Genomic DNA, 57,671 nt, shown 5'->3' with positions numbered 1-57,671 from the left:
CAGGCTCTGATTATAGTGGCTGTACTCGCTGGTGTACTGATTCTCCTCATTATTCCCGTGCATGGCCCAGCGGCTGCTGTTATTCTTGCGCTGCTCAGCGGCGCCCACACTCCGTTTCCACTGGTACCGGTTCTCCAGGGAATATCCTTCTACAATACACCCTCCCGGAAACCGCAGAAAACCGGGTTTCATCTCCTCCAGTAATTCGACCAGATCCCGGCGGAATAAACCCAGCACAGCATCTGAGGGAAGCATGGATATGAAATCAAAGTACACCGTTCCTGGAGCATCCAGCCTGATGACGAATTCTCCATAAGAGACAGGCTCACTGCAGCTGAGCTGCGCCGTATAGCGTGTCCATTCTCCGCTTACCGCCGGGGCAATGGCAGCCTGTGCCATAACCTTGTTGTTCTTTTCCACAGAGATTTCAATTCCGCCTGCATATCCCTCTGTTCTTGCATAGAAAGACACCTGATACTGGACTCCCGGCTTCAGTGAGACTCCATCGTAGGCCTTATTTGTAAAAGCGTTCCCGGCTTCTGCGGCAGTAAACTCCAGGTAATGGGGGTTGATCTCATTCTGGGGATGCACCGTTTGAATCTGCAGCCTTGCACCGCCTGCCCGTGCGGGATAAGCGCTCCAGCCATAAAGGCCGTCATAGGTTTCGCTGAAGTTACCCTTATCGCCTCTCGCTTCCATGAACTCGAAGGACCGGTTCTCTATCATTTCGGCATGCAGCCCGCCGTCCAGACCGTAATTTATATCCTCAAAGAAGAGCCCGATCATCCCCTTTGAAATCGGTGCACCGGGCTTGTCTGTAATTTGTATTTTCATATATAGGAACCTCGCTTATGGATTAGTACGTTGACGGTTACAAATAAGAAATGATCTCAGGGGTAATGCTGCTGTCGTAGCGGTCAGAGATGCCGAAGTCCATCTGTTTATAGGTCCATGCTGCCCTGCCGATCTTGTATTGTTCAAAAATATCATGGACATCCCTGTACCAGTTCACCACGCTTTGAGCCGGGGCTTGTTCGATAACGCCGTATTCTCCGCAGTACAAATACACATTACGCTCTGCAGCGACATCAATGGCATTCCGGATCAGGCTGGTCATATAGGCTGGACCCATCCCACTGATGCCTTCCGCATGAAGCCCCGAGCCGAAAGCCCCAATGGCCGCGGAAGTGCTGCGGTATGTCTCCAGGTCGCCCGGATACTCCATACGGCTCTTTGGCATCTGTTCCACCCAGGCTGCACGCTGGTGCGTGAACAGGAACGGCTCATAGAAATGGAAAGTGTACACGATATTCTCGTCATACGGCTGATCGAGCAGCCCGAGGGTATGTACGCTGTTCCACTGGATGCCGCCGACAACGATTTTGGTCTCCGGCGCATACTTGCGGATCTCGGCAACCGTCCTGCGGGCCAGCGCATTCCAGCGACTGCTGTCCTTCTCCACAATTTCATTTAACAATTCAAAGGCTACGGTGTCCTTATAGCTTGCGTAACGGCTAGAGATTGCCTTCCATAAATGAAGGAACCGGAGCTGGAGCGCCGGATCATCAAACAGGGAATTAGCGGCCACGCTGTCGAAGGAGAACCCGGGGGTCTTATGCAGATCAATAATAAGGTTCAGTCCGTTATCGGCGCACCAGCGGATGCAATTATCGATATGCTTGAATCCCGCGTAAGCCTCTGTGTCCCCCGGCTCTTCAATAACTTCATAATCTACCGGCAGCCGGACATGGTCCAGGCCCCAGGAAGCAATCATCTCGATATCCTTCTCCGTAATGAAGGAGTCATAATGTGCCTGCTGATACGGACACTGGGACAGCCAGCCTCCCAGGTTAATCCCTCTTGAATAACCGATCCATTCTTTCATCACTATCATCCTCTCCGGCTTCCGCCTGCATCATATGTTGCTCCTGCTACCTGCATTAAGCATAGATAACCCCGGCCGGCAGTACAATTACACATCGTGCGCAAGTACTAACCTATTGTGCAATCATTATTTACAAGACCGCCTGCTTGCTTTTACAATAGACCTATCTGCTGACCGGAGGTTCCCATGAACATATACAATATCGGCTACAATCACAGCCATGACGCGGACTTTATCATCAACAGGCCCCAAGGCTCCGGCGACTATATGCTGCTGCTGCTGAAGACACCGGCTATCTTCACTTTTGACGGAGAAAACCGGATTACCGGGCCTGACTCCTTCATCCTGTACAGCGAGCATACCCCCCAGTTCTACCGGGCTTACGGGTCACAGTTCACCAATGACTGGTTTCATTTCCAGCTGGACAAGCCAGGCGATGAAGCGCTGCTGGACAGGCTGGCTATTCCCAAAAACACAGTAATGCCGATTGGTGATTTAAATGAGCTGTCCATTATCATTAACAATTTGTGCTATGAAGCTTACTCCTCCAACCCGCATAAAGACGAGACCATAGAATTATATTTACAATTATTCTTCATTAAGCTGAGCAACCGGATCCATTCCGCCGGACGGGAAGTCGGCACTACGCATTACAACAAGATGTCGATTATACGCACCAAAATTTATAACCAGCCCTTCCTGAACTGGACGATCGACGGACTGTCCCACGAGCTGACCATGAGCAGGTCGTGTTTCCAGCACTTGTATAAGGGCTTCTTCGGTGTAAGCCCGATGGCCGATGTCATTGCCAGCCGGATAGAACATGCGAAGTACCTGCTCGCCACTACAGATATTTCCGTCAAGAAGATTGCCGAGATGTGCGGCTATGCAAGCGAAATCCACTTCATGCGGCAGTTCAAGCAGCAGCTCAGGTTAACCCCCTCCCAGTACAGGGCAGACAGAACAAAGCCAGACCGCTTGTAAGCGGTCTGGCTTTTAAAATTAAATCTGATAAATAAATATTAATTATTCCGCACCCGCTCAACCCGTTCAATAAGCTCCTGAATCACTTCATCCGGTGAGCGCTCGTTCATCCAGGTCTGGCCGAACATCTGAAAAACCTTTATCATCGGGAAGTCCTCCCAGAAGCCGACAAACTCCTCGTTAAGATATACCTTGTCTGTGACATGCTCATTCATTTCATTCAGGCACTCTTCCAATACGGCTTTTGCGGCGGGGTCACTGACCCATTCGCTGAGAAGGCTGAATTTGTGGAACGTGATTTCTTCTTTACCAAAGTCACAGTGCAATCTACCCGTGATCCGGATGTCCTTGGACGAGCTGCCCAGCAGAATCTGAAAATATCCTGTATCTGCGGCCCAGCGGTTGTACTTGGTATTGAAGTATGAAAAATCTCTCTCCTCCAGCTCAAAGACAATCGTCTGCTCCTCGCCCGGATCAAGCTCAACCTTGGCAAAGGCCTTCAGCTCCTTCTCCGGCCGGGTCCACTTGCACTCTTCATCGTGTACGTACAGCTGGACGACTTCTTTCCCTCTGCGCTTGCCTGTATTGGTGAGCTGAAAAGATACTTTGACGCAAGTTTCGTGCTGCACCACTTCCAGGTCCGTATAGGCAAATGACGTGTAGGACAGGCCGTGTCCGAACGGGAATTGCGGCGCCAGCTCCTTACGGTCGTAGTAGCGATACCCCACGAACAGGCCTTCGCGGTAATACAGCTTGCCGTTCTCTCCGCGGATTCGCATATGCGAAGGATTATCCGCCAGCTTCACCGGGAAGGTCTCCGACAGCTTGCCTGAAGGATTGGTGTAACCGAACAATACCTCTGCTATGGATCTGCCCATGCCTTGACCCGACAGCCAGGAATGAATGACGGCAGGAACATGCTGCACCCATGGACGCATGACCAGCGCCGAGCCGCTGCTGGTTATCACAATACATTTTGGCTGAACAGCGGCAACCGCCTGAATCAGCTTGACCTGGTGCTCGGGAAGCTCGATGCCCTTCAAATCATGCATTTCCGATTCGGCATATTCCGGCTGGCCTACAAACAGTACAGCCACATCGGCGTTCTTCGCCAGCATTACACTTTCCTTAATAAGCTCTTCATTCACAGAATCATCTTCCGGGTATCCGGCTGTATAGCTCACCGTAGCCAGACAACCTGCCAGCTCTTTGATTTCATCCAACGGGATATCGACTCTGGTAGGGGTTACCTTGGCACTGCCGGCTCCCTGAATTCTCGGCTTCTTCGCAAAACGTCCAATTACCGCAATCGACGAAGCCGTTTCCGGCCGCAGCGGGAGAATCGCATTATCGTTCTTCAGCAGCACAATGCTTTCGGCCGCTGCTTTACGGGCCAGCATGTGATAATCCGCATTCCCCTCTTTTTCCGCAGCTTTGTTTCCGGTAACCCGCTCAACCAGCTTCAGGATACGGCTCACACTCTTGTCCAGCTGCTCTTCGGATAGCTTCCCGTCCTGAACCGCCTCTACTATGGCTTTGGCATTGTAGTGGGCAGGGCCCGGCATTTCAAGGTCCAGTCCGGCCTTTAGACCGCGTACCCGGTCATTAACGGCTGTCCAGTCGGACAGGACCACGCCGTCGTAGCCCCACTCTTCTCTGAGAATATCGTTTAACAAATGCTCATTCTCGCTGGTATAACTTCCATTCAGCAGGTTATAGGAGCACATGACCGTCCATGGATCGGATTTCTTAATGATCCGTTCAAAGGCGCTCAGGTAAATTTCACGCAGCGTCCGCTCATCGATTTCCGAGCTGGTCACCATTTTTTCGAACTCCTGGTTGTTGCCTGCAAAGTGCTTGACCGAGGCTCCCACGCCTTCACTTTGGATACCGTTAATGAAGGCTGCGCCAAGCTCGCCCGTCAGACAGGGATCTTCTGAATAGTATTCAAAATTTCTTCCGCCAAGCGGTGTTCTTTTCATATTGACACCCGGACCGAGCAGCAGCTCTACCTCCATCGCCTTGGACTCCTGTCCAAGCGCCACGCCTACCTCATGCAGCAGCGCTGTATTCCAGGAAGAGCCGATCGCAGACCCTGTCGGGTAACAGGTCGCCGGTACATTCTCCGTGGTGATTCCCATCTCTTCATTACTGTTCGTCTTGCGGATCCCGTTGGTCCCGTCATACATATGAACTGGCGGAATATTCAGCCGCTCGATCCCTTTGGTCATCCACATATTCAGTCCCGCAACAAGCGAGGCTTTTTCGGTAAGGGTCAATGCCTTCAACAATTCATCAGGTGATTTATTCATGCTGCTCCATCCTTTATTATTAGATTAATGTTCCTGTTCCTTTTTCAGCTCCTGGGCATCATACAGCTTGAAGAACGGAAACCAGACCGCAAACACAATCAGCAGAACCACAGCCAGCAGAATGAGTCCGTTAAATCCGCTCATCAGATAGGTAGACAGCCCGATCGGGGTGTACCACAGCTGGAAGATTTGGCTCGGAATCCGGACCAGCCCCATATCGAGGACGATATACACGAGAATCGGTGTGACCAGTCCGTTAATCCACATCGGCACCATAAGCAGCGGATTGAACGCAATCGGTGCCCCGTACACAACCGGCTCGTTAATATTGAACAAGGACGGGAGGATGGTCGCTTTGCCGACAGACTTCAATTTTTTGGACCGGGCCAGCAGGAACCAGACCACTAAAGGCAGCGTAGCGCCCATCCCGCCGATACCCAGCCAGCCGGAGAAAAAGGTTTCGAATGTATTGATGTTGACCGGATCCTGACCGGCTGCGACGAGGGCTGCATTCTGTTCAATGGCAGGAATCCAGATGGCGTACCAGATCGGAGTCATCACCCATGGGCTTACACCGAAGGAATACAGCACCACGCCGATAAAGTTGAACAATACAAAGCCGGTCAGACTTTGACCCATGGCATTGATAGGCTCGAACACATTGACAATCAGTGCAAAAATATCGAAATGAAGCGGATAGACCAGAACCCAGCCTGTAGTTAAAATAAGAGCAATCGGGACGAGAAAATCAAACCAGTCCATAATGAACTCCGGAAGGGAGGAGCCCTTTTTGAAGAATGAAAATTTGTTGCACAGATTCATGACAAGAGCAACAAACACACCAACCAGGAGTGCCGTAATCATCCCCGAAGGCCCAAACCGTTCCAGAATGAACTGGATGGTTCCGTCATCATTTAGGGTCGGGTTAAGCAGCATCACGAAAAGGGAGACCCCACTCATTCCCGCCAGCAGCGCTCTCTTTTTTCCATGACGGTATACGGCGTTAAAAAAGCAATAAACAACCCCAATAGCCCGAAGCTAAAGGTCGTAATGGGTGTAAGATCCGGCATCCCCGGAATGAAATCCTTCAAGATTGAAATGAGTGTGATAATCGAGCCGATAAAAATCATCGGAATCGCCACCATAATGGCTTCCTGAATGGATGCCACCCAGAGATTATTTGTAAACGCCTCCAGTCTAGGTGCAAACGATTCTGTCATCCACTTCATGAAACGCTTCATCTAAATTCCCCCTGTCTTTCTCTTAACTGCTACAACCCTAGTATAGAGATTATTGATACCGTTTTCTTGTTGTAACTTGCCGCATCCGGGTTCGTATTTTGCCTACTTCCTGCCTCCTGTACTAGCTTGTCTGCTTCGATCCAAAATAAACAACAAAAAACACCCCTTCATCAGAAAAGGGATGTTTGCTCAGTGTATTTTCAATTAAAACTGCCTTTCGAGCTGGAGCAGCAGCACCCCATGAGGCGGGAGTACAATTTCTTTGCGCCAGCTTTCCTTCTGTACAAGCTCTGTCCGGATGACCGGACCACTTCTGCTGTTTAAATACTGAATTTCCTCCTGTGTTAAAAAATCAGGCGCGCCTATAGTCATCCACTCATCGAATACCGACCCATGCTCCCGGTCCAGCTGATAGCTGGTGCATTTATAGCTTCCTGCCAGCTGGTTTAGCGTCAATTCAAAGACTTTGCTGCCTTTTTCCTCAAATACGTCATATCGGGTGGAGCCGGACAGCTCTGACCAGTCTCCGCTCGCAAACAGCTGATCCACATGGACGTAGTGATAGAACAGAAACTGCAGGCTTCCGTCGCTTTTCCGGGTAAAGACATAACCATCTCCCTGCATCAGCAGCTCGTCACCCAGCTTCTGCATCAGCTCAAACGCATAATACCCGGGCTTCTTCAGCCCGTCGCGGTTGATCAGGCCAAAGCCTCCATAGAACGGGGAAGCCGGAACGACGCTTTCTTCAAAAACATCGGTAAAGGACCAGTAGGCCATCGCCGCCACATCTCCGAGCGTATTCATGGTCTGGTAGATGACAAACGAGGCCATAAACATCGTATCATGCAGCAGATTCCGGTCATACAGCGAAAAATTCCACTCGGTAATATGAAGCTCAACGTCACTGTACGAGGCCGACTTCATCTTTTGCCGCACACGGTCAATGCTTTCCTTAAAAAATGCCGGGGGCATGATCCGGGTCAAACGGCCCTCTTCCGTTTTTAGCTTGGGGTACTCCGAATAAATATGGAACGAAAAGAAATCGAGCGGCACTTCCCGCGAGCTGCAGTAAGCTAAAAAGTCCTCAGCCCAGGTATCGTTCCAGATCGAGCCGTATCCCATAGCGGGCCCACCTGTCCTCAGCTCCGGCAGCACCGATTTAATCGCATGAACGGTGGATTCGTAAAAAGCGAAGTATTCTTCTTTGCTGCCTGCCCAGCAGACCCCTGCCAGATCCGGCTCGTTCCACACTTCAAAATACCACTGCTTCACCTCATCCGCCCCGTAACGGTTCAGACAATGCCGGATGAAGGCCCGGACCAGCGCTTCCCACTTGGCGGGATCTGCCGGCGGACTGATATTGCCTCTCCACCAGAACAGCGTTTCCTTGGACCTCGCCAGCTGTCCCGGCATAAAGCTCAGTTCAACGAATGGCCGGACTCCCTGCTCCAGAAGGAAATCATACAGCTTGTCCACATAAGACCAGTTATAGACCGGTGTGCCGTCCTCATTTTCACTGTATACCATCATCTCATCATTAAAAATGCCGTGAAACCGGATATACCGGAACGGGATGCTCCCCTTCAAGGCAGATAGCTGCTTCCGCCAATCCTCGCGCAGTCCTTCTACGGCTCTTCCGGCCGTCGTGGTGATATTCCAGTGCTTTTTGTAGCTAGCCGTTGTCTGGTCTGCACGAACCTCAATCCGTTCAGGGGCAGCTGCAAGCACAGCCGACAGCGAAACGCCGGACTGGTCGGCATCCGTGCTAACATCCAGATAGCGGTACAGTGACCCTATGGCATTCATCGTGTCCATCTCATAATAGTCCCCGCTTGAGGATTCCTCATATGTTTTAGGCTTGCGGTTCAGGTTCAGCCGGTGCGGTTCCGGTGTGAGCGAGGCCTCCCGGTAGGAGCCCGGCGTGCAGCCGTATTTTTCCTTAAAATACTTGTTGAACAGCTTCACGTTGGCAAATCCGCAATCCAGGGCTATTTCAGAGATGGTCTTATCGCTTTCTGCCAGCTGAAGCTGGGCCTTTTCCAGGCGGATAAGCGTCAAATACTTTTGAAAGGGAATCCCGATTTTGTCCGTGAAGAAGTGGGAAAAATAATGCAGGCTTAAATGCTCGGAGTCCGCCATATCCTGCAGCGTAATCTTTTCATTATAATGGCGGTCGATGTATGTGAGGACACTGTTCAGTCTTTTATAATCGTTGTCCCTGCTTCCTTCTGCCACCGCCGGATTCGTACCGTCTGCAAAATATCGCAGCAGGCATCCGCATAACAGCTGTAATCGGCCTATCGTGTAGCTGTGATAACCCGGAGATTTCTTGTTAATCTCCCAGACCATTTGCGCAAGATTATGCTTGATGCTGTGCAGACTCGACGGGTCCTGCCCGGAATGACCGGCAGAGTTGCAGGAGATGAACGCATTATTATGCAGCAGCTCCGGGCCGAACTGCAGGGTTAACAACACATTATCCTGATGGGTCCGCTCAATCTTATGAACCGACATGCTGTTGATCACGAGAATATCATCTTCCTGGAGCGTATATTGCTTCTGGTCCAGATACATGTTGATCGAGCCGTGGAGAACATACAGGATCTCAACTTCCTTATGCCAGTGGAAATCAATATGCTGTACGGAATTCACGAAGAGCTTCATCGGCAGATCGTCCTGATGCTGAATAAATTCGTATAAATAGCGAATCGTCTGCTCCTCCCTTCATACCGCTTATTATAGACATATCGATTTTAAGTTATCAATATGAAGACCACCACTCTAACACTTGCAAGGCGCGAAGCGTATTCCAGCGGCTCTCCCCGCCTGACGGGTCCTCCATATGAAAAGGAATATCGTCCGGCCGGGGACTGTCCAATGGCCAGCGGCCATTTGCAGCCTGCTTCGCAAGGATTAATTCGATGGCCTCCGACATCCGTTCATCGGGCTGTGCACCGGCTACACGAAAATACTCCAGTCCGCGCAGGATATCATAGTGATAGGACGGCGGATAAAACATACATGTAAAGCGGGGATCGATCACACCGCCAGAGGAAAGCGACCGGAATAGCCCCCGCTCCAGCAGATATTCTTCTCCCCGCTTGCGGGCGGTGGTCACTTCGGGATCAGCGCCCGCCGCCTTCTCATATTCCAGCAGTCCCTCCAGTACACAGATCGTGCTGTGAAAAGAGGACCTTGTGCTGGGAGGCGCTTCACAATTCCATCCTCCATCCGGCAGCTGCCCGTCCAGAAGATATTGAACCAGCCGCTCACTTGTCTCCCCATAATAAGAGCCCGCCGCCAGAATCCTCCCGTTGATGCACGCCTCGACTTCCCCTTCAAAAAACGCCCGGTTCTCATGATACTCCCAAATTAAATTGTCCCGTACCAGCGCAATGGCCCTGCCGGCCTCCGCACTTTTGGGCTCCAAGCCCATATCCTTTAATAAAACCAATGCAAACAATGTATTCTGCAGCGGCCAAGCATCCTCATCCGCCCACCAATGCCCCTCTCCCGATTGCCTCAAAAGGACCTGCTGCCCCCAGCCCTCCACTGCAACCTGCGAGCGTACCGCAGCAACCTTATCTTCCGGTTCATGCAGCAAATCGCGCATCACCTGCCAGCGGACCGCAGGGTCTGAATCCAGCAGCCATTCTATTACCGGGCCTGTAAGCAGATTCTGCTTCCAATCGCGTTTCTTGAAGTCGGTCATGAGAATTCCTCCAATCGGATGTGGGATTCTATTGGAAAAAGTAATATATATTTCAGTATAAATTATTTGGAACAATATGTAATGCTGCCTGTCCTCCAGTGGCCGTAGACAAACGGAAAAGCCGGGATTATGAACAAGACTGACATCGCCCTGCCTTCCCGGCTTTCCTCTAAACGGTTATTTATTTAATACATCCAGCAGCAGCGACTGCATCCGCAGCTGTCAATCGTGCTACTGTATTCGGGTCCTTGTAGACAACGCCGGTAACGGATGACCCTAGATCAGCCTTTGGAATAGAAGCCTCTCCTCCCTCTATTGCAGCCGCGGCTATGCCTTGAATACCCGGAGCCGCAAGCTGAAGAACCAAAACCCCCGCTACCACTCTGGAAATCCAAGTTGTATTCCGGTTAGCTTTCCTCATTAACAAGCCTCCTTCATATCTTCGATTAAATGAAGCGCTTACAAATAACTCTCTGCTTGTGTGCGTTAATTGCTGTACCCATGAGGGAAGGAGCGCCGTGGCGCTCCGCGTTACCATATAGACTTCATTTCCCAAATTTCTAAAGACTTGACCAAGGAATCAGCATCTCCCCATAGTCTAAGCCCCAAAGCATCCTTGCGGCCCGGGTATGCCCGGGTTGTCAGGCTCTTAAGTCCGTTGACATAGGCTTCGACCATGGAGCGGTCCAGATAGAGATGCAGCTTCAGATTCTCGCCGCATAGCTCCAGCTTGCCGCCCTGAATCCCGCGGCATCTTTCTTCCGGATGCTGTGATGTTTTCGTCCGGTCGGCCAAAAGCATGGATTCCTTCCAGTCATAATACAGCAGCGTCTCTTCCTCTCCATCCGGTGTACAGCGGACCTTGATTCCAAGCTGTGCAGCACTGCCCCGCTCCATTTCCAGCTGAATCTCCAGCATATCGCCTTGAATAGCCCTCAGCTGGTCATTTGCTTCTGTTAATGACTTGTCACGAAGCGATAATCGCTTCTCGCCCCGCAATGACTGCAGTTCCTGAATCGGCTCGATTCCAAGCCGGCCATCCTCCCTCAAATACACGCTTACCGGCAAACCGCCGTTATGGGCCCAGCCTGACTGGTATTCCAGCACAGATGTCCGGTCACCCTGCGCAATCGTAAAGACGATATTTCTGCCTGTCACCGGATCGGTCATTCCGCTCGGACCGGTAAAATGGAAATCACCGACATCCAGTAATTGAGGTTCCTCCTGGTCCGGTATGAAACTCAGATTGTGCTTGTCCATCTGACCGATCCAGTAAAACACTTCAACATCGGCGCCGGCTCCCACAGGGCTGACCAACAGGAGATGCTTACTTACACCGTGCTTGTCACTGCCCAGAGGAAGAAATACAGGGAGCTCCCAGATCGGTCCAAGATAAGGAAACTTCTGAATGTCCGCTTCAAAAAATGATCCTTTGTACGTCCAGTTCAGCATGTCGTCTGACGCAAAAGCCAGCGCGGCTCCCCCGCTGCCTTCCACTCCCGACCCGACCAGTGCATACCAGCCGTCCTCATCCTTCCACACGAACGGGTCACGGAAATCTCCAAATGCCCCCATCCCCTGCTGCTGTACAATGAGCGGCTCGGGATGTTTGATCCACCTGACCAGATCAGGGTCCTTATCTTCGGAATAAGTGCTTCTGGCCAGCGCCACGCTCTGATTCGGTGACGCACTGTCATTGCCGGCCGTAAAGAACAGGACAGGCAGGCCGTCGGCATCATAAGTCGCGCTTCCTGACCAGATTCCGTCGGGTGCGAGTTGATCCTTCTCAGGTGCCAGGGCTATAGGAAGATCACGCCAATACACCAGATCCTTGCTTACCCAATGCCCCCAATGAATATGGTGGAAATACGGCCCTTGCGGATTATGCTGATAGAACAAATGATATTGCCCGTCAAAATAGATTGGCGCATGAGGCTCGTTCATCCAATGGGCCGGCGGGCTGACATGATATTGAGGTCTGTGCCGGTCCGCAAGCAGTGGCGTCCTGTCCAGCTTGATGTCGTCATACTCCACTTGCGGCCGGACGCCTCCATGTGCGGCGAGCACCTCCTGATAAGAAGAGGCGACTTCCTCGTTACTCAGAGCGTGGCTATACATCTTCAGCTCATCCATGAGTCCGCTGAACATGTGCAGGCTGAACACGTCTGCAAGCTTGCTGCTGTGATTGTTCCTGCCGATGAGCAGGTCAGTATCTGCCGCTACTGCCAGCCTTGAACCGGCAGGTACGACCGCCGAAGCAATCTCGCTGCCGTTCAAGTACAGTTTAAGCTCACCTTCATTCCCATTGAACACGGCATTTACGTAAGACCACTCATTCTTGGGCAGCTCACAGCCGTCCGGCGACCAGATTTCCTTCCATTCTCCTCCCTCAAGCCCGATTTGGAAGGACCAGGAGCCGTGACGGAACATGCCAAGCAGATACCCCTGCTTAGCATCCTTATTGTGCCGGTTCACAATGGCAGCCAGCTTGCCCTCGTGCCCCCACTCATAGGTTCGCGGGGCCACCCATACCCCGATGCTGAGAGCCGGCAGAAATTCCGGCTCCCCATTGCGCTCTTCCTCATGGGCAGAATGGGCAATATAGGTTGAGTAACCATCGAAGAGGAGACTTGTTCCTGCCACTCCCTGCCTCCATGGCGGAGTACAAGGGTCGGTAAATTCCGCATTATTAAACACATAATGGACATTATCCACCGTCTTAGTGACGCTCTCCAGCGCACCTGCTCCGGTTCCTTCATCAAAAGCCCAATACATCGTTATTCCGCGGTCTCCCGCTGAGCTGCTCATGCCTCATTCCTCCCGCCCGGTATTCCGATAGACTCCAGTGTATGGATCTGAAGCGAATTCAGAACAACCTGTCCTGACTTCGCACTTACCCCGATACTCTCGATCGGAGCTTCAGGGAAAATCTGATCGGTCAGCACAACCAGTCCATTATCCGCATACACTTCAACCGCATTGCGGTCCAGCCAGATCTGCAGCCTGAGCTGTCCATTCACCGCAGCCAGGCTCGCACCATGCCGGCCGGCAAACGCCGGATGAAAATCAGTCACACCGGAATGGGAGCGGTCGGTGAACAGCCGCTTGTCAGCAGGGTCGTAACCGATAAGGATCTCGTCCTGTCCGGCGGATTTCAGATGAATATAAACTGCGTCCCCGGACCGGACATCCAGCTCTGCTTCAATCTCCAGCAGATTATAATTTGTCTGCTGTATAAAAGGAGTCTTAGGCGTAACCGTGACATCCTTCCAGCTCAAGGAATCTTTGCGCAGCTGCCCGATTTCCCGGACAGGCATTTGGGTCAGCACGACACTCCCGTCCTTGCTGGTCAGCGACAAGGCGCGGGGCAATGTCATTGCACCTCTCCAGGAACCGGTAGGGGTCTCGTTGGCATATTTCCAGTTGCTCATCCACCCGATGAGGACGCGGCGGCCGTCTTGCTCCGGAATATCCGACCAGGTAACACCTGCATAGTTGTCTCTGCCATAATCAAGCCACAGGATATGATCGGCCGGGTTGTCATTAATAAACGTCTTTCCGTCAAACTCGCCAATGAAGTATTGCGTGCGCGAACCTTCGGGACAATCAGGATTGTCCCCGATGCTTATAATAAGCACCCATTTCGAACGCCCCGCATCATCCACCGGCAGCTGAAACAGATCAGGGCATTCCCATACGCCATCATGGGAGCCTTCTCCCTTGCCGAATTCTCCGGTCAGCGACCATTCGCGCAAATTTTCAGAGGCATAGAACCGGGCATGGTCTCCTGCAACAATCGCCATAATCCACCGCCCGCTTTGCTGATGCCAGAACACCTTAGGGTCCCGGAAGTCTATCAGGTCATCCTCGGAGAGCACTGGATTACCATCGTACTTCTGCCAGGTATGACCTTTATCGCTGCTGTAAGCCAGACTCTGCCGCTGACGCGGCTGTCCCGACTCCGGATGGGTATCGGCATGCGTAAAAATTGCCACAAGCCCATGGGAATCTTCGAATAAACCGCTGCTGTTATTCCAGTCCACTACACAGCAGCCCGAGAAAATCGCACCATGCTCATCCGGGAATAGCGCAACAGGCGCGTGCTCCCAGTGAACCAGGTCTTCACTTACTGCATGGCCCCAGTGCATCGGTCCCCATTTATTACTGTAAGGATGATATTGATAGAATAGATGATAGCTTCCCTCATAGTAGACTAATCCGTTGGGATCATTCGCCCAGTTGTCAGGAGGTGAAAAGTGAAACCCCGGTCTGAACCGGTCGTCATTGTCCGGTTTGGCGGACTCCATCAGGCGGTTAATCTCATCTGTCGTAGGCATGGACCCAAGAGCCCCCTTTCGTGTTGTAACCAGCGCTCCGCCGGCATTAGCGAAGCTCAGCATGCTGGTGATTTGCCGGGTGGTCAGCTCCTGCAGAGAACTCCCGTTATCGAGGATCTTATATAACAGGCAGCCCAGAAAAGCGTCTCCTGCTCCTGTCGTATCAACGGCCTTGACCTTAACCCCCGGCACATATCCATCCTGATCAGCCAGACGGTAATAGCAGCCTTTTTCCGCTAAAGTGACGACAATGAGTGCAATATCATATTGCTGCTGGAGCGCAAGTGAACCTTTTACAATATCGTTTGTGCCCGTAATAAAAGCCAGCTCTTCTTCCGAAATCTTCAGGATATCGGCATAGTTCAAACCCCAAAGAATATGCTGTCTGGCTTCTTCCGTGCTCTCCCATAATGCAAACCGGATATTCGGATCAAACGACAGCAGTACACCTGCTTCTTTAGCCTTAAGTACTGCCGTCCGGGTTGCCGTACGTGCAGGTTCATGCGTCATAGACAGTGAGCCGTAATGCAGCGTCTTGCAGCTGTCAATCCGCTCAAGAGGGAGGTCCTTTGCATGTAAGAAGGTATCCGCTCCCGGCTTCCGGAAGAAGCTGAAGGACCGGTCTCCCTGTTCATCCAGATGAACAAAGGCCAAGGTTGTACTTGCTTCGTCCGTAACCGAAACTCCTGTTACATCCACACCATTATTTAGTAGTGTATTGTGCAGTAAAGAACCAAATTGATCCTCTCCAACCTTGCTGACTAGTGCCGATCTTGCGCCCAGGCGGGACAATGCAGCGGCCACGTTAGCCGGAGCGCCTCCCGGATTGCATTCATACTGCTCGTTCCCCGCGGCTGAACGGCCTGCCGGAGTAAAATCTATCAATACTTCACCGATAGCGATCACATCAAGCACAGTTTCTCCCCACCTAACCCTCTATTTATTTATTGTTCAAAGTTGCGTTATAACGGTCCAGTCCGGTCTGATAGATTTCCATCAATTCATTCAGACCCATCTTTTCCAGCGTCTTGATATAGCTGTCCCATTCCTCATCTGCGCCGCCGTCCACAATGAATTTTCCTCTTTGTGTATTTACATATTTGATCAGCTCCGGCTCAATCCTGTTGATCGTGTCCAGCTCCTCCGGCTCAAAGAAGATACTTGGATAGTTTTCTTTTTCCATATACGGATTGTAGTATTTCTCCAGGTCCGCAGCGCGCTGCTGGGCACGTGGTTCCATATCTACCACTTTCCCAAAGTCATCGAAAGTAATGATGCCAGGTGCGCCAGATCCCGGAGCAACCTTTTGACGGAATTCACCTGCAGAGGCTCCCTCAGGAAGCGGCAGATTCACGAGCTTACCGTTTTCGTCCTTCTTGTATACGACATCCAGCGGACCCCAGTGGATTTGAGCGGCCATGTAAGGCTCATACTGCTGGTCGATCCAGCGCATGGTGATTTCCGGATTGCTGTTCGCTTTGGTAATGACAAACGACCCGCGTCCCGGCCCGCCGCCATTGGCGCGTCCGATCGTCTGCTCCCCGTCCGCGCCTTTGAGCGGAGACAGCAGCACATAATCCTTGGCACGCTCGGTACCGACAACCTCTTCTACTTCCCACCAGACATAAGAGCCCAGCGTCTCATCTGTCGTTTTGCCTTTGGCCAGATACTGTGCTGCATCCTGGGTGAAGGATTCCGGATCGATCAGCCCCTGCTTATACCATTTTTCATGAAAATAATTCAGGGCTTCCTTATATTCAGGCTGAGTCGCCGTAAAAATAACCTTGCCGTCCCGGACGACACGGTGCTCCAGATTATCCGGAAGTCCAAAGGCGCCGAAGAGTCCGGCAATATCCATACACCACTGCATGTGCATGAAGCTGAGCGGGATTTCATCCTGCTTGCCGTTGCCGTTCGGGTCCTGTGTCTTGAAGGCCAGCAGCGCTTCCGTATATTCATCCAGTGTTTCCGGTACCTTCAGGCCCAGCTTATCCAGCCAGCTTTTATTGATGACGTGAAAGAAAGGGTTCGTTCCCAGGTTATTCTCTTCCCAGGACGGCAGCCCGTAGATGTGCCCGTCTGGTGCAGTAATAGATGATTTGATATCAGGACGGCGCTCCAGAAGCGCTTTCAAATTAGGAGCATATTGCTCAATTAAATCCTCCAGCGGAATCAGGGTTCCGTCTTCACCGTAATTGATCAGCTCATAATCGGTAAATCCGGCCGCATAAAAGGCATCCGGCAAATCACCGCTCGCCAGCAGCAGGTTTTTCTTCTCTGTATAGTCGGTATCCGGAATGTTCTCCCAGTTAATCTTTACATTAGTATCCTTCTCCAGCCGTTTGAAGATTTCCATCTCCGCGAATTCCGGCGCCAGGGCCGCCTTCGGGGCTACCATTCTTAAGGACACCGCTTCGTTTACAATCGGAAGACCGGTTGCATTAAAGTTCGCTTCCTGATCCGGATTCTCCGCCTGATTCTTGGACCCGTTCCCGTTACCCGAACACCCGCTCAGCGCAAACGCTCCGGCCAGCACCACAATTCCCGCATTTTTGAATAAAGACTTCATTATCCATAACCTCCCTTTTGTTCATCGACCCGTCACACGCTTGTGTTGCTCTGCTATTTCGGCCTGAATACGGCGGTGCATCCCCCCTCTCAAGTGCCGGATATGAGTGTCAGCCCTTAATCGAGCCGATCATTACGCCTTTGACAAAATACTTCTGCAGGAACGGATACAAAATCAGCAGCGGCAGGCTGGATACCATGATGACCCCGTATTTAATCAGCTCGGTTACGCGCATCTTGGCAGCATAGGATTCCACATCGATCATCATCCCTGAATTGACCTGATTCTGGACCAGGATATTGCGCAGCACCAATTGCAGCGGATACTTGCTCTCATCATTCAGGTAGATCAAGGCATCGAAGAACCCGTTCCAGAAGCCCACCACATGATACAGCACCATTACCGCCAGAATGGACTTGGACAAGGGGAGCACCATGCTCCAGAAAAATCTGGTATTCGAGCATCCGTCAATCGAAGCCGCCTCCCACATCTCATCCGGTATGGAGGACTGAAAAAAGGTTCTGACAATGATGACGTTGAATACACCGCCTGCCCCGGGAATGACCAGTGCCCACATCGTGTTCAGCATGTTCAAATCTTTTATCAGCAGATAGGTGGGGATCAGTCCGCCGCTGAAGAACATAGTAACCAGCAAAAACCACATAATCACCGACTTCCCGGCCAGATCCTTACGGGCCAGCGGATAAGCTGCAAATACCGTAACGGCAACTCCTATGAGAGTTCCCAGTGTCGCATATAGAATAGAATTCCCATATCCGATCCAGATGGAGGAGTCACTGAATATCCGCTCATAGCCGTCCAGCGTGAAGCCTTTGGGAAACAGCCAAACCTCACCGGAGTAAATATAATTGGGATCGCTAAATGAGGCAGCCAGCACAAAGTACAAAGGGTATAACACGAGCAGCATAATGAGGGTCAGCAAAATATAGTTGATGATGTCAAACCATACATCCCCTCTGCTCTTTCGCTTCAATAATTGGTTCATGATTATTTCCTCCTTACCACAGGCTGGTTTCTGTCATCTTTTTGGCGATCCGGTTTACGGTGACAATCAGGATGATATTAATCAGGGAGTTGAACAGGCCGACTGCCGTAGAAAAGCTGTACTGGGCCTTTTGAATCCCCATTTCATACACATAGGTCGGGATAATATTAGAGGTGGCATAGTTTAGATCACTCTGCATCAGAAACGCTTTTTCAAAACCGATGCTCATAATATTGCCCAGTGCGAGAATCAGCAGAATAACGATCGTCGGCAGAATGCTAGGAATATCCACGTACCATACACGTTTCCATTTGCTCGCCCCGTCCATAATAGCCGCTTCATGCAGCTCGGGATTAACTCCCGCAAGCGCAGCAAGGTAGATAATTGTGGCGAAGCCTGTCTCCTGCCAGATCCCTGAGAGAATATAGAGCGGACGGAACCAGCCCTCATCAGCCATAAAGAGGATGGGCTGCCCGCCAAACGCGGTAATCAGGTGGTTAACAAGGCCGCTGTTGGGCGATAAAAACACATTAAGCATCCCGACAAGCACAACGGTCGAAATAAAGTGCGGCGCATAAATCACGGTCTGGACAAATTTCTTATAGGACTTGCCCAGCATCTGATTGAGCATGATCGCGATGATGATGGGTGCCGGGAAGCCGAACAACAGCGAAAGGAAACTGAGGGAGAGCGTATTACCGATAATGGTCCAGAAATTATAAGCATTGAAGAAATCTTTAAAGTGCTGGAAGCCTACCCATTCACTCCCCCAGATCCCCTGGCTCGGCGAGAAGTCCTTAAACGCAATTTGCACCCCGTACATCGGATAGTATTTGAATACGAGATACAGAATAATGATCGGCAGCAAAAACAGGTACAGCTCATAGTCTCGCTTGAACTGGCTCCATCTTTTGCGGCCCGGTTTGATCATGGAAGGATCGGCCGTACTGATTCTTGAATTCACGCTTATACTCCCTTTCAATGTAAAATAAACAGTCGTTTTGAAACGTTTCCAATTTAGGTTAAAAAATATATTCCCGTACTTGAAACGTTTCCAATTCAGAAAAGAAAAACGCCAGTAGGTGCATCCATACGGATTAGCTGATGTTTCTCTGATCTGGAGGAGATCATGTAGTCTCGCCTTGCCTGAACACAACTGGTATACGGTACACCTGCTTATCCAGCGGGATGCCTTCGATCTTGTCATACAGCAGTCTGATCGTCATGCGCGCCATCTCTTCCACCGGCTGCCTGACGGTAGACAGAATAGGATGAAAATACGGGTTGTCCTGGATACCGTCATAACCGATGACCTTCACATCCTCAGGAACCCGGATCCCCTGCTTGCTGGCCTGATCGATATAACAGGCGGCAAGCATATCGGTAATGGCAAAAATACCATCTGCATCCCCGTGGTTATGCAGGAATTCGTTAATAAAGCCCTGGTTGTCCACGATGGGGTCCGGCTTCTCGTAGATTACATAATCAACGCCCAAAGCCTGTGCCTCATGGATGAAGCCCTCTCTGCGGTTCATCGTCTCACTGAACACCGAGGTGACACTCCCCATAAAAGCCGGCTTCCTGGCCCCTGCCTTTACAAGCTCTCTTAAAGCAAGGCGCCCTCCCTCATAATTATCCGAAGTGACGCAGGTAATCTTCTTGTTAAAGTGCCGGTCAATGCTTACAATCGGGATGTCATTGCTCACATTATTCTCGATATCGTTGTAAGTTATGCCAACAATTCCAGCCACCTTGTTCTGGCGCAGCATATCGAGATAATACAGTTCCTTTTCGGGCTTGCCGCCGCTGTTGCACAGCATCAGCTTATAGCCTTCCCGGTCCAGCTCATCCTCAATGTAATAGGCCAGCTCAGAAAAGAAGGGATTCCAGATACTCGGCAGCAATAAGGCGACCATCTTGGACTTCTGCATTTTAAAATTCCGGGCCACTTCATTCGGGAAATAATTCAGCTCCTGTATGGCTGCTTCTACCTTTTGGCGTGTCTTGGGTTTAACGGCGCCAGAGTTGTTAATGACTCTGGACACGGTACCTACAGCAACGCCGGCTAAGTTGGCTACATCTTTAATGCTAGTCATTGAACACCTCCGACTCTCTTCTGAAAATTATAATAGCACCAAAGTGGAAACGTTTCAATAGTTAATTTGGAAACGTTTCAAATTTGATGAGAAGTGAGGTAAGCTTATTCAGGCGAAGTTTTCAGATGAAGGGGTTCCTGGAGGTATTCGATCTCTTTTTTACTCGATCAACAATATAGGCATTCGCACTTACCGTTCACAAATGCACACATACATTAGTGTAGAACGTTTCAAAGGAGGGATTGGAATGAGCGAATGTGCAGGTTATCCTCCAGTAGGCTTCACGTCCACTACAGTCATTCTTGTTCTTTACATTCTCCTGGTCATTGTTTTGAAAACATTTTAAGTTCATAAAAAAGTCACGCTCCCCAGTGAGTGTGACTTTTTCTTATAGTATGCAGAAAATTACGTTGGGACAAGCTTAGAATTATCACGGTGAAAGTGGTTGATAGAACAACAAAAAAACCTTGATTTCTCAAGGTTTTCACTGTAGTGCCGAGGACGGGGGTCGAACCCGTACGGTACTCACGTACCGCAGGATTTTAAGTCCTGTGCGTCTGCCTATTCCGCCACCCCGGCATATGATGTGCGCTCTAACGCGACAAGAAATATCATATCATGTATCCGGTGATCACGCAATCCATATTGCCAAAATTTTTATTTAGATTAGACTGGGGCTACTTTAGCTTAACTGCACGGGTCTTGTCCTATACAGTACCCTTAATTATCACACAGTGAAGTTGTTACTTTAGCACACCGAAAGAGTAAAGTTACCTATAATTCCCCGCCAACAGCATCAACCGTGCAAATTCAAAGGCATTTATGTCTTTGATTCCCGCCATCAGCGCATTATTGTCCAATTCAAAGGCATTTGTGCCTTTGATTTACGCCTTCAGCGCTCAATTGACCAATTCAAAGGCATTTGTGCCTTTGATTCTCACCTTCAGCGCCCAATTGCCCAATTCAAAGGCATTTGTGCCTTTGATTCTAGCCCATCGCGGCCAAAGCCGTCTCCAATACCCAAACAAGCCAAAATCAGGGGCATCCCTGCCCCTGATCCCTGCTCATTGCCGCCCAATAAAGGGCGGAACCTCCTGCGCCATTCATCGGCAATCTGCCGCTTCTACAGCAGCAGGTTACCTGCTAGTGACGTTCCCGCTCGCCGCTCCGGTTACGCATGCCGGCCAGACCCAGCAGACCGATCAGACCGAGCCAGCCCCAGTTGGAGCCTCTGTCGTTGTCTGTATTGGCGGTTGTGCTGGTGGCGCGGTATCTGCCGGTCTGGGTATTGTTGGACAGCGGGGAGACGGTGCTGTTGTCATTGCCCCGTACCGCGTTGTTCACCATGTTCCCGCCTCTTCGCATTGTACCGGTGGCGTTGTTCATCATTTTGTCGCCGCTCTGCTCGACTCTGTTCATCAGCGTATCGCCGTTGCGGTTCATCGTGTTGCCGGTCTGATTCATCATTCGGCTGTCCGTTCCGTTCAGCATATGAGTACCAGTACCATTCGTTTCACGGATGCGCTCGGTTCTCATACCGTTTGCTCCGGTATCCGGAATGGATGACCCCATGCCCCCGCCGGTGCCAGCAGCATTAGCCGCATAACCCGATCCCAGCAGACTCATGGATAGCAGTGTAGTGCAGGCAAGGCTTGTGACCAGCTTGTTCAAGAGAAATGCCCCCTTTGAGGAAATTGTATTTCGCTGATAATTTCCCCATGTGGCTCATCATCTATACAGGTGGTCCTTATTCCCTGACGAGGTTCACAGTCCGGCTGGCAGCATCGTAGGTGACCTGTGCGCCCAGTGCTTCAGCAACCGCCCGCACCGGTGCATAGGTTATGCCGTTTTCCAGAAGACCTCTGGTAATTTCAACTCCGTTCAGTGTGACTGAAATGGCCTGATCCGTTCCGCCGGTTGTCCCGTTAATCAGGGCCAGTGCATCCTTGACCTGCTGCACCGTCGGCTGCCTTCCCGCCCGCAGCTGCTCTGTGGTCAGCCCGAAGGACATCTCAAGATGGGAATAATCCTTAAAGGAGGTCCAGTCCCCGCCCCAGGCAAAACCCAGTTTTTTGGCTTCCTGTGCCACCTGCTGCCAGTCAGCCAGCTTGTCATTGTTGCCGTCACGGGATGTATCCCAGGAGACCGTTTTACCGTCCGGCAGGAGCAGGGCAAAATCAATGGCCAGACCATAGTTGTGATAACTGGAGCCGCCTCTGGCATTCGTTACAATGTTTCCCGGCTTGGTGCGGCCTTGCGCATACAGTGTATTTTGTTCAGCTATAGTCCGCATGCCCTGGGTGATGACGATCGGGATGCCCTTGGCGTAGCTGCGCTGGATCAGAGCACTGGCACCTGCCAGCAGAACCGGATGAAGCTTGCCCAGCCATCCTGCCGATTTACTTTTCACCTGATCTAAAGTCAGCATTTTCCTCACCCCCCTGGTATAGTAGATGCCCTCTCTGCCTGCTTTGCTTGTACGGTTTGCCTAAAGGGTGTGCACCCATTCCGTAAGAAACCGCTCACTAAATGACAAAAAGACCCCGGCCGGCAGGGTCGTTCTCGGACCAAAAGCTTTTGGATGTTTTCCCGCCTAAACGGCCACACTATCCGAAATGAACTCCATTTCCGAAAGGCGGATTAGCCCATGGACATTCACAGTGACAGCTATAAGATTGCCGCGCTTAGCGACCGCAAGGACGCCGTTGAGGTAATCCGGCAGGCCGAGGAGGCTATTGCCCGTATGACGGGCAACACAGCCGTTACCCTGATCGCCTATGAGAAAACTGACGGCCCAGCCATAAATTAGAAATCAGGCGATGTAAGCCTCAGCGATGTCATCTACACGAACCCATTTCCATTCCTCTGCCCACTGCAGCTTAATCTCACGCGAGTGGGTATGAATGGAGGTGACAAAACCGCTCAGCTGCCTGCCCTCACCCTCACCATGTAATACCAGTGTTATACGGATATGACTCCGGAGCGATTGTGCCAGCGTACTCTCAATCCCTTCCAGTCTCCGCAGATTAGCAGCGGGTTCATCTCGGTGCAGTGCATCCTCTTCGTTACTGTGAACAAAACCTCCCTGCAGGCCCTCCTCCAGCTGTTTGCCCATCGCCGTTCCTCCTTATGTTGTAGTAATTACTCGCGCTTCATAAATACGAACATACGTTTGTATTATTATAGCTGCAGATCCGGTTTTTAATCAAGCACAAAAAATAACAACAGCCGAATCTCCATTCATAGGTACATGCTGCAAGCCGCAAGCAAAAGGCGCGCACAGCTATGCTGTACAGCGCCTTTAATGAAATTCATCATCCGCATAAAAAATTTCTTTATTCTGTGCTTGTATTCGTTTGTGCTCCGGTATCCACGGCACCTGCTTCTGTACCAACTACGGTTCCGGGAACGGTCCCCAGTTCCGTCTCGGCTGCGCTGTCCTCATCCAGCAAGCCTACGGCGACTCTGGCCTGATTCACTTTAGAGATCCCGTACAGCATGGCTACATCCGCCTGCTGGTTCATGGCGTTGAACTCGTCTGCTGTAACCTCCGGGGAAGCCGCACTCTGCGAAGCCTGCTCCTTGATGGAATAGGCACTCTTGAACGCAATGGCTGCATCTCTCAGCAGAGTCTCAATATTGTCCGGCAGACTTTTGGAAATCTTCACATCATTGACCTGGTCAGCAATATCAGAGGCTGTATCCTGAAAGGAATCAAGCGCCTCTTCAAGCTCCTTGTCCGTGGCAGCTCCTGTCGAATAAGAGGTCAGTGCCACATTGAAATTTTCCAGCGAGGTTTTGCCCATCTCGTCAAACTTCGTCATTTCATTGTAGAAGTTCTGTACAGTCTCCTGAACCTCCTCCTCTGAAGCTGGCGCAGAGCTGTTATTGCTGCAGGCACTAAGGATCATTCCCATTAAAAGTACGGTTATCAGTAATGCTTTTTTCATCGTCTCAAATCCCTCCACTTAACAGAATAATGGCGGGTTTTGTAAAGCGCAAATGAAATAAATGTAAAAATAGCTCAAAAGCTCTAAATTTCAAATTTAAAGCGTCTTCATCGCAAAAAAGATCTCCAAAAATTTGGAGATCTTCTGCAAACATGCCCGGCTAAGCAAGCACATAAGCTGTGGCGGGAATAACGGCCCGGGGCTGGCTGTGGCTCTCCCACATCAGAATAGCCTTGGCATCTCCCTGGTTCTCATAATACTCTACCTTCAGCTCATGCAGCTTGCCTTGAATCAGCTGTACAGTTCCTGTACGCTCTGTGCCGCTCTGCTTGATCCAGCTGTCGATGACGAGAACCCCGTCAACCCACACCCGTATGCCGTCATCCGAGTAGGTGTAGAGATTATAGGTTTCGCTGAAATCGGGCTTCAGTTTACCGGTCCAGCGTACCGCGAAGAAGTCGGCATTGATTAACGGATCAGGGCTCGTTTGTCTCCATGAAAAGTTAATGGCCGAATCTGTCCGGACCAGTGCGGGAGCTCCGCTCAGCGTGATGTTATTGAAATACTCGCCTCTGATTCCAGGAGGATAGGTTTGCTCCCCTTCAGCAGCCAAGGCTTTATACTCGTCCCTGGTGATCACAAAGCTGTCATTCATAAAGGATTTGATCACTGACTCTGTATTCTGCTCATACAGCAGCTTGGCCCACGTCAGCTGGTAGGACCATTTGTTCTGCGATTTCGCCAGCTCTGCCGGTGAAGGCAGCTTCCCGTTCTCACCGATGGCAATAAGCTTGCCGCGTCCTAGGTCCCACAAGCCGTCATGATGACTGGCTTTATAATCCCCATCATAAATGTCCAGGGCCAGCACATCCACCCTGCCGGCGCCGGGATAGTATTTGGCAGGCTCCTCACTCCACTGGTTTTTGGCATTGGGGCTCCACACCCACAGCAGATTGTGCAGGCCGTGGTAGACCGTATAACGCTCGAACATCAGGCTCCACAGCTCCACGAAGCGGGCCTTCTGTCCCCACCAGAACCAGCCGCCGTTCATCTCATGGTAAGGTCTCCAGAGAACGGGAACCCCTGCATCGTTCAGTTTTTTCAGATAGACGGCTGTCTTGTCGAGGTCCGCCAGCAGCGCTGTATACTGAGGGGTACCAGGCGTGATATATTTTGCAAAATCCGCCTCGCTAAGGTTCATCGAGACATTTGACCAGGCCGGGGCTGTCCCAGGCAGACTGGCGTGGTAGCTCATGGTGACAATGCCGCCGGCCTTATGCCAGCGGATGGCACTGTCTGTCACCCACTGACGCTGATTCGCTATCAGCGCTTCAGTCTGGTTGCCGATTGCTCCCATCTCGTAGCCGTGTAGCCCGGCATATTGGCCGCTCGTATCTTTAAGCTTGTTGCTGAACTCATCCGCACTTTCCAGATAATCGTGTATTCCGCTGATCAAGCCTTTGCCTTGAAGGGTATACAGCCTGTTCAGCAGCTTCAGCGCCGGTGCTGCCAGCTTCTCATCGGCAGGAGCCCGCAGCAGGGTGCGGAAGGCAGACTGCCATGCTGCATCGTTAACCAGCCGGGATGCCGAATCGAGCAGATCCCGGAGTATGCGCTGTTCCATCTGTTCCACCATCCTTTTTTGTACCATTGTATGGGGACAACCGGTGCAGGGAAGCGGCGGATGGCGGGTAAACCGATAATCATTTTAATTTTTAAATATAGTCACTTCAACTTTTCATGCAACTACCTGTATGTATACTAAAAACTTGCTTGCTGCTTACTTGCGGGAATAACGAAGGGGCAGCAGATCAAGAATATCGGCTTTGTCCAGCCCCTCTTCCCCTGGAAGAATCACCTTGCAGTCTCTCGCGTAATCGGCAATCAGCTCCCGGCACATCCCGCAGGGCGATACCACCCTGATCTCCCTGTCTTCACTATCCGGGTCGGGATGCCTTACTGCAACAATGGTATCAAATTCCTTGTAGCCCTCCGAAATGGCCTTGCCGATCACCATTGCCTCTGCGCAGACTGTTACACGGGACAGACTGGCCTCCAGATGCACCGCCGTAAAAATCTCGCCCGTCCTGGTGCGCAGCGCCGCACTGACATGATGCCTCTCCCATTCGTAGCGTTTGGTTATAATCTCTTGTGCGGCAGCAACCAGCGTTTCATCTTCGATTGAAATACTATATTTCATCCGGCTCTCCTCCTGATCATTCCGGACATCATCCGGTTTACCGATCTCTTTTTCTTAATTTAGTATACTAAAATCTGCTAATTATAAGCTATACTGAATAGACTCAGGCAACAAGATTTCAGCATAATCAGGAGGAGTACGTGAACAAACAGAAATTTATCCCAAGTCTTATTATTGTTGTCCTGCTGGCTCTGGCAGCTTACTGGTTCGAGGAGAACGGCCAGTCCGTCACGACGCCTCCCACCGGCGATTCCGAGGTTGTACAGCTGGTTTTCCCCTCTGACCGTTACCCTGAAACCGCGGAGCATATCCAGGAAGCGATCAGAAACGGTGAGTCAGCGATATGTACGATCAACCGCGGGGATGCCGAGGAGAACCGCAAGGAATCCCTTAAGGGGGTACCGACCAAAAAAGGCTACGACCGCGATGAGTGGCCGATGGCAATGTGCACAGAGGGCGGTGCCGGAGCAGACATCGAATATATAACTCCCGCCGATAACCGCGGTGCAGGCAGCTGGGTAGGCAATCAGCTGGAAGGCTATGCCGACGGAACCCGGGTAGAGTTTATGTTCAAGTAAGCAGCTGCAACAGCAGCAGCAGCTCCGCACGGGCTTTCGCTTGGCGCGGAGCTGCATATGCCGGAACTATTTTTAGAATATACAGGCTTTTGTAATAATAACCAGCAAAATGAACAGAACCAGAATCGCATTGGTCGAGGTCATCCAAGGATTTACTACCGGCACTACCGGAGGCCCCTGATTTACTCCGCCAACATTGTTTTCGCAACCGCAACCGTATTCTGCACCCATTTTTTATTCCTCCCCTGAAATGTTTAATGCCTACAGCACAGAGTATGTAGCAGGCATACCTGCAGTTTGGGCCAAACGGCAAACAGTTCTCTTCGCCTAACGAAGCTAATGAATCTTCGCTATGCAGTCGATATACATTAGGAGTGCCGGTCATACCCCAATTTTAATGAAACAGGAGGTGCAAAATGGACATTGCCGCCTTATCCACTGCCATGAGCCAGGTGTCACTGCAGCAGGCTGCCGGACTTCAAGTCCTGAACCTGGCCAAGAATTCAGCTGAAATCATGGCGCAGAATATGACCCAGATGCTCCAGCAGAGCCCGCATCCGAATCTTGGAAAAACACTTGATATTCAGGTTTAATTGATTTATTCTTAAATACATAAGAACGCCAGTTCCGGTCTGATGCCGGTAAACCCTAGCCCTCCGGGCTTTTCTTTTACCCATAAATACGAACATACGATCTTATTTAGAGGTGATATTATGAAATCCTACTACCAAATGACCGCCCTTGAGAGCTGGACTGAGGATTTGTATCAGCGTCTGCAGGTGCGTAAGCCGGCGGATATCTCCATCCCGTACATAGCTGAACGGCTGAACATCTGGGTCCATTACCTGGATGTGCGCAGCAAGAGCGTCGAGGCCTCCGCGGGCATGTACACGATGTTCCTGGACAACCGGCTTCCGCCGGAGCTGCAGCGCCTCGAATTTCTTCACGAGCTCTGCCATCTGCTCCGCCATGCCGGCAACCGCATTCTGATGCCCGGACATTTCACACAGGCGCAGCAGGATGAATCCGAGCGTTTTATTCTCTATGCAGCCATGCCCTATTCCATGATCTCTGCCGGACCGTTGCCTGAGCAGCGCGAGGATGCCGTCTACTACTTAGCTTCGACGTTCCAGGTGCCTGAGGAGCTGGCTCTGCAGCGGATCGACCAGATTCAGCGGCGGATATTTCAGGGGCAGCTGATGGCGGTGATGGACCGGAGCGAGGAGAGAAAATTCATCCAGCGGCATATCCGTTAACCAAGTAGAAACGGCTTCGCCGTTCTTAAAAAGGCGGCAACCGTTTCTGCGGGAAATATCAGACCTGTATAGATCTGCAAGTTTATACTTTCTGATATTTCAAAAAAATGACCCCGCCGGCGTCCGGCAGGGTCCAAATCTATGAATAAGGGGGGTATGTCATTACTATACATCCCTTAACTTAATTCCTTATTAAATTCTGCTGAAGCCAGGATGAAATTTATTTTTTCTGTGCAAGCGAGGGTACATTAACAAACCGGTTATGCTGCAGTACCGGCACGGCATAGCTGATATCCACCTGGCAGCAGTAGGTCACATCTGCCTCGTATCCCCGTTCCCGCAGTTCACGGCTGCTGGCAGACTCCCAGATCAGCTCCCTGATCCGTTGTCCGGAAGATCTCAGCGCACCGATGCAAACCTCCGCTTCCGGAGACTTGCTTCCGGATAACTTGGAGAGAATCAGACCAGCCCCCAGATAATCTTCAATGCCGGGACGCAGATTGTTTTCAGAACCGATCACATCCAGCCATTTCTCACCGCACGGCACTACGGTAACCGGTGCCCCCAGCTCAAGCTTCAGCCTGTTCGCAGTGTCGGCAACTGCTGAAGCATTCAGGAGGCAGCCGACCAGCAATGCAGGCACCTGTGCCGCAAGCCATATGCAGGCCGCACCGTTCGTGGAGCACAGAACAAAGTCACGCTCGTAATCAGCCGAGCTGAACGACAGCGGCGACAAGGAATGCCCTCCTGCTCTGAGCGCTTCGGCTCTGCCGCGGATAATTTCTGCTCCGAGCCCCTTGGCATAAGCTTTGGCCTGCTCATTGACTGGCGAAGGATACGGATAGATGACAGCCTTGTGCTGAACTGCCGTTACTACGGTAGAGGAGAAGCTTAATACATCGACCATAACGACGATGTCCCCACGTTCTGCTGCAGCCCTCGCCCCTCTTTGACCCCAATCCAGTTTAATGTCATAGGGCGACTGATCATAAAACACAGGTTTCCCCCCTCTCTTCAGGATTCATCTCATATGAACCTTCAAAGAGGGAGTTACCCATAGAAGGCAGTCTGCGAACCGCCAAATAACCGTTTCACTTCATTTTTTTTTGGAAATATCCTGCAGATCCCGCTTCAGCTTCCAAAGAAATAGCCCTGCCGGAAGTCCGGCAGAGCATTTTTTATTAAGTCAATTATACCCAGAAAGCCTTAGTGATGATAACCAGCAGGATGAACAATACCAGAATAGCAGCAGTTGAAGTAAAAGGACTGCCGTATCCGCAGTTCGCTCCGCCAACCGGACCTACATTTTCACCGTAACAACCCATTTCCAATTCCTCCTTCATGATTGAGAGTACACCATAGCATATGTGATTTGCCCGCTGCTGACTGGGTGAAACGGCAATGACTTTTCGCCCGGCTGCTTTTATTTGGAGATATCAATAAACCCTTCGCCGAACACATCGCGCACATCATGGATCGTGACAAAGGCATTTTTGTCCTCGGCCCGGACGATTTTTTTGAGCATGGAGACTTCCTGCTTGCTGATGGCGATGTAGAGCACGTTTTTGTCCTCGCCGGTGTAGTAGCCGTAGCCCCGCAGCACCGTCACTCCGCGGTCCATAAGCTCTGTAACCTTTGCAGCAATTCGGTCGTGCTCAGCCGATATGATCGTTACTGCCTTTTTGGGGTTTACCCCCTCAATGATGAACTCCATTGCCTTGGTTCCAATAAAGAGAATAACGAACGTGAACATTACCTTCTCGAGCCCGATGACAAAGACGGACAGACCGGCAACGATCAGATCAAAGAACAGCAGTGCATAGCTGATATTCCAGTCCCAGTATTTATTGGCCAGCCGGGCCAGAATCGTCGTCCCTGCCGTTGTACCGCCAACCCGGATAATGAGTCCGATCCCGCCACCGGCAAGCAGACCGGCAAAGACCGCATTAATCACCGGCTCACTGGAATCAATCCGCCAGCTCTCGGTCAGATACAGGAACAGGGAGTTAAAGGCCACAGCAATAATGGTGTAGATGATTGTTTTATTATCCAGCAGCTTATAGCCGATAATCAGCAATATTCCGTTGAGCGTAAAGCCGACCAGCGCCGGCGACCATTTCAGCAGATAAAAGAGAATGATCGATACCCCGGTTACTCCCCCTTCACCAAAATCATTAGGGATAATAAATACATTGACTGCCAGCGCAAACAAAAACGCTCCAACCAGCAGCATGAACAGCTCGTAACCTCTTTTTTTCACACAAAACGCCTCCAATACCATACAAAGTCTACAAAATAACCCGGCAAACAAGCCACAAAAAAAAGCGATTAAAGGAGGTCATTCATCCTTTAATCGCTTCGGGTAAGCTCTTTTGATACTTCTGATCATAACAAGCAATCTATGGAATGTAAATACGCCACGGGTATTATTAGCCGATGGACACTCCGGAATACGTTACCGGCCCGGTAACACTCGCCGTATTCAGGAGAATGTTCAGGCTGTTATTGGCCACTCCCAGAGAGTAGGCATGGTAGCCTGCAGGTACGCTTCTATCCAGAAAAGACATGGCAATAGGCTGAATAGCCAGCAGTGCCAGTCCGCTTGATCCCACATTATATATGGGCTGGCCGTCCCGGTACAGGGTGAATACTACATTCGGAACACCCAAGGTAGTCTGAAAGCCAATGCTGGCATTTAAAAGAACCGATCCGCCGGTAACCGTTGAGAGTCCAAACTCTGCCAGAATCAGATTCGCTCCCGGTGCAAGGATCGGGATGGATATCGTCTGGCTGCCGGTTGAAGCTGTACTGCTGCCCACATCAATAATTGTTGCCATAGTAAACTAACACATCCTCTCATCTATTCTACTTTCAGGATATGAGAGGAGCAGCGGGTAAGCTTGGACGGATGAACAGCAGCGTTGTCCTATTTAAGGTATAGCCAGCTCAACCGGAGGGAAGCCCAATTCTTCCTTCTGCTATGCAAAGGATAACCTGGCCCCGATAAAGTAGCCAATAGAAACAAACAAAATGGACCAGATTAAGGCACCGGCCGTGGTGATCAGCAGGTACTTCCGGAACGACATCGCGCTGATGCCGGAAATGTAGCTGCAGACATGCCTTAATCCGGGAATAAAGTAGGCAATGAACACCGTCCAGTGGCCAAACTTCTGAAACCATCCTTTAACACTGGCAAAACGTCTGGGGGTAAGGCCCACCCATTTGCCGAATTTCTCGACAACCGGCTGGCCTACTCTCCGCCCGATGGTATAGCTGATTAGCGTGCCTGTTATAGCTCCCATGAAACAAACCACTACTGCAACGGAAAAATTGAGCACCATCACCGAGCACAGATAGCCTACGAACAGCATCAGCAGCTCGTCCGGAACAGGTATGCCGAGAATTCCCAGTGCCATGAGCAGGAAAACTGCCAAATATCCGTATTGCGTAATCATCTCTATGACCCAGGGCATGAACTCACTTCCTGTTAACGTATTTTTTAAGTGACGGAAACGGAATATGACTGATCATCATTACGGATAACAGCCCCATCATCATGATGACCCATCCCGGTTTCATATATTCAACAAATAATGAGAGCATGGACAGAATCACGCCTGCGGCTGTAATCGGCATACCGGTGAAGCCCGTGGACGGGGCTGATATATTGAATCTGGCCAGACGCAGCGCACCGCAGATTAAAAAGCCGACCGCAGCCGCCGGTCCCAGCCAGTGTACATTTTCCAGCTTGTATAACAGGATCAAAAATGTGGGTGCCAGTCCGAATGAGATAATATCCGCCAGCGAATCCAGCTGCTTACCGAACTCGCTGGTACAGCCCAGCACTCTGGCCAGCATCCCGTCCAGCACATCGCAGAATGCGGCCAGCAGAATCATTAATAACGCCAGCTCATAGCGCTCATTAATCGTGTACAGCAGGGACAAGGATCCCAGTCCCAGATTACCCAGCGTGCACATTGAAGGCAGCCAATTCCATTTCAAAACAGTTCACTCCTTTTCCGGCCTCAATGCCGCATGTCTGCTCAGCCTTCAAAGTACACACTGAAACAGACGCCATTTCCGATGTTTTTCACTGCATACCGGCAGCCGTGCATATCCAGAATCCGTTTGGCAATGGACAGCCCCAGTCCGGTTCCGCCTGTCAGCCGGCTGCGGGAGGGCTCGGCCCGGTAGAACCGTTCCCAGATCTGCTGCAGCTGATCCTCCGGTACAGGTTCGCCCTGATTATGAATGCTGAAGACACAGGCCTGCCCCTGGCCATCTATCCTGACGGTCACCGTGCTTCCTTCGTCTGCATGCCGGATGGCATTGGTCATGAAATTAAGCACCACCTGTTCGATCCAGTTGCTGTCGGCATACACCGGCGGTTCGTTCACCGGAATAACAACCACCTTCAGCCCTTTGCCGTCCAGCAGATGGATCAGCTTGTCAGCTACCTTTTCTGTCAGCTCACTCAGCATAAAAGAGCTCTTCTGCAGCTTGATGGTGCCAGACTCCAGCCTGGCCAAATCCAGCATATCCTTCACCAGGAACTCCATTTTGTCGGCTTCCTCAATAATGACCTTAATGTAGTGATCCTGCTTGCCGGCACTCACACCATCCTCCAGACCCTCAGCGAAGCCCTTTATAATACTTAGCGGAGTCTTCAGCTCATGCGAGGCATTGGCAAAAAAGTCTCGCTGCATGATCTCCATCCGCCGTTTGTGCTCCATCTCCTCCACCAGCTGCCGGTTAGCCTCACGCAGCTCGCGCAGCGCCGAATCCAGACTTACAGACAACGTGAACATGCTGTTTGACAGGCTGCCCAGCTCGTCCTTTTGCCGGATCGAGTTATCACCTGTAAAGTCCAGTGAGACCATCCGTTTGGCGATATTGTTCAGCTTGATCAGCGGCCTGGTGACCATCTTGGAGAAGAACAGCGAGAGAATCAGAATCAGCATAAGCCCGCCCAGCCCCAGATATAAAAAGAACCAGCGCAGCGCTTCATTCGAATCCTTGACATCCTGCAGGGAGGTAACCGTGAACAGCAGCTCGACCTCTCCGCCGGCCTGCCGGACAGGCAGAATAATGACAGAATTGCGGATACCGCTCCAGGGGGCGCTCCACTCCTGCTTCTGCATTTCCAGCTGCTCCAAATTCGCCTTTTGTTCAGACGTCAGCGGGAACCACTCCTCCAGCGCCTCCAGCAGAATCCCCTGACGCGGATTCCATAGCTTGAGATCCGGCAGTACAATTTCTGTAACGGTTCCGGACAGCCGTGTCATCCCCTCCTCATGCATTCCTATCGTTCTGCCGCCGGCGGTTATGCTTACAGGATAGATCAGGTCCTGAGTACTGCTGCTGTCCTCTTCAAAAAGCTCGCCCTCAAGCGTCAGCGAATCCTCTTCCTTGATATCCGCTGCCCTCAGTGCGTCCCCGTATTCGCTCATGAACATCGACAGGGAAACAACCAGCTCTCTACCGTCCTTCATCCGCAGCTTCATATGATACGGGTCGTCCGAATTCATCTTGCCGTCCAGCTTCACAATCGCCAGCTGTGTCTTGTTGCGCAGCATAAAACGGACCAGCTCCTGAGACAGCCGGCTGCCGGTCCATTGCTCACTGATGTAGCTGGCACCAAAGCCTTTAAGATGCTTTTCGACCCGGCCCTCCTTCTGATGCTGGTAGAAGCCGTCAAAGAACAGCAGCTGGCCCAGAATGACCATCCCATAAAAGCAGAGAAAAAAGATCACGGTCATCACAAACAGCTTAAAGGTGATTCCCTGCCTTCTCATGGCTCTTCCTCGAACATATAGCCGGTCCCGACCACCGTACGGATACAGCGTGACTCTGCGCCCAGCTTGCTTCGCAGCTTCTTGATATGGCTGTCAACGACCCGGGAATCCCCGTCAAATTCAATGCCCCAGACCCGGCTCAGAATGGTATCACGGGAGACGGCAATGCCTTTATTGCGGATCAGCAGCCATAACAGCTCATATTCCTTGGGGGCAAGCTCCACCTCTGCACCTCCGATTTCCAGCCGGTGGGCAGAGGTGTTAAAGACAGCAGCACCGAATTTGAGGCTGCTTGAATCCGGCAGGTGACCGCCCTCCACCCGCTTCATCAGCGCATTGGCCCGCGCAACCAGCACCTTGGGGCTGAACGGCTTCGTCACATAATCGTCCGCTCCCGCTTCAAAGCCGTATATTTTATCGTCATCTGCAGACTTTGCCGTCAGCAGAATAATGGGAATCGCTGATTGCCGGCGGATCTCCCGGCACACCTCGAACCCGTTCAGCCTGGGCATCATAATATCCAGGATGATCAGATCCGGCAGCTGGGAGCTGAACCAGAGCAGCGCATCCTGCCCGTTGTCCGCTTCGCATACTTCCCAGCCGTTTTGTATGAAATAGTCTGACACCAGCTCGCGGATCCGAATTTCATCCTCGACGAGCAGCAGCTTCTTCTTCAATCCAGTCCCCGCCTTCAAACATGTTATTGGTACTAGCATAACTGGATGTTATGTCCTTTATGTGCCCTTATATATCCCGAAGGAACAGCTCAATCTGTTTCATGCCCATTCCTTGCACATCTACATTAATATCGTCATCCCCTAGCAGCAAAAGTAGAGGAGACTAGAAGTTGCGCAGGTCCTTTTCCGCTTCAGCGGTGAAATTCCGGCTGACAAAAATCCAGTGTGCCCTGGACATTATTTTCCCGGGATGATCAATAGTAGGCGGACAGCCCAAAAAGCCACCTCCCAGAAGATGGCCTCTAAAGCTATCCGGTTATTTAGCTAATATATTCTTCAGCATAATCAGTCTCTTGAAGCCTTCTGTCCCGGCCCAGCCGCCCGCACTCGCCAAAATCACGTTATGGAACAACTTCATCGCAATAGAGTAGGTCATCGTTCCAAGCACGATCTCTATCGCCACAAACCGGAGGATATCCCCTTTGGTAATGATATAAACTCTGAACTCCTGGTTACGCAGCACCGGTCCACCACCCCAATAGTGTTTTATGTACCCATATGCTTACGTCTGGTTGTCTAATGCCTACAATCAGGGATTCAGCGGAGACAGCTGCACATCTGTTTTGTCGGCGATCAGAGTATAAAACTCGGGAAAGCTCGGATCGGCTGCGTTACGGATCTCTTCAAAGGTACGGATATATAGCCCGCTCGCTGCAACTGCTGTAAGAATATCGCCCACAGTCCACGCCCTCGTTAGAACACTGGATAATTCTGAACGCTCTGATTCCGGGAGCAGCCTGGCAAAGGCCACCTCACCTTCCCGGACCGTATCGTCAAAATAGTTGCCTGTCGGCTGCCGGAGCGTCTCTGTGGTCTTCCACGCCCTGGCAAACGGATGAAAATCCGTTAACAGCAGCCGTCCAGCCGCACCCAGCCTGCGATTCACAAGCGTGAACAAAGGCTTAAGGTCAGTAAAATAATGCAAAACCCCAAACTCCATCAGCACATAATCGAATTGCCCAAGCGATTCTTCATCCGGAATATGCAGGACATCCGAGCAGATATAATTCAGCTGCACACCCGCGCAAGCCGCAACCTCAGTGGCATACCGGCGGTTCTCCGCCGAAATATCGACTACCGTTACCTCTGCGCCAAGCAGGGCCAGGGGGATCGCTTTTCTGCCGTGGGAGCCCAGCAGGTTAAGGATTTTTGCGCCGGATGGATCACCTGTGTATTTCAGCCAGTAACGCAGCGGATGCCGGGGGTCCTTCTTCAATTCTTCGGCAAGCGCCTCAGGTGACCCGTGATGCTGCACCCAAGCCTGATAAGCCTTCGTTTCCCAAGCCGCCTTGTTGGCACGTGCCAGTTGTTCCTGCATACATTCAGCCCCCTTGATATATATGGAATTTATTCCAGGGCTATCAGTTTACTACAAAGGCCGGAGGTTAGATAGCGGTAAATGGAAGATTGATCCTTCTGGAGTTTGTGCGAAACAAAATGTGACCAAATGCCGTTCGTAATGGTGTTACAGGTATAAAGGAGGTCATTGCATTATGCAGCGATCCATGATCCGGCCGGGAAATCATGTGATAAAGAGTTACGAGGCTTATTCAGATATGCTATTCAGGATTGCTATGGTCCATTTGGGCAGACGCCAGGATGCCGAGGAGGCCGTTCAGGATACATTCATCAAGCTGATGGAAAAAGCGCCGGATTTCAATGATGCCGAGCACCAGAAAGCCTGGCTGATCCGCGTACTTACCAACACCTGCAAAACGATGCTGGGCAGAGGCTGGCGCAAACGTGAAGTTAAGCTGGACGGCGCCGAGGCGCTGGCGGCAGACGGTCCGATGGATCTTGCGCTGCTGCAGCTGGTGCTCGCCTTGCCCGTGAAGCTCAAGGCAGTGATCCATCTCTACTACTACGAAGATTATTCTGTACAGGAAATCAGCCGAATTCTGCAGATCAGTGACTCTGCTGTGAAAATGCGGCTTCAGCGGGGACGACAGCTGTTAAAACTGGAGCTGGAAGGAGCGGAACCAGAGTGAAAGAAGAACAATTTCGACAACAATACAAGAAAGCGGTGGATACTATGAAACCAAGTGAACATATGAAAAACGGATTGATCAGCAGGCTGGAACAGCAGCAGCAGGAGCGTAAACGCCCGCGCAAAACAATGTATATCGCAGCAAGCCTCGTAATCGCCGCCGGAATTGGCCTTGCAGGTCCAACTATCTGGCAGCAGATTAACAGCCCGGCAGCACCGGCACAGGTAGCCCAGGTTGACCCGGGAACGGGTATCACCATACCTAAGGTTGAACTGCCTGATCCGGATTCCGAGGTTAAGGCGAGCATGCTCGCCTTGGTTGTCTATGAGGGCAATGTGTATACACAGTCCGCTACCCGCATTGATGCTGCAGACGCTGCCGCCCTGCTCGGCGACAAGCTGGGGACCACTACAGGCGGTATTAACGAATGGAGCAGCAAAGACGCCTACACTGAGCTCGCTTCCAACATTGGCGTGACAGACATCTATACGGTAAAAGGTTACGACTCCGGGTTCCTGATCATGTCCTACTCGGAAATCGACGGACAGATATTTGCCGATCTATATGAGCATACAAATGGCATTACCGTTAACAGCGGCGCCGACCTGATCGGCAAGCTGAACCTCGAAGGCCGGATCGCCTCGGCCCAGTGGGAGAGCTTCGACAGCTGGAACAACGGCCAGCAGCAGTATGCACCGCTTGCAGGCGGTGAGGTGCTGGATAACTTCGTGACGGCGCTTCAGGCCGCGAAACCGCTCGCAGCTGAGCCGCTGATGGATCAGGGCATCTACGAGAGCGAAGACCGCAAGATTATCTATCTGGAGCTGGAAGATAAAGCACAGGTACAGCTGGTGCTCTTCGGCCAGGGGCTGGTGCGCTACGGCAATGCACCGGTGTTCTTTGAAGTTGAATCCGGCGCATTCCAGGCGCTGTGGGACAGCATGACTCCATAAGGATGGCGGCGCCCCGCGGCAACGGGCCGTCCCTGACATTAATAAAGCAGCCCTGCCTTGTAGGCGGGCTGCTTTGCTGTGTAAAATATTATTTTCAACTACAACATATTAATAATGTAGATAACGATGAAGACGACAGCCAGAAAGTAGGAGAATAACGCAAGCTTGCGCTGTCTGTTCCAGTCCCGAACCCCGGCTGCGGTAAATAACACAGCCATGAGTACCGTCATGATTTGATCCGTTTCATGGAATAGCATTAAGCCAATGTACGCGGTAATTGTTACTGCCCATAACACGGTGAACCAACGCGGATTGTTGCTCCAGACCTTTTTTAGCATACGATGCCCCGATTCTCTATTGGAAATGATATTGAATTCAGTGTAAGCTTTTTAACATTAAATAATTCTCCAGCTTCACGCCCTTGCGTTCCACAACCTGCTGCCGGACCACCTTATAGCCTGCTTGTTCAAAAAAAGGCTTCGCCGTTATACTCGCTTCCGTACGGATCTCAGTCAAACCCAGCCCGCGTGCCTCCGTCTCCAGTGTATTCACCAGTGCCTTAGCAATCCCCTGCCGCTGATAATCCTTATGTACAAACAGCCTGTCCAAATACCCTTCAAGCGTCATATCTGCAAACCCGGTGATTACGCCATTATTCTCAACAACCAGGGTGATGTTACGGCTCAAAGCGTCCTTCCATGTGCTAAGCCGCTGACTTTCATCCTCATACGACGCCCAGGCGTTGAGCTGTTCCTGCGAGTAATCCTGTTTATTTACCGAATGTACCGTGTCGTAGAAAAGAGTGACAATCTGGGAGATGTCCTGCTCAGTGAAGGTTCTAATTATCACGGGATGGACTCCTTATCATGAAACATAATGGCTAAACTCAGCGTATCCAATTAGAAATACGTACTGTGGGGTGGATATAATGGATCAGACACAGACAGCTTGTAAAGCTTGCGGAAGAACCGAATTCGTCAAAGGCCGGTTAAATAATGGATATGCCCGGGTCATGCCGATTAATAAGGCTTTTTCTTTTGGCTCAGGAGTGATCTACACCTTCTGCAAAAGATGCGGGGAAATCGCCTCAATGAAAATTGAGAATCCTGAGAAGTTTTGAGCCCGGTCACGGGCTTTTTTAATATCGTAGGTAGAGTAATACATAAAGTCCAATGGGGTATTATGGATTCTATTGTACTATCAGTCCAATTAGGCCTGGGTTTTAACTTAATATGCCCTGCCCGCCTCTGCTGCAATAAACTCGGCTGGAATGAAAATCATCAGGTAGAGTGCTACTGAAGCGAATATAATGTTACGGATGGACAGTTTTTTTCCCTCATGGATCTTTTTAAACAAGGCAAAACAGTTATAAAGGAACAGCACACAGGACAGCGGAAGTATAAGAAACAGCCAAAAGTACAATGCATCTCCCCCCTTGTTCAGAATTATCCATGGTTTCCGGATTTGTATCGCGAGTACAACCAATCTATTATAAGTCCAAATATTAGCCAGGAGAAAAAATGAATCCCGTACAAAACGAACAAGAACGCCCTCTCACTATTCATCGAGTAATGCAAATCCGTCAGCTGCGGATTGAACCACAAAAGCAGAGGACTTGTCAGGAACAGCAGCAGGTTCTTATCATCGGCCCCGGATAGGTTATAAAAACAAACGAATAAAGATAGTACCGGCAGCCAAAAGCTCAGTTTCTTCAAGGTTACCTTCATAAATCGCCTCCTTGTTTACAAAAGTACATTAGGATGTGTACACTTCCATAGGAACTTTCATACAAATTAAAATACCATTTCGCCTAATCTCTGAATTGTCCCACCTCATAATTTAAGATGAGAAGGTGGTTTCTAATGATACGCGGAGAATATTATATTAAACCAATCGAATCAGGGTATAGCCGTCCTCACTTAATCCGTTGTGAAGATGGTCAAACCTACGTGGTTAAACTCAGCTCCAACCCTCAAGGCATCATGGTTCTGGTTAATGAATTGATTAGCTACAGATTAGCCTTATTGCTTGATCTTCCTGTACCACAAGGAGCGGTCATACTTCTGGATGAGGAAATTATTACACGAAATCCCGAACTTCAAAGAGGGTATGCACAAGCAGGTCCGCATTTCGGAAGCCTCTACATCGAGAATGCTGTCAATGTAACTCCTGACTCTGATTTTTCCAAGGCAGATAATATTGATAAAGCAGCTGATATCATTCTATTTGATTACTGGGTGAACAATAATGACCGGCATATATTTAATGAGGCAAATACCAACCTGTTGATATCCAACTCTCTGATACCGCATTTATGGATGATAGACCAGGCTAACATCTTGAAAGGGCCTTATTGGAATGAACGCTCTATTTCAGCCCATCAACCTTACATTTCTACTTATTGGGGCGAATTGTACCAGAAATTTGTTCCTTCTTTGGATAGCAAATCTCCCTTTGAAGCTGCATTACAGAAATTTGAGTCACTCAGTTATGCTGCCCTTAAGCAAGTAGTATCAGGTGTACCCGGTGAGTGGAGGTTCCTTGACAGTCAAGGCCGTGCAGTTGTTTCATATCTGGACTCGAGATTAGCCCTATTACGTAAGGCGATAGAAGCAGTCCGCATTCATTTTCCCGTATGGAGTAAGGATTATAATGAAAAGAAGGTTTAACGGATGGATAACTTCACAGCGATTACGGTTTATCCCGGAGTTCAGCTGCCAGGCGTAAATTATCAGGTTTCTTTTGATAATCCCACATCCCTCCCCCTTATCGGAGCCGGTGCGCAAGGTGCTGTTTTTCTATTGGATTCCGGCAGATGCGTTAAAATCTATGCGTCTCCCGATGATGCCAAGTTGGAGTTCATTGTGCTTAAGCATGTGCAATCTTCTAAATTCTTCCAAAAATTATTTGATTCCGGAGTTAACTATAACGTAATAGAGTATATACAGGGACAGGGGTTAGATGAATACTTTCTTCATAATCCGTGCATTGATGATGCCATGGCCGAAAAAATAATTGATTTGCTAGAGGAAATGACGCGCTTAGGCCTGCAACGGATCGATGCGGCATTGAGACATATTCTGTTAACCCCTTCACAAACCCTTGTTGCCATTGATCTTGTACACTCATTCGCATTTCACTCTCCTAAGCCTAAAATACTATTTGATGAACTCAATAACCTGAACCTGTTATCCCGTTTCAGGGAGTTCGTTAGACTTCAAAGACCCGAGCTTTATGAGACCTGGTTAATATAAGATCCTTCTACCGCACAATCACCATCTGTTTATCCATTATAATTCCAATTCTCCTTTATACTAACCACCAATAACCCCAAACAAAGCAAAAACCCCTTGCTACGCAAGGGGTTTAGTGAAGTGGGCCCTACAGGACTCGAACCTGTGACCAATCGGTTATGAGCCGACCGCTCTAACCAACTGAGCTAAGGGCCCGGACTAGGTATCCGAATGTACAATGGCTGTAAAAGAATAATTGGTTGCGGGGGCAGGATTTGAACCTGCGGCCTTCGGGTTATGAGCCCGACGAGCTACCGGGCTGCTCCACCCCGCGTCAGTAAACTTATTCAAACAGCGACAATAGTTAATATACATTAAATAAGGCCCTAAAGTCAAGGATGAAATTGTTAATTGCTTACGGTAAAAAACGGACCCCATAACGCCCCTTCCGCGACCGGTAAATTTCTACAAAGCGCGGGTCATGATAGCCGTAGATCCAGCCGTCCTGCTCCAGCCTTTTGGCCAGACAGCCCGCCTGAAATCTCGTCCGGAACAGCTTGGCAAAATAAATCCAGTTCATGATGGATGTCTCCTTTGAAGTCGGTTATTCAGCGCTGCAGTAATAGCATACCCCATCATGACAGATAAATATGCGGGACTTACAGCTCTCATAACCGGAAAGCTGCAGGTCCCGCACGTAAAACATTTTAAATAAGCTTACACTCCGAACGACGCCGGATCTTTTCGCCACGATTGCAGCAGCGCTACATCGCTCTCAGCGATCTTGCCCTGGCTCAGGGCTACATCAATCAGGGTTGTGTAGTTGGACAGGCTCTGCAGCGGCACACCGGCTGCTGCGAATGCTTCAGTAGCGCGGTCCAGCTCATAGCTGAAGATCGCGAGAACAGCCAACACCTCACCGCCTGCCTCTTCCACAGCCTGTGCTGCTTTGATTGAGCTGCCGCCGGTGGAGATCAGGTCCTCGATAACGATAACCTTCTGGCCCGGAGAGATACTGCCTTCGATCTGGTTCTGCTTGCCGTGGCCTTTGGCCTTATCGCGGATATAAGCCATAGGCAGATTCAGCTTGTCGGACACCCAGGCGGCATGCGGGATACCGGCGGTTGCTGTGCCTGCAATAACCTGCGCTTCCGGATAGCTGGCTTTAATCAGCGCTGCAAAGCCGCCTGCAATATAGTTACGCACTTCCGGGAAAGACATCGTAAGGCGGTTATCGCAATAGATCGGCGACTTAATGCCGGAGGTCCAGGTAAAAGGGTCCTGCGGGCGCAGGGCAACCGCTCCGATCTCCAGCAGATAGGCTGCAACATTCTGACTTGTATTAGACAATGTACTCATGCTTGTGTCATCTCCTCAATAATGGATAGTGCGGCTGCGCGCGGATCGGCGGCTGCGGTAATCGGGCGTCCTATGACCAGGAAGTGACTGCCCTGGCGGATGGCTTGTCCAGGGGTCATTACACGGGACTGGTCGTCCAGGGACGAGCCTGCCGGACGGATACCCGGGGTTACTGTGACAAATTCCGGACCGCAGGCTGCAGCGATCGCTGCCGACTCCTGCGGAGAAGCAACTACGCCATGCAGCCCAGCTTCCGTAGCCAGCTTGGCATAACGTACCACAGTATCTTCTACCTTCCCGGCAATGCCGATTTCTTCGTTCATCACTTCCTGGCTCGTGCTTGTAAGCTGCGTAACCGCAATGATCAGCGGAATATGCAGCGAAGGGTTCAGGCTGACCGCCTTGGCGGCTCCCTCCAGCGCTGCGGCCATCATCGTCTTGCCTCCGGAGGCATGGACGTTGAACATGTCTACACCAAGCCTTGTGATGCTCTCGGCACCGCCACGGACGGTATTTGGGATGTCGTGCATTTTCACATCCAGAAAGACGTTGTAGCCGCGTTCCTTGAGCTCTCTGATAAAATCAGGCCCCGCTGCATAGAACAGCTGCATGCCGACCTTCAGGTAACACGGGATGCCTTCCAGCTTATCAATCAGGACCCGCGCGGAGTCCGCATCCGGGTAGTCTAGCGGAATCATCAGCCTGCCGGCCATCTCATCCCGTTTTGCAATCTGACCAATTGTCTCATGCTCTGTCTGCTCTGTGGTTTGCTGTTCCATAGGTCGTTCTCCAGCTCCTTCATTCATCATCTGCTTGCCCGGGCACAGTTGAACGGTCTGCGCTAACGCAAACCGTCCCCTGAATGGAACCGCCCGCAGGCAGTTCCTGGTATTCATATCTTATTGTCCGACAAAAGCGGGCATCGACTGTGACGAGAAGTTGATCGTCTGCAGCATCTTCAGCAGCGCCGCTACGGTATCGAGCGAGGTCATACATACCACGCCGTTCTCAACCGCTTCGCGGCGGATGCGGAAGCCGTCACGCTCAGGTGTTTTACCCTTGGTCAGGGTGTTGAACACGAAGTTCGCTTGACCGCTGCGGATCAGGTCGAGGATCGTAGGCTCGCCTTCATCCAGCTTGTTGACGTTCATCACGTTCAGGCCGGACTGCTCCAGCGCCTGCGCTGTGCCGCCTGTAGCGATGATTTTGTAGCCCATTGCATGGAAGCCCTTCATCAGCTCAACCGCTTCGGCTTTGTCTTTATCCGCTACCGTTACGATGATCGCGCCGGTTGCCGGAATTTTCATGCCTGCACCAATCAGACCTTTGTACAGCGCCTTGGCATAAAGCTTGTCGCGGCCCATTACCTCGCCGGTAGACTTCATTTCAGGTCCCAGGGTCGGCTCTACTCTGCGCAGCTTGGCAAAAGAGAACACCGGCACTTTAACCGATACGTAGTCGCTCTCCGGCCAGAGGCCTTCTGTGTAACCCTCTTCCTTCAGCTTGCTGCCGAGGATGATTTTGGTCGCCAGATTCGCCATTGGAATGCCGGTTACCTTGCTCAGGAACGGAACCGTACGCGAGGAGCGCGGATTCACTTCGATGACATACACTTCGTTCTGGTAGATAACGAACTGGATGTTCACCAGACCGATCGTTTTCAGCTCTTTGGCGATTTTGATCGTGATATCGGCGATCTTCTGCTTCAGGCCTTCGTCCAGGTACTGCGGAGGATATACGGCGATGGAGTCGCCGGAGTGGACGCCTGCGCGCTCCACATGCTCCATGATGCCCGGGATGACTACGGTTTCGCCGTCGCAGATTGCGTCAACCTCAACCTCTTTGCCAAGCATGTAACGGTCGATCAGGACCGGATGCTCCGGATTGATCTTAACCGCTTCAACCATGTAGTTCATCAGCTCAGTATCGTTATATACGATTTCCATCGCACGTCCGCCCAGCACGTAGGAAGGACGCACCAGCACCGGATAGCCGAGGGACTGCGCTGTTTCTACAGCCTGGCTTGCATCGGTTACGGTTTTGCCTTTCGGCTGTGCAATATCCAGACGGGCCAGCAGCGCTTCAAACCGCTTGCGGTCCTCGGCTTCGTCGATGCTCGACAGGCTGGTTCCGAGGATATTCACGCCGGCAGCGGCCAGCGGAGCAGCAAGGTTGATGGCTGTCTGACCGCCGAACTGTACGATAACCCCGATCGGATTTTCCTGTGCGATGACGTTCATTACATCTTCAAAGAACAGCGGCTCAAAATACAACCGGTCCGAAGTATTGAAATCCGTAGACACCGTCTCCGGGTTGTTGTTGATAATAACGGCCTCATAGCCGGCATTCTGAATCGCCCACACTGCGTGTACAGTGGAGTAGTCGAACTCGATACCCTGGCCGATACGGATCGGTCCGGAGCCGAGCACTACAACCTTTTGCTTATCGGAATGCGTAACTTCGTTTTCTGTTTCATATGTCGAGTAGTAGTAAGGCGTCGAAGCTTCGAACTCAGCGGCGCAGGTATCTACCATTTTGAAGACAGGTGTCAGGCCTTGGGCCAGGCGCAGGGCGCGGACATCCGCTTCCTTCGTCTGTGCACCGCCAGGACGGCCTTCGGCGCGGATCTCGGCGATAGCCCGGTCAGTGAAGCCTTTGCGTTTTGCCTGATATAGTGTTTCAGCACTCAGTGTTTCTTCACTGCGCAGCACATCCTCGAACTGTACCAGTCCTTCGATCTTGGACAGGAACCACCAGTCAACCTTGGTGATGTCCTGGATTTCCTGCAGCTGATAGCCGCGGCGGTAGGCTTCGGCGATCAGGAACAGCCGCTCGTCATCTGCCTTAGCCAGGCGGGTACGCAGGACGCTGTCTTCGAGCAGCTCGGCACCCGGTAAGCGGAAGCGGTGAACTCCGATTTCCAGGGAACGCACGGCCTTGTGGATCGACTCTTCAAAGGTACGGCCGATCGCCATTACTTCGCCGGTCGCTTTCATCTGCGTGCCCAGCTTGCGGTTCGCCGAGGTGAACTTGTCGAACGGCCAGCGCGGGATTTTGCTCACAATATAGTCCAGTGTCGGCTCGAAGCAGGCATACGTCTGTCCGGTAACCGGGTTAACGATTTCGTCAAGCGTGTAGCCGAGGGCGATTTTGGCTGCCATCTTAGCGATTGGATAACCGGTTGCCTTGGAGGCAAGCGCCGAGGAGCGGCTGACACGCGGATTCACTTCGATTACATAATATTGATAGCTCTGCGGATCAAGCGCGAACTGTACGTTACAGCCGCCTTCGATATTCAGCGCACGGATGATCTTCAGTGAAGCGCTGCGCAGCATCTGGTATTCGCGGTCGGAGAGCGTCTGGCTCGGTGCCACAACGATACTGTCGCCAGTATGTACACCTACAGGGTCAAAGTTCTCCATGTTGCAGACCACGATACAGTTGTCGTTCGCGTCACGCATAACCTCATATTCGACTTCCTTCATGCCGGCGATGCTCTTCTCGACCAGACACTGGCCGATCGGGCTATAGCGGATACCCGCTTTTACCGTTTCACGCAGTTCTTCCGCGTTGTCGCAGATCCCGCCGCCTGTTCCGCCGAGCGTATAAGCCGGACGTACGATCAGCGGGAAGCCGATTTCTTCAGCGAAGCTCATCGCTTCATCTACAGTAGTAATAATGATACTTTCCGGAACAGGCTGATCCAGCTCGCGCATCAGTTCGCGGAACAAGTCGCGGTCTTCTGCCTTCTCGATCGAGTGCAGCTGAGTACCGAGCAGCTTCACATTCTCCGCTTCCAGTACGCCGGCACGCGCCAGCTCAACAGCCATATTCAGACCGGTCTGGCCGCCCAGAGTCGGCAGCAGTCCGTCGGGACGCTCCTGGCGGATAATGCCTGTTACGAAATCAAGGGTGATTGGCTCAATGTATACTTTATCAGCCATGTTGGTATCAGTCATGATGGTGGCCGGGTTGCTGTTGATCAGTACAACCTCCACGCCTTCTTCTTTCAGAGCCTGGCAGGCCTGTGTGCCTGCATAGTCGAACTCGGCGGCCTGACCGATGACGATCGGACCGGAGCCGATGACGAGGATTTTTTTAAGTTTATCGTTCTTAGGCATGATTATAGAGCTCCTTTCACGGCTTCAAGCTTCGGTGTTGTTGGTTTAGGTGCCGTGATTCTGGCATTGGCGGCAAGCTGTGCCTGGCGTGAGCCGGCAGGCGTCTTCGCTTTGTGATCGGCAATCATCTGCAGGAAACGGTCGAACAGATAGCTGCTGTCATGCGGTCCCGGCGCTGCTTCCGGATGGTACTGCACCGAAAATGCAGGGTACCGGCTATGCTTCAGGCCTTCAATGGTCTTGTCATTATTGTTGATGTGCGTCACTTCAAGCTCGGTGCTCTGCACAGATTCTTCATTAACAGTGTAGCCGTGGTTCTGCGAGGTGATGAAGCAGCGTCCGCTTTCCAGCTCCTTAACCGGGTGGTTACCGCCGCGGTGGCCGAACTTCAGCTTCTCGGTGTCAGCACCGCAAGCCAGTGCGAACAATTGGTGACCCAGGCAGATGCCGAAGATCGGGTATTCGCCAAGCAGCTCGGAGATGGTGTTCACGGCATAAGGCACATCCTTAGGGTCCCCAGGGCCGTTGGACAGCTGGATTCCGTCAGGGTTTAGGCGGCGGATTTCGTCCGCTGTTACATCGTGAGGCACAACCACTACGTCACAGCCGCGGTTGTTCAGCTCGCGCAGGATACCGGTCTTCGCGCCGTAATCAACCAGCACAATGCGTTCCTTCGTTCCAGGGCTGCTGTAGCTTGTAGTGGTAGAGGTGCGGGCAACCTGGTTGCGCAGCTCTTCAATGGTTGTGTCGCCCATCATTTCCATCAGCTCTTCCACACGCTTGTTAGAAGTAGTCAGGATGGCTTTCATCGTTCCGTAGTGGCGGATAATGCGGGTCAGCATCCGGGTGTCGATCTCGCTGATCCCTGGAATGCCATATTCCTTCAGCAGGTCATCCACACTGTATTCAGCGCGCCAGTTGCTCGGCACATCTTCATGGCGGCGTACAACAAAGCCGTGTACAAAAGGACGCACGGATTCAAAATCATCACGGGTAATGCCGTAGTTCCCGATCAGCGGATAAGTCATCGTTACGATCTGTCCGCAGTAGGAAGGGTCCGACAGCACCTCCTGATAACCTGTAATCCCTGTGTTAAAAACAACCTCGCCTGTCATTTCGCCCTCAGCGCCAAATGCGGTCCCTGTAAACAGCGTTCCGTCCTGAAGCAGCAATCTTGCCTGCATTTCCTTCCACTCCTTCTTGTTTCTGTAGTCTGATTCTATTGTCTCTATCCTGATCCAGTCAGGATCGTTAGTTAGCCTTCGTCCAGACGGCCTTGCCGTCTACCCAGGTTGCTACCGGCCAGCCTTTCAGCTTCCATCCGGTGAACGGTGTATTGCGTCCCTTAGTGGCAAAAGTGGCCGGGTCAACCACCTGCTCTTCATTCAGGTCAATCAGTGTCAAGTCAGCCGCCGCTCCTACAGCCAGGCTGCCTGTGTTCAGCCGGAACACGCGGGCCGGATCAGCGGTCATCCGCTGTACCAGCAAGGACAGATCCCATTTGCCTGTCGCTACAAAAGCGGTATACAGCAGAGGGAAGGCTGTCTCGAAGCCGACGATGCCAAACGGTGCAAGCTGCATGCCCTTGGCTTTTTCTTCCTCGCTGTGCGGCGCATGGTCAGTTACGATGATGTCAATCGTTCCGTCCAGCAGCCCCTCGATGCAGGCTTCCACATCGCGGCGGGAGCGCAGCGGCGGGTTCATTTTCCAGTTGGCGTCCATTCCCGGGATATCTTCTTCGGAGAGCAGCAGATGGTGCGGACACACCTCTGCGGTTACTTTAATGCCGATTTGCTTTGCCTGGCGGATCAGCCGTACCGACTGCTCCGTGCTGACGTGGCAGACATGGTAGTGTACGCCTGTTGCTTCAGCGAGCAGAATGTCGCGTCCGACATGAATGGCTTCCGACTCGTTCGGAATGCCCTTCAGGCCATGCTTGGTGGCAAAAGTACCTTCGTTCACCGCACAGCCTTCGACCAGCGAATCATCCTCGCAGTGAGCAATGACCGGCATATCCAGGCTTGCTGCCAGCTTCATGGCATCCTTCATCATTTGAGCGGTCTGTACACCTACACCGTCGTCGGTAAAGCCGATCGCTCCGGCTTCCTTCAGGGCGGCAAAGTCTGTCAGCTCGCGGCCAAGCTCATTTTTGGTGATTGCCGCATAAGGCAGCACTTTGACGAGTCCGGCTTCACGCGCCTTTTCTTTTACCAGCTCGACGATTTCAGGAGTATCTGTCACTGGGCGGGTGTTCGGCATGCAGGCGATGGTGGTGAATCCGCCTTTGGCTGCCGACCGTGCGCCGGTTTCAATCGTTTCTTTATGCTCAAAGCCCGGCTCGCGCAGATGCACGTGCATATCGATCAGGCCCGGTACCAGCAGCTTGCCTTCCGCGTCTACAATCTCACCGGATTCTTCCGCCGGAAGCTCACTTTCAACCGCTGTGATGATCCCGTCCTGAACTACGATATGCTTAACTTCCAGTTCGCCGTCTTTGTTCAATACACTGGCATTTCTAATGATCACGGTTAATTCTCCTTTTGCCTGCAAGCCGCAGCTCCAGACTCTGTTTGTATTATATAATAAAAATTCATCTTTGTGTATATTTATTAATCCATTTATGTCAGGTTTTTTTAGAGTCTGTCTCTTCTATTGAAGAGCACGTTCCATGACTGCCATTCTTACCGGAACACCGTTAGCCATCTGCGGGAAAATCCGCGACTGGCTGCTCTCCACCACCGCATCGTCAATCTCTACATTGCGGTTGACCGGCGCCGGATGCATGATGATCGTGTTCTTATCCAGCTTGGCCGCCCGTTCTTCTGTCAGTCCGTACTGCTTGCGGTACTCTTCGGCTGACTGCAGGATGCCGGTTGCGTGACGCTCCAGCTGCACTCTCAGCATCATAACCACGTCCGCCTTCAGCGCTTCTTCCATACTTACGTATGGGGCATACTGTGCCAGCTCAGGCGCCTTCATGCTGTCCGGGGCGCAGAACTGCACGCTTGCTCCCATCTTCGTCAACCCCCAGAGGTTCGAGCGGGCCACCCGGCTATGCATAATGTCCCCGATAATCGACACTTTCAGGCCCTTCAGCTCGCCAAAATTTTTGGTCATCGTATACATGTCCAGCAGCGCCTGGGTCGGATGCTCGTTGTTTCCGTCTCCGGCGTTGATCAGCGGGATGGACACCTTCTCCGCCAGCTGCTGCAGCACGCCTGCAGGCTTCAAACGCACAACTCCGGCGTCGATCCCCATCGATTCCAGTGTGCGCACTGTATCGTAGATCGACTCGCCTTTTTCTACACTGGAAGCTGCCGCCGTAAAATTCAGAACCTGCACCCCAAGGCGTTTCTCGGCCATTTCGAAGGAAAAGCGGGTCCGCGTGCTATTTTCAAAAAACATGTTAGCCACAAACTGCGATCTCAGCACCGGTGTCAGCTTCTCCTTCTGGTTGTCCCAGTAAGCCGTTCTGTTCAAAAGCTGCAGAATCTCTGTCCGGTCCAGCTCTTTAATCCCCAGCAGACTGCGTTCCTTCACCTTGGTTGCTGTCATCATTGTTATCGTTCCTCCCGGTTAGAAATAATGTAAACCTCATCTTTGCCGTCGTATTCCTTAAGTGAAACTTCGATCTCTTCATGCCTGGAGGTAGGCACGTTCTTGCCGATGTAGTCCGGCCGGATCGGCAGCTCGCGGTGCCCGCGGTCGGCCAGTACAGCCAGCTGGATCATCCGCGGCCGTCCGCAGTCCATCAGGGCATCCATCGCCGCACGAATCGTCCGTCCGGTGTAGAGCACATCGTCGAACAAAATCACCTTCTTGTCGCGGATGCCGCCGCTGCCTGCCGGCAGGTTCAGTATGCTCTCTGCCGCCGCCTGATCCATTGCCTCCCGGTTATCTCCGCCTTCGCGGTCATCCCGGTAATGCGTGATGTCAAGCTCGCCCCAGGCGATTTCCACGCCCTCAATCTCTTTGATCCGCTCTGCAATCCGTTGGGCCAGATACACCCCGCGGGTGCGGATGCCGACCAGCAGACAATTCTCAATCCCTTTGTTCTTCTCCAAAATCTCATGTGCAATGCGCGACAGCGCCCGGCGGATCGCCGTTTCATCCATAATTACATTTTTTTCGGTAGCCATTTATCCAGTCCATCCTTTCGCTTGTACGCCCGTCCAAGTTCCCGGAAATCAAAAAACTCCTTGCCCGAAGCAGGCAAGGAGTGAAATCCGCAGATTAAAAAGATGGATGTCCGCGCGCATAAAGAGGCCATCCGTACTCATACGGATCCCATCCATTTGTCGCGAACCTCGATTCACGTTACCTTGCCAGCCTCACGGGACTGAATTAAAGGCGCATATTCAACTAAAAGAATTATGACAGAAGTTTGTCTTCATGTCAAACCGGGAAAGTTTTACAGGTGATGGGAGCGAACAGGTAAAGGAGGGTGACGCTATTGAGTGAGGTATGCTGATAGCCTATACTGCTTGGGTACCGGGCGCTGCTACAGGGTTTTTGGACTTCCGGCCGCTGCCCTTCTGCAGATTTCTTCAATTGTACCGCTGCTCGCGGTTGAAATCCAAACCCTGCCTTTGCTTACAAAGCGAGCTCTCCTGCGGAAAGCTTTTAGGCCGACACTGCGCTCCTCCAGTCTAAGCGCAGAATTTTGCCTAAGTAGAAAATCGCCCACTAATTTATTGATATCCCCCACTAGGTGAACACTAATTGGAAAAAAGACACTTAATTTCGCCCAATCACCCTCCTAAGGGAGAATCAGCCCAATTTAGGTGGCGTTTTTCCAACTAATGGCCCTAATTATCCGAAAACACCGGATTTAAGTGGCGAAAATCCAATTAGGTTGGTTGAGAAAATACTACAAAAGACTAAACACAAAAGGTAAGAACCATCAGCGGCAAAAACGCCGGCTTATTTAAAAGGGCTGATGAGGATCAAAGCCGAGACGATCAGAGGGATACCATATACCACAGCGTAGCCGATGTAACGAATTAGAGCAGGTAAGCTCTGCAGATCCACCCGCTGCGGCGGGCCGCCGGCCTCAATCCGCTCAGACTGCTTGGAATCTGTATGCTTCACTCCTATCACTCCTCAGGCTTACTTTGCACAAGCTCACTCTATACTTACCCAATCAGCGAACCATATGCTTGCTCCCCTTACCGCTTGGCGCCGTTAATCAGTCTTTCGCACAGGATGCCGCACAATCGTCTTCAGCTTCGCTATATCCGATTTGCGCGGGTCGGACAGATAAATTTCATGATGCTTCCGGATGTCTGACAAGTCACACAGCAGGCCCTCCTCTGCTATATAGTTGTTCATTTTCTCAACGGTCGCCGGTTCTTCATTATAGCTGCCGATATGCATACACTGGACACACAGCCCCTCCGTAAAGGTTACGAGCCGGGCTTTGGCAACATCGATCTGCGGTTTTGCGGGCAACTGTCTCCACAGCAGCAGCATATACCTGCGAATCCACGAACTCAGGCTGACGGATCATCGCGGTCCAGCAGAACTTGTCCTTTCGGGTGTAATCCACTCCGTGAATACCCTCCTGCCACCACTGGCCCTCCAGCGGAGGCACGACGTACTCGAAGTAGCCTTCGGGAGCAGGTCCGCTTTTGGGAGCCATTTTGATCGTATAAGACAGCGCATAAAGAATTTCTACAGCCCGCAGGTATTCGCCCCCCCGGCTCATTCGGGTCACCCTGTCCGTCCACCTGGATAAAGGTCATTTCAGGCACATCAACCACACCAGGCACTGTCTTGGGCTGGTAAAGTTCTTTGTATGCTTTTTTATAATCCATCTTGTCCATAGGTACACCTCTTTGTATAGGCTTATGCTATCATTCTACCCGATTGAAATAGACACCTGTATGTCATATTACAGCCAGCCGGCAAAAGATAACCCGCTCTATAACAGCTCCCCCGCTACAGCACCATTTTTACTATGCCCACCCGCTCTGTTATGATAAATCCGGAGGCGACTTGAGGATGAACATGGAGCTAATAACAATTGCAGAGTGGAACGATGAGCTATGGAGGTCCGTGGAGCCGGTGTACCGGGAGGCTTTTCCCAGCGGGGCCAAGCCGGAAAAGATCCTGCACAGTATGCTGGACCTCGGAATCGGTTATCTGCACGCAGGATTGCTAAACGGACAGACAGCCGGGATGGCTGTTACAGGTATTCTCGACGGGAAAGAGGGCCGGCGGCTCATCATTGATTATCTGGCAGTCAGCCGGGAGCTGCGCGGGCAGGGAGCCGGCACGGTGCTGCTGAACTCAGTCGTGGAATGGGCACAGAAGGAACATAACGTGCAGGGAGTCATTATTGAGGCCGAATCCGGCACGTCGGAGGAGCATACAGAGCGGATTCATTTCTGGGAAAAGAACGGCTTCATCCTTACCCCTTACGTGCATCAGTATATCTGGGTTCCCGAGCCGTATCAGGCCATGCTGAAGCCGCTCGCAGCGGGAGTTGCAGCAACGGATAACGGGGAGTCCCTGTTCAAGTACATCAATGCTTTTCATAAAAAGGCGTACCGCCCGCCTGCAAAATAACGAAACCTACTGTAATCATCCTGCTCAACACTCTCCCGGTACGCTTATATTACTATCAACTCTTACCCCGCATCTGCCAAAAAAAGCCGCCGCAGTCTGTTAAGACCGCGGCGGCTTTATCATTAAAATTCGAATTCAACGTCGGAAAGACGTCTTTGAATTTCGGAGATTACACGTTTTTCTTCTTCCTCGCCTTTGGCTACAAAGGTTACGGAGAAGCGGACAAACGGGCCGGCATCATCCCAAGGCACAGTGGAGATCAGCTTTTCGCGGATCAGGAACTGGGAGAAGTCTTCGCCGGATTCGAAGCGGCGTCCGCCTTTGACACCCTTAGGTGCAGCTACATACAGGAAGAACGAGCCCTTCGGTTTCTCGGCTTTGAAGCCCAGGCTGTTCAGCGCGTCCACCAGCATGTTGTGGCGGCGGGAGTACTTGGCGGCAATCGCTTCGGTAATCTGCGGGTTAGCCAGACCGTAAGCGGCAGCCTTCTGGATCGCGATGAACTGACCGGAGTCGTTGTTGTCCTTAACGTCGCTGAAGGCTTTTACGATCAGCGGGTTACCGGCAACAAAGCCGATTCTCCAGCCGGTCATGTTATAGGACTTGGACAGGGAGTGCAGCTCAACGCCGACATCCTTCGCGCCAGGTACGGACAGGAAGCTCAGCGGCTTCACGCCGTCGTAAGTCAAGGCTGCATAAGGAGCATCGTGGACAACTACCACATTGTATTTTTTAGCCCAGACTACAACCTCAGCGAAGAACTCAGGAGTTGCACTTGCGCCTGTAGGGTTGTTCGGATAGTTCAGGTAGAGCAGCTTCGCTTTATGGGCGATGTCCTCCGGAATGGAGTTCAGGTCAGGCAGGAAGTTATTTTCCTTCTTAAGTTCTACAGTGTATACTTGTCCGCCCAGATATTTGGTGTGTGTACCTAATACAGGATAACCAGGGATCGTCATGATCGTGATGTCGCCCGGATTAATGAAGGCGGATGGCAGCATGGCCAGGGCCGGCTTGGAACCGATGGAGTGAACCACTTCCGTCACAGGGTCGATGCCTTCAACCTGGAATACTTCCTTCAGGTAAGCAGCGGCTGCCGCTTTGAATTCAGGAATCCCGTTATCCGCATAACCGCGGTTTTCTTCCTTCGCAGCTTCGATAGCCAGCTTGGCGATAATGCCTTCGTCGGCCATTTCGTCAGGCTCGCCTACGCCCATGTCGATCAGCTCGATATCAGGAAAATCCTGCTTCGCCGATGCTTTGGCGCGTTTGATTTTTTCAAATTTATAAATGTTGGTATCCTTGCCGTAGTTAGCGCCGCCGATGCGGTCAGCAAAATTCGTCTGAATAAAAGTGCTCTGATATTGTTCGATACTCATATTCTTGTTCTCATCTCCTGGCATTATTTATAACTATGCAATCCATGCAGGACGATTTTACATCCCATAATCTAAATATGAGGCAAAACCGCCTGCAAAACCATGGATTTATCATCACTTCATTTGTACTTATCTGCTCCGCAGCTGGAACAGCAAATCTTCCATATCCGCAGGGATCGGCCGGCTGAATTCCATATATTCCCCGTTCGAAGGATGCACAAAGCCGAGTATAGCAGCATGCAGTGCCTGCCCGTTCATGGTGATGCCCTTGCTGCGCCCGTACACCGGATCTCCGACCAGCGGATGGCCGATGAACTTCATATGCACACGGATCTGGTGGGTACGTCCTGTCTCCAGCTGCAGCTCCAGCAGGGTGCAATCCCCCAAGCGCTCCAGCACGGTAAAATGGGTCACCGACCGCTTGCTGTTCTTCTCGGTTACGGTGTACAGCTTGCGGTCATGGGGGTCGCGGCCGATCGGCGCATCGACTGTTCCCTTATCATGGGATACGTTACCGTGTACAACCGCAATATAACGCCGGGTTACGCTATGCTCCTTCAGCTGGGCTGCGAGCGAGGCGTGGCTGGCATCATTTTTGGCGGCCATAATCAGGCCGGAGGTGTCTTTGTCAATGCGGTGCACAATGCCCGGGCGGATCTCGCCGTTAATACCGGACAAGTCCTTGCAGTGATACATCAGCGCATTGACCAAGGTACCTGACGGATGCCCTGCAGCCGGATGCACAACCATGCCGCGCGGCTTGTTGATCACAATAACATCGCTGTCTTCATAAGCCACATCAAGCGGAATATCCTCGGGTACCAGATCCGTTACTTCCGGTTCCGGTACAGTTACAGCGACAACATCGCCTGCAGACAGCTTATAATTCGCTTTTACAGGAGCTCCGTTCACCGTAACATGCCCGTTTGAAATCAATAGCTGTACCTGCGAACGGGAAATCTCCTCTTCCCAGGCTTCGGTGATGTATTTATCAATCCGTTCCTTGGCGTTTTCTAATGCAACCGTCCATGCAGTGACATCCTTGTCCTCCTCTGAGGCTCCCTCAGCCACCAATTCGCCAAAGTCCTTGTTCAAATCATTCATTCCCTTCTTTTACTTCCTTTGCTTCCTTAACTTCGGTGATTTCTTCTCCGCCCTTTACATCACGCAGCGTGTCCAGAATAATCAGCGCCACCCCGATTACAATACAGGAGTCGGCCACGTTGAAGATCGGGAAGGTGTAGCTGCCGAAATTGAACATGAGAAAGTCTACAACCTCTCCGTTCAGCAGACGATCCAAAAAGTTGCCGACCGCTCCGCCGAGTACCAGAGCCAGCGCTGTAGGCAGCAGCTTGCGGGTCTTCCGGGCTTTGTTCAGGTACCAGATGATACCGATCACAACCACGGTTGTAATCAGAATGAAGAACCACTGCTGTCCCTGAAGGATGCCGAAAGCGGCTCCACGATTGCGGTGTGAGGTAATAATGAAGAAATCATTAATAACCGGAATCTGCTCTCCGAGCTCCAGCCGGGTAGCAATCACATATTTGGTACCCTGGTCAATCAAAAATACAATTAGCGCAATCAGAAAGTACACCACAGAAGTTGTCACTCCGTTCTTATTTTTCCCGCGAATGCGGTACGAATACTGAATAAAGACTTGTATATTGTAGCACAGGCCTCAAGAACCCGTCTATTCATGGCTTGGGCAAAAAGCCTCAGGCTAAAAACATTTTCCAGCGGTAAAACCATGCCTCTCCGGCCAAGCTATCCTTGAAGGAACTGTTTCGATAAAAGCACCTGAGAGGAGCATCGTCCATGAGTCACCTGACATCAGAGCAGCTGGCCCGCCTGCATCAAGCACTGCTTCAGCAGCAGGAGGACATACGCCACCGTCTGCACAATAATGAGCACTACGGCCTGCAGGAATCGCTGCGCGATAATACCGGCGAGCTGTCCGTTATCGACAATCATCCCGGGGATGCGGCAACAGAGCTGTACCACCGCTCGATGGATATCTCCCTCGTAGAGCGCGATGAGCATGAGCTGAAGGAGATCGATGATGCCCTGACCGCAATGGAAGAAGGCAGCTACGGCAGCTGTGCCGTCTGCGGCGGGGATATCCCGTATGAACGTTTGTCCGTTGTCCCCTCAACAAGGTACTGCAAAGAGCATAATCCGCGCCAGTTCTCGCCTTTTACAAGGCCTGCAGAGGAAGAGTTTCTGTCTCCGCCGTTCGGGCGGACAAGCCTGGACGAACGCGAAGAACAGAACGGGTTCGACGGGGAGGATGCCTGGCAGATTGTTGAAAGCTGGGGCAGCTCGAATTCCCCGGCCATGGCCGAAGACAATGAAATCCGCTCCTATAATGATATGGAGATTGAGGCGGACGAAACCGAGGGCTTCGTGGAGCCGTGGGAAAACTTTGTCGCAACCGACATTGCCGGCAATCATCTTACCATCATCAAAGGTAACAGTTACCGCCATTACATGGATAGCGAGGAAGGCGATTATCTGCTTGACCCGAATGAAAAAAGATCACGGGAGTAGCTGCGGCTGCTCCTTTTTTTCTATATTAAAATGCACGCTAAAACGTCTTCAGCTCCAGCTGATGCTGTACGATCCGCACTATGTCGGCGATATAGTCCCCGATGATCGGCAGATTGAGCGCACCCAGCACCTGCAGCACATAAATGATTGTCGCCGCAAAAAAGGTAAACCCGAGCGCAATCCCCACGCCGCGTGCCGTTCCTGAAAGAATGTTCAGCCAGATCAGGCGAAAAGGGCTATGCAAAAGCTCGGTATACTCGGCAATCCGCGCCTTCTCCATCTGCTGCGCCAGTCCGGTAGTCAGCCGGTAGACGGCGTTCAGCTTTTCCTCCTGGCTAATCGGCTGATCCTGTCCCTGTAGCTGTACTTCTCCTATATGCTCCCGTCCCGTCTCCTGCCAGTTTTGCCCGGAAGGCCCGCCGCCATCTCCGGATGTCCTGACCGTGATTCTCCCGCCTTGTACTTTCTGCCCGTTTTCCTCGTGCCTGTCCGCCACCGTTATCAGCTCCTTCACCCAGCATTACTGCATTAGCTAGAGTAAAGGGCTGAATAAATTCAGCCCCTCCTCATCAAACCGTACGTGAGGTTTTCCCTCATACGGCTTTCCGATGTTCGTCATTCATGGGCATGCAGCATTCTGGCCTTGGCCCATGACCTAGTTTCCCCTGTCGAGTTCTTGAGTGTTTTCTTGCGTGTCGTTAGCCGCTTTGGGCATTCACGGACTCGTACCTCTTGGTGAAACATGAACAAAGCAGGGCTCCTTCCCTCCCTAAGGTTATGTTGTCCTTAGGTTCCTTGGTACTATGAGCCCCTCGGACTCCCTTCCCACAGACGATTCACTTCGTCTTCTGGACTTATAGAAC

At 51.5% G+C, this 57,671-nt stretch carries 58 protein-coding genes and 3 tRNA genes (1 of these 61 running past the window's edge); 12 read left to right on the top strand and 49 right to left on the bottom strand.

Going from position 1 to position 57,671, the window contains the following annotated elements; all coding sequences use genetic code 11:
* Both BLR64_RS16960 and BLR64_RS16955 read right to left on the bottom strand, forming a co-directional pair.
* Positions 1-834, bottom strand: partial view of an alpha-L-arabinofuranosidase C-terminal domain-containing protein gene (locus BLR64_RS16960; RefSeq protein WP_090715932.1) — the 5' end (the start) only. The gene continues 1,113 nt to the left of window position 1, outside the view; 834 of the gene's 1,947 nt are visible here — the first part of the coding sequence; it begins with the start codon at positions 832-834; its stop codon lies beyond the left edge, outside the window.
* 37 nt (positions 835-871) lie between these two features.
* Positions 872-1,885, bottom strand: a complete 1,014-nt coding sequence (locus BLR64_RS16955) for a glycoside hydrolase family 5 protein (protein ID WP_244157742.1) — start codon at positions 1,883-1,885, stop codon at positions 872-874.
* 186 nt (positions 1,886-2,071) lie between these two features.
* Here BLR64_RS16955 and BLR64_RS16950 point away from each other — a divergent pair, with 186 nt between their 5' ends.
* On the top strand, positions 2,072-2,869 hold the full coding sequence (locus tag BLR64_RS16950; RefSeq protein WP_090715928.1) for an AraC family transcriptional regulator: 798 nt from the start codon (positions 2,072-2,074) through the stop codon (positions 2,867-2,869).
* A 38-nt stretch (positions 2,870-2,907) separates the two neighbouring features.
* On the opposite strand, the gene BLR64_RS16945 is transcribed toward BLR64_RS16950, so the two are convergent.
* The 12 genes from BLR64_RS16945 to BLR64_RS16895 all read right to left on the bottom strand — a co-directional run bounded on the left by BLR64_RS16945 (position 2,908) and on the right by BLR64_RS16895 (position 20,142).
* A complete protein-coding gene (locus tag BLR64_RS16945) occupies positions 2,908-5,181 on the bottom strand; it encodes a beta-glucosidase family protein (RefSeq protein WP_090715927.1) in 2,274 nt (757 codons plus the stop codon).
* 24 nt (positions 5,182-5,205) lie between these two features.
* Positions 5,206-6,117: a PTS transporter subunit EIIC gene (locus tag BLR64_RS16940; protein WP_341833389.1), complete on the bottom strand. Its 912-nt coding sequence runs from the start codon at positions 6,115-6,117 to the stop codon at positions 5,206-5,208.
* A 20-nt stretch (positions 6,118-6,137) separates the two neighbouring features.
* Positions 6,138-6,422 (bottom strand): hypothetical protein, encoded by a 285-nt coding sequence (locus BLR64_RS31120; RefSeq protein ID WP_341833387.1) that lies wholly within the window; start codon positions 6,420-6,422, stop codon positions 6,138-6,140.
* Positions 6,423-6,626: 204 nt separating this feature from the next.
* Positions 6,627-9,086, bottom strand: coding sequence for a GH39 family glycosyl hydrolase (locus BLR64_RS16935; RefSeq protein ID WP_244157737.1), 2,460 nt, complete (start codon positions 9,084-9,086; stop codon positions 6,627-6,629).
* Between the two features lie 97 nt (positions 9,087-9,183).
* Positions 9,184-10,134, bottom strand: coding sequence for a hypothetical protein (locus tag BLR64_RS16930; protein WP_090715925.1), 951 nt, complete (start codon positions 10,132-10,134; stop codon positions 9,184-9,186).
* Between the two features lie 181 nt (positions 10,135-10,315).
* Entirely contained in the window at positions 10,316-10,555 is a 240-nt protein-coding gene (locus tag BLR64_RS16925) for a hypothetical protein (RefSeq protein ID WP_090715924.1), read from the bottom strand.
* Between the two features lie 110 nt (positions 10,556-10,665).
* Positions 10,666-12,942 carry a GH32 C-terminal domain-containing protein gene (locus BLR64_RS16920; protein WP_090715922.1) on the bottom strand — a complete coding sequence of 759 codons (2,277 nt, stop codon included), beginning with the start codon at positions 12,940-12,942 and terminating at the stop codon, positions 10,666-10,668.
* Positions 12,939-15,386: a PfkB family carbohydrate kinase gene (locus BLR64_RS16915; RefSeq protein WP_090715920.1), complete on the bottom strand. Its 2,448-nt coding sequence runs from the start codon at positions 15,384-15,386 to the stop codon at positions 12,939-12,941. Before BLR64_RS16915 ends, BLR64_RS16920 begins: the two co-directional genes overlap by 4 nt.
* A gap of 25 nt (positions 15,387-15,411) precedes the next feature.
* Positions 15,412-17,040, bottom strand: coding sequence for an ABC transporter substrate-binding protein (locus BLR64_RS16910; RefSeq protein ID WP_090715919.1), 1,629 nt, complete (start codon positions 17,038-17,040; stop codon positions 15,412-15,414).
* A 109-nt stretch (positions 17,041-17,149) separates the two neighbouring features.
* Positions 17,150-18,046: a carbohydrate ABC transporter permease gene (locus BLR64_RS16905; RefSeq protein ID WP_090715917.1), complete on the bottom strand. Its 897-nt coding sequence runs from the start codon at positions 18,044-18,046 to the stop codon at positions 17,150-17,152.
* A gap of 13 nt (positions 18,047-18,059) precedes the next feature.
* Positions 18,060-18,977, bottom strand: coding sequence for an ABC transporter permease (locus BLR64_RS16900; protein ID WP_208607191.1), 918 nt, complete (start codon positions 18,975-18,977; stop codon positions 18,060-18,062).
* A 196-nt stretch (positions 18,978-19,173) separates the two neighbouring features.
* Positions 19,174-20,142, bottom strand: coding sequence for a LacI family DNA-binding transcriptional regulator (locus tag BLR64_RS16895; protein WP_090715914.1), 969 nt, complete (start codon positions 20,140-20,142; stop codon positions 19,174-19,176).
* A 247-nt stretch (positions 20,143-20,389) separates the two neighbouring features.
* Between BLR64_RS16895 and BLR64_RS30565 the strand changes: the two genes are divergently transcribed.
* Positions 20,390-20,488, top strand: a complete 99-nt coding sequence (locus BLR64_RS30565) for a sporulation protein YjcZ (RefSeq protein ID WP_208607189.1) — start codon at positions 20,390-20,392, stop codon at positions 20,486-20,488.
* 147 nt (positions 20,489-20,635) lie between these two features.
* On the opposite strand, the gene BLR64_RS16890 is transcribed toward BLR64_RS30565, so the two are convergent.
* The 3 genes from BLR64_RS16890 to BLR64_RS16880 form a co-directional block, all read right to left on the bottom strand.
* A tRNA-Leu gene (locus BLR64_RS16890) sits at positions 20,636-20,721 on the bottom strand.
* A gap of 564 nt (positions 20,722-21,285) precedes the next feature.
* Positions 21,286-21,813, bottom strand: coding sequence for a WGxxGxxG family protein (locus tag BLR64_RS30835; RefSeq protein ID WP_090715912.1), 528 nt, complete (start codon positions 21,811-21,813; stop codon positions 21,286-21,288).
* Between the two features lie 76 nt (positions 21,814-21,889).
* Positions 21,890-22,570, bottom strand: coding sequence for a M15 family metallopeptidase (locus BLR64_RS16880; RefSeq protein WP_090715911.1), 681 nt, complete (start codon positions 22,568-22,570; stop codon positions 21,890-21,892).
* A 219-nt stretch (positions 22,571-22,789) separates the two neighbouring features.
* On the opposite strand from BLR64_RS16880, the gene BLR64_RS30360 reads away from it, so the two are divergent.
* Entirely contained in the window at positions 22,790-22,951 is a 162-nt protein-coding gene (locus tag BLR64_RS30360; RefSeq protein ID WP_167360707.1) for a hypothetical protein, read from the top strand.
* 3 nt (positions 22,952-22,954) lie between these two features.
* On the opposite strand, the gene BLR64_RS16875 is transcribed toward BLR64_RS30360, so the two are convergent.
* From BLR64_RS16875 to BLR64_RS16860, 4 genes are all read right to left on the bottom strand, one after another.
* Positions 22,955-23,257 carry a YolD-like family protein gene (locus BLR64_RS16875; RefSeq protein ID WP_090715909.1) on the bottom strand — a complete coding sequence of 101 codons (303 nt, stop codon included), beginning with the start codon at positions 23,255-23,257 and terminating at the stop codon, positions 22,955-22,957.
* A gap of 220 nt (positions 23,258-23,477) precedes the next feature.
* On the bottom strand, positions 23,478-24,092 hold the full coding sequence (locus BLR64_RS16870) for a peptidylprolyl isomerase (RefSeq protein ID WP_090715908.1): 615 nt from the start codon (positions 24,090-24,092) through the stop codon (positions 23,478-23,480).
* 160 nt (positions 24,093-24,252) lie between these two features.
* Entirely contained in the window at positions 24,253-25,716 is a 1,464-nt protein-coding gene (locus BLR64_RS16865; protein WP_090715906.1) for a glycosyl hydrolase, read from the bottom strand.
* A gap of 156 nt (positions 25,717-25,872) precedes the next feature.
* Complete coding sequence (locus tag BLR64_RS16860) at positions 25,873-26,292, bottom strand: cytidine deaminase (RefSeq protein ID WP_090715904.1); 420 nt, start codon at positions 26,290-26,292, stop codon at positions 25,873-25,875.
* Positions 26,293-26,432: 140 nt separating this feature from the next.
* On the opposite strand from BLR64_RS16860, the gene BLR64_RS16855 reads away from it, so the two are divergent.
* Positions 26,433-26,870, top strand: a complete 438-nt coding sequence (locus BLR64_RS16855) for a NucA/NucB deoxyribonuclease domain-containing protein (RefSeq protein ID WP_090715903.1) — start codon at positions 26,433-26,435, stop codon at positions 26,868-26,870.
* A 72-nt stretch (positions 26,871-26,942) separates the two neighbouring features.
* Here BLR64_RS16855 and BLR64_RS30355 read toward each other — a convergent pair whose 3' ends face one another.
* Complete coding sequence (locus tag BLR64_RS30355; protein WP_167360705.1) at positions 26,943-27,101, bottom strand: hypothetical protein; 159 nt, start codon at positions 27,099-27,101, stop codon at positions 26,943-26,945.
* Positions 27,102-27,286: 185 nt separating this feature from the next.
* Here BLR64_RS30355 and BLR64_RS16850 point away from each other — a divergent pair, with 185 nt between their 5' ends.
* The gene (locus BLR64_RS16850) at positions 27,287-27,463 is read left to right on the top strand and encodes a YjfB family protein (RefSeq protein WP_090715901.1); all 177 of its coding nucleotides are present in this window, start codon (positions 27,287-27,289) and stop codon (positions 27,461-27,463) included.
* A 120-nt stretch (positions 27,464-27,583) separates the two neighbouring features.
* Entirely contained in the window at positions 27,584-28,126 is a 543-nt protein-coding gene (locus tag BLR64_RS16845) for an ImmA/IrrE family metallo-endopeptidase (protein WP_090715900.1), read from the top strand.
* A 220-nt stretch (positions 28,127-28,346) separates the two neighbouring features.
* Here BLR64_RS16845 and BLR64_RS16840 read toward each other — a convergent pair whose 3' ends face one another.
* From BLR64_RS16840 to BLR64_RS16800, 10 genes are all read right to left on the bottom strand, one after another.
* The gene (locus BLR64_RS16840) at positions 28,347-29,123 is read right to left on the bottom strand and encodes a 2-phosphosulfolactate phosphatase (protein ID WP_090715898.1); all 777 of its coding nucleotides are present in this window, start codon (positions 29,121-29,123) and stop codon (positions 28,347-28,349) included.
* A gap of 193 nt (positions 29,124-29,316) precedes the next feature.
* Positions 29,317-29,451 carry a hypothetical protein gene (locus BLR64_RS31035; RefSeq protein WP_139172006.1) on the bottom strand — a complete coding sequence of 45 codons (135 nt, stop codon included), beginning with the start codon at positions 29,449-29,451 and terminating at the stop codon, positions 29,317-29,319.
* Positions 29,452-29,549: 98 nt separating this feature from the next.
* Positions 29,550-30,407, bottom strand: a complete 858-nt coding sequence (locus BLR64_RS16835) for a YitT family protein (RefSeq protein WP_415841090.1) — start codon at positions 30,405-30,407, stop codon at positions 29,550-29,552.
* A 148-nt stretch (positions 30,408-30,555) separates the two neighbouring features.
* Positions 30,556-30,963, bottom strand: a complete 408-nt coding sequence (locus tag BLR64_RS16830; RefSeq protein ID WP_090715895.1) for a hypothetical protein — start codon at positions 30,961-30,963, stop codon at positions 30,556-30,558.
* A gap of 141 nt (positions 30,964-31,104) precedes the next feature.
* Positions 31,105-31,599 carry a DedA family protein gene (locus tag BLR64_RS16825; protein ID WP_090715893.1) on the bottom strand — a complete coding sequence of 165 codons (495 nt, stop codon included), beginning with the start codon at positions 31,597-31,599 and terminating at the stop codon, positions 31,105-31,107.
* A gap of 4 nt (positions 31,600-31,603) precedes the next feature.
* A complete protein-coding gene (pssA, locus tag BLR64_RS16820; protein ID WP_090715892.1) occupies positions 31,604-32,128 on the bottom strand; it encodes a CDP-diacylglycerol--serine O-phosphatidyltransferase in 525 nt (174 codons plus the stop codon).
* A gap of 41 nt (positions 32,129-32,169) precedes the next feature.
* The gene (locus BLR64_RS16815; protein WP_090715890.1) at positions 32,170-33,921 is read right to left on the bottom strand and encodes a sensor histidine kinase; all 1,752 of its coding nucleotides are present in this window, start codon (positions 33,919-33,921) and stop codon (positions 32,170-32,172) included.
* The gene (locus BLR64_RS16810) at positions 33,918-34,598 is read right to left on the bottom strand and encodes a response regulator transcription factor (RefSeq protein WP_090715888.1); all 681 of its coding nucleotides are present in this window, start codon (positions 34,596-34,598) and stop codon (positions 33,918-33,920) included. The genes BLR64_RS16815 and BLR64_RS16810 overlap by 4 nt, the downstream gene beginning before the upstream one ends.
* A gap of 316 nt (positions 34,599-34,914) precedes the next feature.
* Complete coding sequence (locus BLR64_RS16805; protein ID WP_090715886.1) at positions 34,915-35,121, bottom strand: hypothetical protein; 207 nt, start codon at positions 35,119-35,121, stop codon at positions 34,915-34,917.
* Positions 35,122-35,187: 66 nt separating this feature from the next.
* The gene (locus BLR64_RS16800; RefSeq protein ID WP_090715885.1) at positions 35,188-35,976 is read right to left on the bottom strand and encodes a class I SAM-dependent methyltransferase; all 789 of its coding nucleotides are present in this window, start codon (positions 35,974-35,976) and stop codon (positions 35,188-35,190) included.
* A gap of 175 nt (positions 35,977-36,151) precedes the next feature.
* On the opposite strand from BLR64_RS16800, the gene BLR64_RS16795 reads away from it, so the two are divergent.
* Positions 36,152-36,646 (top strand): RNA polymerase sigma factor, encoded by a 495-nt coding sequence (locus BLR64_RS16795; RefSeq protein WP_090715883.1) that lies wholly within the window; start codon positions 36,152-36,154, stop codon positions 36,644-36,646.
* A gap of 44 nt (positions 36,647-36,690) precedes the next feature.
* On the top strand, positions 36,691-37,599 hold the full coding sequence (locus tag BLR64_RS16790) for a hypothetical protein (protein WP_244157736.1): 909 nt from the start codon (positions 36,691-36,693) through the stop codon (positions 37,597-37,599).
* Between the two features lie 375 nt (positions 37,600-37,974).
* Here the strand turns inward: BLR64_RS16790 and BLR64_RS16780 are convergent, their stop codons facing one another.
* Positions 37,975-38,448 carry a GNAT family N-acetyltransferase gene (locus BLR64_RS16780; protein ID WP_090715879.1) on the bottom strand — a complete coding sequence of 158 codons (474 nt, stop codon included), beginning with the start codon at positions 38,446-38,448 and terminating at the stop codon, positions 37,975-37,977.
* A gap of 1,013 nt (positions 38,449-39,461) precedes the next feature.
* On the opposite strand from BLR64_RS16780, the gene BLR64_RS16760 reads away from it, so the two are divergent.
* Together BLR64_RS16760 and BLR64_RS16755 are read left to right on the top strand one after the other, a co-directional pair.
* Complete coding sequence (locus tag BLR64_RS16760) at positions 39,462-40,268, top strand: HipA family kinase (RefSeq protein ID WP_090715872.1); 807 nt, start codon at positions 39,462-39,464, stop codon at positions 40,266-40,268.
* A gap of 3 nt (positions 40,269-40,271) precedes the next feature.
* Positions 40,272-40,853 carry a protein kinase family protein gene (locus BLR64_RS16755; protein ID WP_090715870.1) on the top strand — a complete coding sequence of 194 codons (582 nt, stop codon included), beginning with the start codon at positions 40,272-40,274 and terminating at the stop codon, positions 40,851-40,853.
* Between the two features lie 121 nt (positions 40,854-40,974).
* Here BLR64_RS16755 and BLR64_RS16750 read toward each other — a convergent pair.
* From BLR64_RS16750 to BLR64_RS31310, 12 genes are all read right to left on the bottom strand, one after another.
* A tRNA-Ile gene (locus BLR64_RS16750) sits at positions 40,975-41,048 on the bottom strand.
* Between the two features lie 41 nt (positions 41,049-41,089).
* Positions 41,090-41,166, bottom strand: a tRNA-Met gene (locus tag BLR64_RS16745).
* Positions 41,167-41,247: 81 nt separating this feature from the next.
* Positions 41,248-41,412, bottom strand: coding sequence for a hypothetical protein (locus tag BLR64_RS30350; RefSeq protein ID WP_019909365.1), 165 nt, complete (start codon positions 41,410-41,412; stop codon positions 41,248-41,250).
* Positions 41,413-41,549: 137 nt separating this feature from the next.
* Positions 41,550-42,191 carry an orotate phosphoribosyltransferase gene (gene pyrE / locus BLR64_RS16740; RefSeq protein ID WP_090715869.1) on the bottom strand — a complete coding sequence of 214 codons (642 nt, stop codon included), beginning with the start codon at positions 42,189-42,191 and terminating at the stop codon, positions 41,550-41,552.
* A complete protein-coding gene (pyrF, locus tag BLR64_RS16735; RefSeq protein WP_244157741.1) occupies positions 42,188-42,904 on the bottom strand; it encodes an orotidine-5'-phosphate decarboxylase in 717 nt (238 codons plus the stop codon). The genes pyrE and pyrF overlap by 4 nt, the downstream gene beginning before the upstream one ends.
* Positions 42,905-43,090: 186 nt before the next feature.
* Positions 43,091-46,312, bottom strand: coding sequence for a carbamoyl-phosphate synthase large subunit (gene carB, locus BLR64_RS16730; protein ID WP_090715866.1), 3,222 nt, complete (start codon positions 46,310-46,312; stop codon positions 43,091-43,093).
* A gap of 2 nt (positions 46,313-46,314) precedes the next feature.
* On the bottom strand, positions 46,315-47,496 hold the full coding sequence (gene carA / locus BLR64_RS16725; protein ID WP_090715864.1) for a glutamine-hydrolyzing carbamoyl-phosphate synthase small subunit: 1,182 nt from the start codon (positions 47,494-47,496) through the stop codon (positions 46,315-46,317).
* Positions 47,497-47,563: 67 nt separating this feature from the next.
* The gene (locus BLR64_RS16720) at positions 47,564-48,838 is read right to left on the bottom strand and encodes a dihydroorotase (RefSeq protein WP_090715863.1); all 1,275 of its coding nucleotides are present in this window, start codon (positions 48,836-48,838) and stop codon (positions 47,564-47,566) included.
* 123 nt (positions 48,839-48,961) lie between these two features.
* Positions 48,962-49,870: an aspartate carbamoyltransferase catalytic subunit gene (locus BLR64_RS16715; protein WP_090715861.1), complete on the bottom strand. Its 909-nt coding sequence runs from the start codon at positions 49,868-49,870 to the stop codon at positions 48,962-48,964.
* A 2-nt stretch (positions 49,871-49,872) separates the two neighbouring features.
* Complete coding sequence (gene pyrR / locus BLR64_RS16710; protein WP_068722082.1) at positions 49,873-50,451, bottom strand: bifunctional pyr operon transcriptional regulator/uracil phosphoribosyltransferase PyrR; 579 nt, start codon at positions 50,449-50,451, stop codon at positions 49,873-49,875.
* 784 nt (positions 50,452-51,235) lie between these two features.
* Positions 51,236-51,403, bottom strand: a complete 168-nt coding sequence (locus BLR64_RS30345) for a hypothetical protein (protein ID WP_167360706.1) — start codon at positions 51,401-51,403, stop codon at positions 51,236-51,238.
* Between the two features lie 93 nt (positions 51,404-51,496).
* A complete protein-coding gene (locus BLR64_RS31310) occupies positions 51,497-51,784 on the bottom strand; it encodes a GyrI-like domain-containing protein (protein ID WP_279615471.1) in 288 nt (95 codons plus the stop codon).
* Positions 51,785-52,315: 531 nt separating this feature from the next.
* Between BLR64_RS31310 and BLR64_RS16700 the strand changes: the two genes are divergently transcribed.
* Entirely contained in the window at positions 52,316-52,882 is a 567-nt protein-coding gene (locus tag BLR64_RS16700) for a GNAT family N-acetyltransferase (protein ID WP_090715860.1), read from the top strand.
* A 122-nt stretch (positions 52,883-53,004) separates the two neighbouring features.
* Here BLR64_RS16700 and BLR64_RS16695 read toward each other — a convergent pair whose 3' ends face one another.
* From BLR64_RS16695 to lspA, 3 genes are all read right to left on the bottom strand, one after another.
* The gene (locus BLR64_RS16695) at positions 53,005-54,258 is read right to left on the bottom strand and encodes an LL-diaminopimelate aminotransferase (RefSeq protein ID WP_090715858.1); all 1,254 of its coding nucleotides are present in this window, start codon (positions 54,256-54,258) and stop codon (positions 53,005-53,007) included.
* A gap of 129 nt (positions 54,259-54,387) precedes the next feature.
* Positions 54,388-55,362: an RluA family pseudouridine synthase gene (locus BLR64_RS16690; protein ID WP_090715857.1), complete on the bottom strand. Its 975-nt coding sequence runs from the start codon at positions 55,360-55,362 to the stop codon at positions 54,388-54,390.
* On the bottom strand, positions 55,355-55,858 hold the full coding sequence (lspA, locus tag BLR64_RS16685; protein ID WP_090715855.1) for a signal peptidase II: 504 nt from the start codon (positions 55,856-55,858) through the stop codon (positions 55,355-55,357). Before lspA ends, BLR64_RS16690 begins: the two co-directional genes overlap by 8 nt.
* Before the next feature lie 218 nt (positions 55,859-56,076).
* Here lspA and BLR64_RS16680 point away from each other — a divergent pair, with 218 nt between their 5' ends.
* Entirely contained in the window at positions 56,077-56,808 is a 732-nt protein-coding gene (locus BLR64_RS16680; RefSeq protein ID WP_090715853.1) for a TraR/DksA C4-type zinc finger protein, read from the top strand.
* 37 nt (positions 56,809-56,845) lie between these two features.
* Here the strand turns inward: BLR64_RS16680 and BLR64_RS16675 are convergent, their stop codons facing one another.
* A complete protein-coding gene (locus BLR64_RS16675) occupies positions 56,846-57,184 on the bottom strand; it encodes a DUF5665 domain-containing protein (protein ID WP_090715977.1) in 339 nt (112 codons plus the stop codon).
* Positions 57,185-57,671 lie beyond the last annotated feature (487 nt).

This window comes from Paenibacillus typhae, from assembly GCF_900099765.1.
In the GTDB taxonomy this organism is placed as follows: domain Bacteria; phylum Bacillota; class Bacilli; order Paenibacillales; family Paenibacillaceae; genus Paenibacillus_AQ; species Paenibacillus_AQ typhae.
The sequence above is the reverse complement of the archived record's forward strand: the minus strand, read 5'-3'. Positions and strand labels throughout refer to the sequence as shown.

Coding starts and splice junctions, on each gene's coding strand:
- BLR64_RS16955 (WP_244157742.1), bottom strand. CDS start 1,885: ATGAAAGAATGGATCGGTTATTCAAGAGGGATTAACCTGGGAGGCTGG.
- BLR64_RS16950 (WP_090715928.1), top strand. CDS start 2,072: ATGAACATATACAATATCGGCTACAATCACAGCCATGACGCGGACTTT.
- BLR64_RS16945 (WP_090715927.1), bottom strand. CDS start 5,181: ATGAATAAATCACCTGATGAATTGTTGAAGGCATTGACCCTTACCGAA.
- BLR64_RS16940 (WP_341833389.1), bottom strand. CDS start 6,117: ATGCTGCTTAACCCGACCCTAAATGATGACGGAACCATCCAGTTCATT.
- BLR64_RS31120 (WP_341833387.1), bottom strand. CDS start 6,422: ATGAAGCGTTTCATGAAGTGGATGACAGAATCGTTTGCACCTAGACTG.
- BLR64_RS16935 (WP_244157737.1), bottom strand. CDS start 9,086: ATGAAGCTCTTCGTGAATTCCGTACAGCATATTGATTTCCACTGGCAT.
- BLR64_RS16930 (WP_090715925.1), bottom strand. CDS start 10,134: ATGACCGACTTCAAGAAACGCGATTGGAAGCAGAATCTGCTTACAGGC.
- BLR64_RS16925 (WP_090715924.1), bottom strand. CDS start 10,555: ATGAGGAAAGCTAACCGGAATACAACTTGGATTTCCAGAGTGGTAGCG.
- BLR64_RS16920 (WP_090715922.1), bottom strand. CDS start 12,942: ATGAGCAGCTCAGCGGGAGACCGCGGAATAACGATGTATTGGGCTTTT.
- BLR64_RS16910 (WP_090715919.1), bottom strand. CDS start 17,040: ATGAAGTCTTTATTCAAAAATGCGGGAATTGTGGTGCTGGCCGGAGCG.
- BLR64_RS16905 (WP_090715917.1), bottom strand. CDS start 18,046: ATGAACCAATTATTGAAGCGAAAGAGCAGAGGGGATGTATGGTTTGAC.
- BLR64_RS16900 (WP_208607191.1), bottom strand. CDS start 18,977: ATGATCAAACCGGGCCGCAAAAGATGGAGCCAGTTCAAGCGAGACTAT.
- BLR64_RS16895 (WP_090715914.1), bottom strand. CDS start 20,142: ATGACTAGCATTAAAGATGTAGCCAACTTAGCCGGCGTTGCTGTAGGT.
- BLR64_RS30565 (WP_208607189.1), top strand. CDS start 20,390: ATGAGCGAATGTGCAGGTTATCCTCCAGTAGGCTTCACGTCCACTACA.
- BLR64_RS16880 (WP_090715911.1), bottom strand. CDS start 22,570: ATGCTGACTTTAGATCAGGTGAAAAGTAAATCGGCAGGATGGCTGGGC.
- BLR64_RS30360 (WP_167360707.1), top strand. CDS start 22,790: ATGGACATTCACAGTGACAGCTATAAGATTGCCGCGCTTAGCGACCGC.
- BLR64_RS16875 (WP_090715909.1), bottom strand. CDS start 23,257: ATGGGCAAACAGCTGGAGGAGGGCCTGCAGGGAGGTTTTGTTCACAGT.
- BLR64_RS16870 (WP_090715908.1), bottom strand. CDS start 24,092: ATGAAAAAAGCATTACTGATAACCGTACTTTTAATGGGAATGATCCTT.
- BLR64_RS16865 (WP_090715906.1), bottom strand. CDS start 25,716: ATGGAACAGCGCATACTCCGGGATCTGCTCGATTCGGCATCCCGGCTG.
- BLR64_RS16860 (WP_090715904.1), bottom strand. CDS start 26,292: ATGAAATATAGTATTTCAATCGAAGATGAAACGCTGGTTGCTGCCGCA.
- BLR64_RS30355 (WP_167360705.1), bottom strand. CDS start 27,101: ATGGGTGCAGAATACGGTTGCGGTTGCGAAAACAATGTTGGCGGAGTA.
- BLR64_RS16850 (WP_090715901.1), top strand. CDS start 27,287: ATGGACATTGCCGCCTTATCCACTGCCATGAGCCAGGTGTCACTGCAG.
- BLR64_RS16845 (WP_090715900.1), top strand. CDS start 27,584: ATGAAATCCTACTACCAAATGACCGCCCTTGAGAGCTGGACTGAGGAT.
- BLR64_RS31035 (WP_139172006.1), bottom strand. CDS start 29,451: ATGGGTTGTTACGGTGAAAATGTAGGTCCGGTTGGCGGAGCGAACTGC.
- BLR64_RS16835 (WP_415841090.1), bottom strand. CDS start 30,407: ATGGTATTGGAGGCGTTTTGTGTGAAAAAAAGAGGTTACGAGCTGTTC.
- BLR64_RS16830 (WP_090715895.1), bottom strand. CDS start 30,963: ATGGCAACAATTATTGATGTGGGCAGCAGTACAGCTTCAACCGGCAGC.
- BLR64_RS16825 (WP_090715893.1), bottom strand. CDS start 31,599: ATGCCCTGGGTCATAGAGATGATTACGCAATACGGATATTTGGCAGTT.
- BLR64_RS16815 (WP_090715890.1), bottom strand. CDS start 33,921: ATGAGAAGGCAGGGAATCACCTTTAAGCTGTTTGTGATGACCGTGATC.
- BLR64_RS16800 (WP_090715885.1), bottom strand. CDS start 35,976: ATGCAGGAACAACTGGCACGTGCCAACAAGGCGGCTTGGGAAACGAAG.
- BLR64_RS16795 (WP_090715883.1), top strand. CDS start 36,152: ATGCAGCGATCCATGATCCGGCCGGGAAATCATGTGATAAAGAGTTAC.
- BLR64_RS16790 (WP_244157736.1), top strand. CDS start 36,691: ATGAAACCAAGTGAACATATGAAAAACGGATTGATCAGCAGGCTGGAA.
- BLR64_RS16760 (WP_090715872.1), top strand. CDS start 39,462: ATGATACGCGGAGAATATTATATTAAACCAATCGAATCAGGGTATAGC.
- BLR64_RS16755 (WP_090715870.1), top strand. CDS start 40,272: ATGGATAACTTCACAGCGATTACGGTTTATCCCGGAGTTCAGCTGCCA.
- BLR64_RS30350 (WP_019909365.1), bottom strand. CDS start 41,412: ATGAACTGGATTTATTTTGCCAAGCTGTTCCGGACGAGATTTCAGGCG.
- pyrE (WP_090715869.1), bottom strand. CDS start 42,191: ATGAGTACATTGTCTAATACAAGTCAGAATGTTGCAGCCTATCTGCTG.
- pyrF (WP_244157741.1), bottom strand. CDS start 42,904: ATGGCCGGCAGGCTGATGATTCCGCTAGACTACCCGGATGCGGACTCC.
- carB (WP_090715866.1), bottom strand. CDS start 46,312: ATGCCTAAGAACGATAAACTTAAAAAAATCCTCGTCATCGGCTCCGGT.
- carA (WP_090715864.1), bottom strand. CDS start 47,496: ATGCAGGCAAGATTGCTGCTTCAGGACGGAACGCTGTTTACAGGGACC.
- BLR64_RS16715 (WP_090715861.1), bottom strand. CDS start 49,870: ATGATGACAGCAACCAAGGTGAAGGAACGCAGTCTGCTGGGGATTAAA.
- pyrR (WP_068722082.1), bottom strand. CDS start 50,451: ATGGCTACCGAAAAAAATGTAATTATGGATGAAACGGCGATCCGCCGG.
- BLR64_RS31310 (WP_279615471.1), bottom strand. CDS start 51,784: ATGCTGCTGCTGTGGAGACAGTTGCCCGCAAAACCGCAGATCGATGTT.
- BLR64_RS16700 (WP_090715860.1), top strand. CDS start 52,316: ATGAACATGGAGCTAATAACAATTGCAGAGTGGAACGATGAGCTATGG.
- BLR64_RS16695 (WP_090715858.1), bottom strand. CDS start 54,258: ATGAGTATCGAACAATATCAGAGCACTTTTATTCAGACGAATTTTGCT.
- BLR64_RS16690 (WP_090715857.1), bottom strand. CDS start 55,362: ATGAATGATTTGAACAAGGACTTTGGCGAATTGGTGGCTGAGGGAGCC.
- BLR64_RS16680 (WP_090715853.1), top strand. CDS start 56,077: ATGAGTCACCTGACATCAGAGCAGCTGGCCCGCCTGCATCAAGCACTG.